This window comes from Plesiocystis pacifica SIR-1 (genome assembly GCF_000170895.1).
GTDB lineage: Bacteria > Myxococcota_A > Polyangia > Nannocystales > Nannocystaceae > Plesiocystis > Plesiocystis pacifica.
In genome coordinates this window covers 1-57,671 of sequence record NZ_ABCS01000041.1, presented here as the reverse complement: position 1 = coordinate 57,671, position 57,671 = coordinate 1, and the positions used below count along the sequence as shown (strand labels likewise).

The window sequence follows — 57,671 nt, the reverse complement described above, 5'->3', positions numbered from 1 at the left end:
AGCTGAGCGAAGGCCGGCTGCTCGCCGCGGTCAACCTCTCGGCCCACGGCGTGGTCACGCCCAAGTGGGTCCGCTGGCTCAGCCCCACCCGCGTGGCCGTGACCGGCTACGCGAGCGACGTATGGCTCGAGCTCGAGTGGGCCACCCCGGACTGCGCCGGCGAACCCACCGTGTCGTCGCGCCCGTGGCTGCCCGGCACCACGGACGTCGCCGCCTTGCCCGAGGGCCGGGGCTGGCTGGCGACCAACGCCCTGTTCGACGCCCTCGTCCGCGTCGAGCTCGACGACGCCGGCACCTGGACCGAGGCGCCCGAGCCCATCTTCCTCGACGCGGCGGCGCCCCAGGTCGACGAGCGCAGCTTCGAAGAGCGCCTGGGCGAGCTGCTCGTGTTCACCACCGCCATGGCCCCGCGCAACGACGCCGAGGGCAAGCGCAGCCGCTTCACCTGCGAGGCCTGCCACTTCGAGGGCCGCGGCGACGGGCGGGTGCACTTCACCGGCCGCGAGCGCGAGGGCCAGCGGGTCCACGCCCGCAGCAAGGCCATCCTCGGCCTGTTCCCCAACCGCCCCCACTTCTCCCGGGCCCTCGACCGGACCCTGGCGACCATGGTCCACGCCGAGTTCCGCGTCGCCAACCGCTTCAGCGCCGACCCCGACTACCGCGAGGGCTGGTTCACCCTCGACGCCGACGAGCTGCCCTGGCTCGCCCAGGTCCCCGGCTGGTCCGCGCCCGTCGACCCGCCCGCGCTGCGCCGGGCGCTGATGCGCTTTTTCATGCGCGCGTCCATGCCCCAAAACCCGCGCGCCCGCGGCCGCAGCGGCTACACCGAGCTCGAGCGCGAAGGCGCCGAGGCCTTCGCCGCGCGCTGCGAGGGCTGCCACCAGGCCCGCCTGGTCACCGACGACCCGAGCACCCGCCAGGACTTCGAGCGCTGGGAGGCGCTGATCTTCGCCGAGCCCACGGGCAGCTCGATCGTGTGGGCGAGCGAGGCCTACGCCCAGACGAGCATCGGCCCGTGGGTCCACGACGAGGGCGCCCGGGTCGCCTCGCTGCGGCGCCTCAACCTGATCTGGCCCTACTTCACGACGGGTGAGGCCGAGAGCCTCGAGGCCGTGGTCGAGGGCGTGCGCGTGGGCGACGACGGAGCGGTCGACCACGACCTGGGGGCCCTCGAGCCCAACGACCCGCGCGGGCTGGGTGTGGCCGAGCGCGAGGCCCTCGTCGCTTTCCTGCGCTTGTTGTGATCCGGCCAGGGGCCGTCCGTGCTAGACAGGAAGCATGAGCCTGTCCATGTCGACCTGCCCCTCCTGTCACCGCCACGTCCACGTGGACGCAGACAGCTGCCCCTTTTGCAAGACGAGAATCGAGACCGTCGCGGCCGACCAGGCGAGGGTCTGCACCGAGGCGGAGCCCCCGGCGATCGTGACCTCGATCGGCGTGACCCTGGGCGCGACCTTGACCACCGCGGCGGCCTTCACCGTGTCGGCCCTGCTCATGACCGGCTGCGCCAAGGAAAACGAAGAGCCCGAGGACCAGGTGTCCGTGGAGACCGAGGACTTCGGCGGCGGGGCAGACTACGGCGGCCCCGAGGACATCGACTGGGGCGAAGAGGAGAGCGAGTCCAGCACCGAGGCGGGCCAGACCGAGAGCACCGAGTCCACCGACGAGACCGGCTCCACCGAAGAGACCGAGTCCACCGACGAGACCTGCGACGAGAGCGACTCGGGCACGGAGACGGCGGACGAGACCGGCGACTGCGACATGGGCAACGAGACTGGTTCGGACACCGGCTCCGACACCGGCACGGAGACGGGCTCCGACACCGACACGACCGGCTGAGCCGCCCCCGTCCATGGAGTGGACCAGCGACGCGATCCGACAGACTACGGCGGTCACCGACTTCATGCTCGGCGGGGCCTCCCTGGCCTGCGTGCTGAGCCTGCTCCCTGCCCGCAAGCTCGCGCCCTTCAAGGTCGCGGTGTGGATGCTCGCCCTCGCGCTCATGGGCGTCGCCGCGCTGATGGGGGGCGTCCGCTTTGGCCTGGTCCTGCCCGAGTCCACGAGCGCGGCGCTGAAGATTCCCTTCAACCTCTGCCTGGGCCTGACGGTCTCGCTGTTCGCCGTGGGCGTGATCGTCGACCGCTTCGCCGAAGCCCTCGCCCGCAAGCTCGCGCCGGTGCTCGTCCTCGCCGGCCTGGGCTTCTTCGCGATCACGCAGGTCGTCCCGGGCAGCTTCCTGATCTTTTTGGCCTACGAGGCCCTCGCCCTGCTCTTCGCCTTGGGCGCCTACCTCAGCCTGCTCCGCAGCCCGCTGCGCGGCGCCGGATGGATGGCCGCGGGCATTGGCCTCTCGATCGCCGCGGCAGCTGTCCAAGCGACCAAAGCGCTGTCCTTTTCCCTGGGATCCCTGGCCTTCGATGCGAACGGCGTGTTCCACCTGATGCAGACCGCGGCCGTGGGGATGATCGCCTGGGGCCTGCGCCAGGGCCTCGACGCCAGTCCAGGTGTGAACGGCTCTGCGCCCACCGAGCTTGGGTCAGCGCATTGATCACCGACGGACGCGTAGCCCGAACAACATAAAGACAGCCCAGGGTTGTCCACGGAGAAAGCTTCATCCATTCGGGCCCCTCGATGCCCACAGCCGAGACACGAGAGGTATCCGGTAGCGGCTGAAGACGAAGATGATGCGAGCGAAGCGAACCCAGACCCCAGTACTCGTCGTGTTGAGCCTGACCGCCCTGGCCGCCGCGGGTTGTGCCGGTGGCGGCGACGACCCCAACGCCTTCGCCACCTTCAACGGGAGCAGCATCGACGGCGGCGGGAACGACGAGGCCGACGAGTCCGACATGGGCGAGGAGAGCAGCGACTCCGGGGCCGAGGACAACGGCGACACCACGACGACCACCACCGACGGCGGCGGGACCACCACGACCACTGACGGCGGCGGGACGACGACCACCACCGACGGGGGCGGGACGACCACCACCACCGACGGCGGCGAGACGACCACCACCACCGGTGGCGGCGGCATGATCACCGACATGATCGACGACTTCGAGGATGGCGACGGCGCGCTCATCCCCAACGACGGTCGTCAGGGCTACTGGTACACCTTCAACGACGCCAGCGTCGGCGGCGTACAGACGCCTCCCGAGAACATGGTCGTGCCGGCGCAGCCCGGGGCCAACGGCTCCAACTACGCCCTGCAGACCACGGGCAGCGGGTTCACGGCGTGGGGCGCCGGCATCGGCATCGACCTCAACAACATCGGCGGCATGATGGCCTCGAAGGACCCCTACAACGCCTCGGGCTACTCGGGGATCATGGTCATGGCCCGGGGCAACGGCCAGGTCCGGGTCAGCATGCCGACCGTCGCCACCTTGCCCGTCGCCGAGGGGGGCAGCTGCGCCGCCGACTGCGACCCCCACGGCATGGTCATCAACCTCTCGCCCGGCTGGCAGCAGTTCGCCCTGCCCTTCGCCAGCATGAGCCAGGAGGGCTGGGGCACCCCGGCGAGCTGGGACGCGAGCACCGTCGTCAGCGTCCAGTTCAAGGTCAACCAGAACGTCGACTTCGACTTCAGCGTCGACGACCTGGGCTTTTACTAGCGCTTCGTTCATGGCCTCGGCCTGCGCCCGGGCCTCGGAAGCGACCACCACCCGGGGTCTCCCCCGAGCGATCGGGGGAGAACCCTGCTGACAAAGTGGCGAAGCCCGAGGGTCGTCTCCGCTTTGTTGGCAAAGATCGAACCTCGCCATGAATTGCGATAGTTCGACTGTTAGCTTGGCTGCATGCGCTCGCCGAGACGTCTACTCTTTGTCGGCACTTCATTGGCGTTCATGGCGGGCTGCGCCGAGCCGGCCCCAGAGCAGCCCCTCGCCGAGCTCGAGGGCCAGTGCGGGGAGGCGGGACCCCACTTGGTTCTGCCCCTCGACAGCTCGAGCGCCGCGGCCTCGAGCGCCGGCCAGTACGGCGACCGCACCCTCGTCGCGGTCTGGGACCTCGACCCGGAGCAGACCGGCTCCGAGCCCCCGAGTCGAGGCGCGCGCCATGTCTGGTCCGTGGGTCCGTGCGGCGAAGACCCCGTGCGCCTCGAGATCGAAGACGGCGACACGTACTGGCGCTCGGACATCTACCCCGGGCAGATGATGCGCTGCGCCCCCGAGACCGGCGTCACGGAGCTCTTCGATCCTTCGGGACAACACCCGCCCAGCCCCCTGTTCACCACCGAGACCTGCGCGTCCGTCCGCGCGGAGAGGGCCCTCGGCGTGTTCAACCTGCGCCCCGTCGACGACGAGTTCGGGGTCCTCGAGCTCCTGCCCTGGCCCGAAGACCCCGCGGCCGGACCGGCCGAGCCCATCGAGGTCATCGACCAGGTCCGCCTCGGGAGCCTCCGGACCTACGACGCCCGAGCGCTCCTGCGGACCTCGGCCGACGAGCTCGTCCAGCTCACCTGGTCCGCGGGAGCGGACACCGAGCCGCAGTCCGAGGTCTTGCTCGAGAACGTGACGAGCATCCGCTCGAGCGGCCCCTACATCCTGGGGGAGTCCGAGGGGTCCGTGCTCCTGCTCAATCGGGACACCCAGGTGACCACCGACCTTGGCCCCGGCCCGATCAGCAGCTACGCGCTCTACACCGATGGCTCCGAAGGCCTCGGCTTCATCCGGTACCAGGAGAGTTCGCAGCTGACCCACCCGCCCGTCCGCTTCTACACCCTCCCCGACCTCGAGTCCTTCGAGCTCGGCGCGTTCCGGGCGTCCACCTTGCTTTCGTCGGGCTACGTGTGGGGCGAGAGCCCCCAAGGCACGGTCTTGGTCGACGTCTTCGCGGGCACGAGCGAGTTGATCTACCAAGGACCGATGCACCCCATCCTCCGCTTGCGCGATGACTGGATCAGCTGGCTCGGGTGCTGCGACGGCGCCTTCTCCCCGAGCTCCCTCGAAGAGGGCCCGCTCTACCGCTCCTTCACCGACGGCACCCTCGAGGTCCTGGCCGCGCGCGCGACCACGAACTACCGCATCCTCGAAGACGACCGGACCGCGACGCTCCTCGACATCGACGCCGAGGCCTGGGCGGGAGACCTGGTCGTCGTCGACCCCGACACCCACGAAGAGCAGCTCATCGCCGCGGGCGTCCGGGACTTCAGCTCCGGGCCCGGGGAGCGGGAAGTCTTCTACCTCGTGGACGACGCGGACCGACGCGGCGTGTGGTCGGCCACCCTCGCGCCCCGGGAGTAGGGTCTACTCAGCGATCGCTCTCCGGCAGCCGGATCAGGATCTGCGTCCCCTCCTCGCAGCGGACCTCGATGCTCCCGCCGTGCTGCTGAATCAGCGAGTGGGTGATCGCCAGCCCCAGCCCCGTGCCCATGGGCTTGGTCGAGAAGAAGGGCTCGAAGATGCGCGAGACGATCTCGGAGGGGATGCCGGGGCCGTCGTCGCGGATGCTCAGCTCGGCCATGCCGCCCTCGCCGCGCGCCGTCGACAGCTCGATCTCGCTGCCCGTGACCTCCAGGGCCTCGATGGAGTTGCGGACCAGGTTGAGCAACACCTGCTCGAGCTTGGCCGCGTCGCCCTCGATGGCGCCGACCTCCGGGGACAAGGTCGCGAACAGGTCGATGCCGGCGCGCTCGGCCTCCGGGGTGAGCAGGCCGACCACCCGCTTGATGAGCTCGTCGAGGTGGACCGGCCGCAGCTGGAGGTCCGCCGGGCGAGCGAAGCGCAGGAACTCGTCGACGAGGTTGGACAGCCGGGCGATCTCGGCCTGGACCAGGCCCACGGGCTCGAGCAGCTTGACGTCCTCGGACACCTTCTTGACCCGGCGCTCGAGCAGCTGCAGCTGCAAGCTCGCGGCGTTGAGGGGGTTGCGGATCTCGTGGGCGAGGCCGGCCGAGAGGGTGCCGACGGCGGCGAGCTTCTCGGCGATGCGAGCCCGCCGCTCGAGCTTGCGGGTGTCTCGCTGAAGCCGGACCTTCTCGAGGGCCCGGCCGACGGTGGCGAGCAGGTTGGCCGGGTCGAAGGGCTTGAGCACGTAGGCGTAGACGTCCTGGCCGACGGCCTCGATGGCGTCATCGAGGGAGGCGTTGCCCGTGATCAGCAAGACCTCGCCGAGGCCGTCGCCGCTGGTGCGCAGCTTGGGCAGCAAGGTCAGGCCGGTCGCGTCGGGCAGGCGGATGTCGACCAGCGCGACGTCAAGCCCTCCACGGCCCTGTCCAGGGCCTCGGAGGCCCGCGCGGCGCGGGTGACCTGGGCGCCCTCCTCCTCGAGGATCTCGGTCAGGTTCTCGGCGAGGTCGTCGTGGTCGTCGACGAGCAGGATGCGGCAGTCTTTGAGGGGGTCCGGCGGGGTCACACGATCTCTCGGAGGCGCTCGACGAGGTTGGGCACGGGGAAGGGCTTGGCCAGGACCTCGACGCCTTCCTCGGCGCCCTCGAGGGCCTCGGGGTAGCCCGTCATCACGATCACCGGCCGCCGGCTCCCGTCGGCCCGGCGCTCGAGCTCGCGGGCCAGGCTGAGGCCGTCGCCGTCGGGCAGGCGCAGGTCGATGAGCGCGGCGTGGAAGTCGACGCAGGCGGCCAGGCGGCGGGCGAGCTCGAGGGTGGCGGCGGGGTGGGGCAGCACGCCCTGCTGCTCGCCGAGGATGTCGGTGAGGTTGGAGCACAGCGCGTCGTCGTCGTCGACGATCAGCACCGGGGTCTCGGCCGCGCTGACCCGCTCGATGAGCTCGATGAAGGCCTCGAGGTCGAGGGGCTTGTGGACGACGGCGAGGGCCCCGGAGCGGTGCGCGGCCGCGCGGGTGTCCCGGTCGGCGTAGCCGGTCATGACCAGCACGGGGGTGCCCGGGCTGCGCTCTTTGAGCTGGGCGAGGAGCTCGATGCCGTTGATGCCCGGCATGCGCACGTCCGTGACCACCAGGTCCCAGCGGCGCTCGTCGAAGATCTCGAGGGCCTCCTCCCCGCTCCCGGCCACGCGCACGTAGACGCCGAGGTCGTCGAGGATCTCGACGATGTTCTCGGTCAGGTCGTCGTTGTCGTCGATGACGAGGACGGAGGTCGGCGCGTGGTTCATGGCGGGGTGGGAGCGGTGGGGACAGACACCGAGCTCAAGTGAAGTGTAACGGCCGCGCCGCCCTCGTCGACATTCCCGGCCGTGGCCTGCCCTCCGTGACGCTCGATGATGCTCTTGACCAGGGCCAGGCCCAGCCCCGTGCCGCTCGCCTTGGTCGTGACCAGGGGCTCGAAGATCGACGGGAGGGTCTCGGTGCCGAAACCTGGGCCACCGTCTGCCACGCGCATGAGCGCGCTTCCGTCAGGGTTTGGCCGGGCCGTGAGGGTGATGATTCCTGCCCCCTCCTGGGCCTGGACCGCGTTGATCAACAAGTTGACCAGGGCCTGCTTGAACAGCCCCGCGTCCACGAACAGCTGCAGATCCTCGACGGCGCCGTCGTCGACGCGAATCCGCTCGGGCACCGCCGCCGCCGCCAGCGAGGTCTCGAACAGCTCGCGGGCCGTGATCAGTGAGCGCTGCGGCGGCCGGTTGCGCGCCATCTCCAGCAGCCGGGTGATGATCGCGTCGCACTCGTCGACTTGGTTGGCGATCTTCTCGATGTGCTTGCTCGAGCGCGGGTCCTCCGCGACCCGCCGACGCAAAATGTACAGCGAGGACTGGACCACGCTGAGCGGGTTGCGCAGGTCGTGGCCGATGCTCGCGGCGAGCTGCCCGATCGTCGCCAGGCGCTCGCGCCGACGCAGGCGCTCGTCCGCGGCGAGCTTGTAGGTCTCGAGCATGATCGCCAGGTCCAGATCGAACAGCCGCTCGAGGGACACGATCAGCGCCTCGCGCTCGGTGGCGTCGTAAAGATTGCGGCAGTGCTCGTCGATGACCTCGCGGAAGTCGACGCGCATGCCGTTCATCGCGGTGACCATGTAGCGCTGCGGCAGCCCGATGCGCACGTGCACGTGCCCGATGCGAGAGCGACGCAGGCAGTAGTCGTAGTCGTGGGGCCCCGCGAGGCCGCTGCGCATCCACTCGACCAGGGTCCGCTTGAGGCGCTCGACCTGCTCTTGGCCCCCGCTGATGACCTGGTCCGCGCGCGGGTGCGAGAAGATGCGCTCGTAGAAGTGCTCGGCCACGTGAGGCAAGTGCGCCTCGGCGCGCGGCAAAAATTCCCGCAAGCGCACAGAGTCCTCCGCCCCGAAGCCGATGTAGTCCGTGACCTCCTCGAAGAACGAGGGCTCGGGGTTGGCTCCTTCCGTCACCGGAAGTCTGTCGGGAGTCTGCATCTGCATCGCTCGTTCGTCAGAAGCTAAGTCCGTTCCAGCGCTGGACCCAACTGCAAGATTTACCAGTCCCGGGCGCGCCCCCTGCTGTTCGAGGCTACATCCGCCCCGCGAGCACCACTCCGCCCGGCTGCGGGAGCACGCTCAGCTCGACGCCCCTGGCCTTCGCGCGGGGCACGACCCCCGTGACCGGGTGGTGCAGCAGCCACGGCAGGCCCACCCCCACGAGGGTGCCCAGGCCCGCGCCGGCGAGCACGTCCCCGAACCAGTGCCGGTCGCCGGCCATGCGCAGGTAGGCGACGAAGCCGGCCATGGGGACGCCGACCCCCCACATCACCGGGGCGATCTCGCGTCCGCGCAAGGTCGCGACCGTCGCCATGCTCGTGGCCATGGAGAAGGCCAGGCTCGTGTGGCCGGAGTTGAAGCTGAGGTTCTGGTCCGGATCCTCGGCGAAGGGGATCGGCTCGCCGTGCTCGGTCGCGGCGTAGGCGTAGGGCCGCTGACGACCGGCGCCGATCTTGACCAGGTTGGTGAGCGCCGCCGACAGGGCCACCGCCTCCCAGGCGACGATCAGATCCTCGTGGACCTTGCGCCACTCCCCCTCCCGGCCCACGCCGATCAGCGTGAAGGCCAGGCTGACCGCCGGGATCACGCCGTAGCCGACGATGTCGGAGGTCAGCGCGCCGGCCTCCGTGTCCTCCCAGCGCGTCGCGTCGCGCAGGGTCAGGCCCACGGGGATGGGCTCGCACCACCGGCAGGTCTGGGGGCTGACCTGGGCCTTGAAGCCCTCGGTCACGCCGAACACCGCGAGCGAGCCGATGAAGATCGGGAGGTCGACCTCGAGGCGGAAGCGGATGTCGGGCAGGGCCTCCCGAGTCGGCTCGGGCCCGGGCTCGAGTTTGAGCTCGGACTTGGGCTCGGGCTCGGGATCTCGCGAAGCGTCCAGCTGCGTCGCAACGTCCGTTGCAGGCTGTTCCACGCTCGCAGCGTCGGCCCCCTCGGGCGCGGCCCAGCACGAAAACGCAGTGAACACGATCAGGGGGCTCACGACTCCATGCTACGCCCAGACGGAAAATCTTGCTGGGGATCGCCCCAAATGCCCTGTTGTCCACGACAGACGCGGTGGTAGCTCACAACTGAAGACTCATGACCGATCTCTTCGCCGCACGCAGTCAGATGGCCATCTCCCTGGCCTTCCACATCCTGTTCGCCGTCGCTGGGATGGCCATGCCCGCGCTGATGACCCTCGCGGAGTGGCGCTACCTGCGAACGGGCGAGCCCGCAGCCCTCGAGCTCGCCAAGCGCTGGGCCAAGGGCACCGCCATCTTGTTCGCCGTCGGGGCCGTGTCCGGCACCGTGCTGAGCTTCGAGCTGGGCCTTTTGTGGCCCGAGTTCATGCGCCACGCCGGGCCCCTGGTCGGCATGCCCTTTAGCCTCGAGGGCTTCGCCTTCTTCCTCGAGGCCATCTTCCTCGGGCTCTACCTCTACGGCTGGAAGCTGCTGCCGCCGAAGGTCCACCTGGCCACGGGCGTCGGCGTGGCGATCTGCGGGACGACCTCGGCGGTGTTCGTGACCGCGGTCAACGCGTGGATGAACGAGCCGGCGGGCTTCGTCTACGTCCTCGGCCCCGACGGCGTCGGGCAGTTCACCGAGATCCGGCCGTGGGAGGCCATGTTCAACAACGCCTTCTTCTCCCAGGCCCTGCACATGGTGCTGGCGGCCTACTCGGCCGTAGCCATCGCCGCCCTGGGCATCCACGCCTGGGCCCTGCGGCGCAGCCCCGACAGCGCCATGCACCGCACCGGGCTGCGCCTGGCCTTGCTGCTCGCCATCGTCAGCGTCCCGGCCCAGCTGGTCAGCGGCCACCACTCGGCCCAGCACATCGCCGAGTACCAGCCGACCAAGCTGGCCGCGGCCGAGTCCCTGTTCCACACCCAGACCCGCGCGCCCCTGGCCCTCGGCGGCCTGCCCAACGAGGAGACCATGGAGCTCGAGTACGCCGTCGAGCTCCCCGGCGTCCTGAGCTTCATGGCCTTCAACGACTTCGACGCCGAGGTCAAGGGCCTCGAAGAGGTCGACCGCGAGCTGTGGCCGCCGGTCGCCGTGGTCCACGTCGCCTTCCAGATCATGGTCGGCGCCGGGACGGCGATGCTGCTCATCGCCATGGCCGGCGGCGGGCTGTGGCTGCTGCACTGGCGCGGGCTCGGGCCGCCGCCCTGGGAGCGCCGCTACTTCCTGATCCCCGCGGCCCTCGCCACGCCCCTGGGCCTGATCGCCATCGAGGCGGGCTGGGTGGTGACCGAGGTCGGCCGCCAGCCGTGGGTCATCCAGGGCTACATGAAGACCGCCGACGCCGTCACGCCCATGCCCGGGCTGGCCACGCCGATGATCGCCTTTAGCCTGCTCTACCTGTTCCTCGGCGTGGTCGTGTTCATGCTCTTGCGTCGCCACGTGCTCGTGACCACCGACGCTGCCCCCGAGCCTGACGTTGCCCCCGAGGGAGGTGAAGCGTGAGCGCGACGGCCGTGTACTGGCTCATCGGCGTCGCCGTGATCGCCTACGCCGTGACCGCGGGCGCCGACTTTGGCGGCGGGCTGTGGGACCTGCTCGCCACCGGGCCACGCCGGGAGCGGCAGCGCGAGCTCATCGCCGAGGCCATCGCGCCGATCTGGGAGGTCAACCACATCTGGATGATCTTCGTGGTGGTGATGCTGTTCAGCGTGTTCCCCCACGCCTTCGCCGTGGTCTCCATCGCCCTGCACGTGCCGATCTTGCTCGTGCTCGTGGGCATCGTGCTGCGCGGCTCGGCGTTCATCTTCCGCGCCTACGGCATGGAGCCCGACGAGCGCCGGGCGCAGTGGGGCCGGGTGTTCGCGATCACCAGCGCCGCGACGCCCATCGCCCTGGGCGCGATCCTGGCCGCGCTGTCCTCTGGCGACATCCTCGTCGAGCTCGACGCGGCCGGGGCGCCCCAGGTGCGCTCGGGCTTCTTCGTCGGGTGGACGAGCCCCTTCGCCCTCGCCGTCGGCCTGTTCACCCTCGCCCTGTTCACGATGCTCGCGGCGACCTACCTCGCCCGCGAGGCCCAGGTCCGCGGCGAGCTCGAGCTGAGCATCGACTTTCGCCGCCGCGCCGTGATCAGCGAGGCGGTCGCGGGCGCCCTGGCCATGCTCGTGTGCTGGCGGGCCTGGGCCGAGAGCCCCGAGCTGTTCCACAACCTCCTCGCCCAGCCCTGGTCGCTGCCTGCCCAGGCCCTGACCGCCGCCGTCGCCGTCGCCGCCATCGTGTGCCTGCGCCGGGACATGCTCCAGGTCGCGCGGGCCCTGGTGATCGTTCAGGTCGCCCTGGTCGTCGTCGGCTGGGGCGTGGCCATGGACGGCGACCTGGTCCTCGGCGCCCTCGATCATCAGGACGCCGGCGCCCGCGAGGCCGTGCTCGCGCGCCTGCCCTACGTGCTCGCTGGCGGATCGGTGCTGTTCGTGCCGGCGCTGTGGTGGCTGTTTCGGGTGTTCAAGTCGGAGACGGCGTCGAGCGCCACGTCCTGAGCGCGGACGCTCGGCTCCGCGGCGCCGCCCGTCCGCGCGAGCACGAAGACCACCCGGCACCCGCTAGCTCGGCCCCCTCCAGGGGCGGCAGGCGAACAAAGGCGTCGTCCCAGCTGCGCCAGCCAAGCTGACGACGGTACTCCTCGGCGAGCTTGGCGGGAGACTCCTGCATCGTTCGACTCTGGCACGGCGACGCCGTGATCCCTTCATCCGCGGCGTGTCTCTTGGTGCAGTCCCTTCCGCGCCGACCTCCCAGCCAGGGTTGGCCTCGGTCCCCCCACAGCGCGGGCCCAAGGCTCCACGAGGCGCGCACTCGCGCCTCGCTCTTCGCTAGCGTGGCCGAGTGTCCGCGCGTCGACCACGACCCCACGCCGTTGGGAAGCAGACCGAGCCGAGCGCCGGCTGGACCTCGCTGGAGACCGGCGAGACCCTGAGCCTCGACGACGCGCAGGCGAGCGGGAGCAGAGCCGCCCGCCCGACCCTGAGCGAGGATACGCTGCCCTCGGGCGGAGGCCTCACCTCGACCCGCGAGGACACGCCCGAACGCATCGGCCGCTACCTGGTCGTCGACGTCCTCGGAGCCGGCGCGATGGGGGTGGTCTACTCGGCCTACGACCCCAAGCTCGATCGCAAGGTCGCGCTCAAGCTGCTCCTCGCCCAGGGCAGCGAAGCGGGGCGCAAGCGGCTCGAGCGAGAGGCCCAGGCGCTCGCCCAGCTCAGCCACCCCCACGTCGTCGCCGTGCACGACGTCGACGTCCACGAAGGGCGCCTGTTCGTGGCCATGGAGATGGTCTCGGGCCAGACACTGCGGGCGTGGATGCGCACGGCCGGCGAGACCCCTCACCCGTGGCGCGCGGTCCTGCGCCCCTTCACCCAGGCCGGCGAGGGGCTGGCCGCAGCGCACGCCGCGGGCCTGGTCCACCGCGACTTCAAGCCCGAGAACGTGATGCTCGGCGACGACGGCCGCGTGCGGGTCATGGACTTCGGCCTCGCCCGCCCCGAGGAGCACCTCAACACCGTCGACGCCGACCCCCGGAAGCTCGACAGCCTGCCCTTCCCCTCGGCCCTCGGCACGCCCATGACGCGCACCGGGGCCTTGCTCGGGACCCCGGCCTACATGTCGCCGGAGCAGTTCGAAGGCCACGCCGATCTGCGCAGCGATCAGTTCGCCTTCTGCGTCGCCCTGCACGAGGCCCTCTACGGCTACCGGCCCTACAGCGGCGGGACCATCGGCGCCATGCTCAGCGCGATGCGCAAGGGCGACGTCGAGCCGCCGCCCGCGGGGACCTCGGTCCCGGCTTGGGTGCGCGCGGTGGTGATCCGCGGCCTCGCGGCCGACCCCGACGCGCGCTGGCCGTCGATGGACGCGCTGCTCGAGGCCCTCGCCGACGATCCGGCCCTCCGTCGGCGCCGCTGGGCCACGGGCCTCGCGCTCGTGGCCTCGCTCGGCGGCCTCGGGGGCGCCCTGGCCGTCGCCGCGAGCGAGCGCGGGGCCGCGACCAGCCAGCCCCCCCGAGCCTGCGCGGGCTTCGAGGACGAGCTCTTCGGGGTCTGGGACGCCGCGCGAAAGGCCGAGGTCCGCGAGGCCATGGCGGCGACGGAGCTGCCCTACTCCGACAGCGCCTGGGCCAAGGTCCAGAGCAGCCTGGACGCCTACACGGGCGAGTGGGTCGCCGCGCGGCGAGAGACCTGCGAGGCCTCCCAGCGCGGCGAGCAGTCGGACAGCCTGCTCGACCTGCGCATGGCCTGCCTCGACGAGCGCCTGCGCCACGTCGAGGCCACCGTCGGCGTCCTCGCCAAGGCCGACGCGGCCGTGCTCCCCAAGGCCGCGCAGCTAGCCAAGGGCCTGCCCGCGCTCGAGCGCTGCGCCGATCTGGAGGCGCTCACCGCCGAGCTGCCGCCGCCGGAGGACCCCGCCGTCGCCCAGCGCGTGGCGGAGCTGAGCGCGGCCCTGGTCGACGGCAAGATCCACTACCGCGCCGGGCAGTACGCCGAAGGTCGAGCGCTCGTCGAGCCCCTGACCCGCGAGGCGAAGGCCCTGGGCTACGCGCCCCTCGAGGCCAGGGCCTGGCTGCTCCAGGGTCGCCTGCTCGGGGGCGAGGGCGACTACGAAGAGGCCGAGGCCGCGCTGACCCGGGCCTACCAGCTCGCCCTGGGCGTGGGCATGCTCGACGAGGCCGCGCGCGCCTCGTCGTGGCTGGTCTACATCGTCGGGGTCGAGCTCGACCGCCACGACGACGCCCGGCGCTGGGCCGTGGACGCCGAGCCCCTCTCGCGCGCGGCCAACGAGGCGAGCACGCGCATCGTCTACCTCTCGCAGACCGGCTCCATGGAGACCCGGGCCGGGGACTTCGAGCGGGCGCGGAGCTTGCTCGAGGAGGCCGTGGCGCTCAGCGAAGCGCGCGGCCTCGAGTCCGCGAGCGTGGCCACGGCGCTGACCAACCTCGGCAGCTTCGCGACCAGCCAGGGCGAGTTCGGCCTGGCCCGCCGCTACCAAGAGCAGGCCCTCGCGCGCTGGGAGTCCCTCGTCGGCCACGAGCACCCCAACGTCGGCGCGAGCCTCACCAGCCTCGGGACCGTGTCGATGATGGAGGGCAAGATCGAAGAGGGCGCCCAGGCCTACGCCCGCGCCCTCGCGGTGTTCGAGGCCACCCTCGGCCCCGAGCACGCCCAGGTGGGTGCCGCGCTCAGCGGCCTGGGCCTCGCCGCCGAGGCCCTCGGCGAGCTCGAGGACGCCCGCCGCTACCACGAGCGCTCGCTGGCCGTATGGCAAAAAGCCTACAGCCCCGAGCACACCCGAGTCGCCGGCGCGCGGACCAACCTCGGCAACACCCTCCACTCCCTCGGACAGGACGCCGAGGCCCAGCGCCAGCACGAGCGCGCCGTCGCGATCTTCGAGGCCAGCCTCGGCCCCGAGCACCCGACGATCGTCAGCCCCCTGCTCGGCCTGGGCATCGCGATCTGGGACCAGGGCGCGCCGGAGGACGCCATGCCCCACTTCGAGCGGGCCCTCGCCATCCAAGAGCAGACCTTCGGCGCGGAGCACCACGAGCTGGTGATCACCCTCGACAACCTGGGCGAGGCCAGCCTCGACCTCGGCCGCCTCGACGAGGCCGAGCGCCACTACAGCCGCGGCCTCGAGCTACGCCAGCGCAACTTCGAGCCCACACACCCCGACTTCATCTACTCCTACCTCGGCCTGGGCACGACCCTCTGGCAGCGCGGCCAGCTGACAAAGGCCCTGGAACTGCTCGAGCAAGCCGTCGCCCACGGCGAGGCCAACGAGGGCGAGCCGATCATGCTCGCCCGGGCCCGCGAGACCCTAGCCCGCGCCTCGTGGGAGTCCCTCCAGGCCGGGAAAGCCGACGAACACGCCGCCGCCCGCGTAGCCGAGCTCGCCACGCTCGCCGCCGAAACCTACGCAAACGCGGGCCCTTCCGAGGCCCAGGCCCTCGCCGAACTCGACACCTGGCGAGCCACGCTGGAACCCTAGCCCCCAGCATCCCCCGAGAACGCGAGAAAGCCCCCACCCAACCCAAGCGCGCACAAAAAGGGCCGTGGGGGCCCCGCAGCGTAGGCGTAAAGGGCCGGTCCCCACCTCCCCGCCCCCTCACGATCAACCAAAGACAACCTCCCCACCCACGACCCCCGCACCAGGGAGCCCAGTCTCGCTGCGGGGCCCCCACGGCCCGCGCGCGCTGCCTGCAGCACCCACCCCGGACACCCAACCACTAGCAGGACATCGGAGAAGTCCTCACGACACCTCGCTTGGTCTTTTCGCCGAGCTCTTTGTCGCCAAAACTTGCGGTGGGATCCACCACAGCGGCGTTTTGGCTCCGCGATCTCGACGAAAATCCACGGCGCGAGGAGCCGCGATGACTTCTCCGATGCCCTGCTAGCGCGACAAACTCGACGACCCCGAAAGCTAGAGATCCTGACGTCAGTTCGGCCCTCTCCGATGTCCCGCTAGCCACCGCCCCCCTGAGAACCCAAGAAAGCCCCCAACAAACCCGTGCGCGCACAAAAAGGGCCGTGGGGGCCCCGCAGCGTAAGCGTAAAGGGCCGGTCCCCACCTCCCCGCCCCCTCACGATCAACCGAAGACAACCTCCCCACCCACGACCCCCGCGCCAGGGAGCCCAGTCTCGCTGCGGGGCCCCCACGGCCCGCGCGCGCTGCCTGCAGCACCCACCCCGGGCGCCCAACCATTACCGCCGAGCCGTCGGAGGCGCCCGAGTCACCCCCGCGAAGTAGAGCCCGCTGACCACGAAGCCCAGCAAGGCCACCCCCGCGGTCACCCACGAAAAGCCCACGAAGAAATCGAGCCAGCTCAGCTCGGCTTGCCCAAAGTTCTTGAACAGCATCACCCCGATCACCCCCACATACCCAAACGCATCCGTCACATAGATCATGAACACCGAAGTCGCGACCACACCCGTCGCCGCGATCAGCCGATCAAACAACACGCACCCATAGGGCACGTAGGCCAGATACATCCCGATGCCGTTGAGGATCATCCACGTCACCCCCCCGATCCACCCGAGACTCATCGCCAGAGTCGACGCCGCGATCAAAACCGCCCCGACAGCCATCAACGCGTGGATCCCCAGCAACGCCTTGCGGTTGTCCCGGATCAAGAACATCGCCGCCAACAGAGCCAGCACGAAGGCCGCCACCCAGCTCTCCGTCTTCGCAAACACCGACGCGTCCAGCACCCCCAGCGCCTCGTAGATCTCCGTGTCGAAGGTCCCCCGAAAGTCCCGGTACGCCGTCAAGAACACGTACAGCACCGTCAGCGCGATGAGCCCAGGCGCGAAGCGAAAGAAGAAGCCCCGCCGCTGCGCCGCGTCCATCGGCTCCCGCTCCACCCGCAGCGCCACGTCGTCCTCCGTCGGCGGCGGCAGCTTGGCCAGCGCGATCACGGCCGCGAGAAACAGCGGCGCGAACAGGGCCCCCGTCGCCGCCGGCATCCACGACTCCGACACGCCCTGGTCCATCAACCAGCGGCCCACCGACTTCGTGATCCCCCCCGCCACGATGTACGAGGTCGACAGCCCCGCCCCGAGCAGCTCCGTCGTCTTGCGCCCCTCGAGGAAGCCGAACACCAGCCCCCACACCGCCCCCAGCGGGAGCCCATTGAAGAAGATCGCGACCACCTTCCCCGCGGGCGGCAACAGCCCAAAGGCCACCAGTGCCAGCTCCGCGAAGGCCACCAGCCCGATCAGGTAGTAGGGCCGACGCTCCGGCGGCGCCTCGCTGATCACCCGGATCCCGACGAACTTCGACAGCGCGTACCCGAGCACCTGGCTCAGCGCCAGGGCGATCTTGAGCTGCAGGCCGAACACCTCCCCGTCGAAGCTCGCCGCCGAGAAGGGCTTGCGGAACGAATACATGCAAAAGTAGGCCGTGAACGCAGCCGCCACGGCCCACAGCGCCAACAAACGGGGGTCGATCTCGCGGCGAGTGCCCGTCACGCCGCGGAGGATAGCCCTGCAGACCCCCGGGTTTGGCCCAGAAATCCCTTCCTGGCACAACCGCGGCCCAAGCGCATGCTCATCTGCATGCACGGTTACCTTTGACCACAACCCCGCCGACGGGTTATCCGATCGGACGAGGATTGTCCCCCAATGACGAAGCGCACGATCGAGCTTGCCGCCCTTGCCATCGCACTCACCTTCGCCGGCGCCTGTAAGGGGCGCACCGCCGCGTGGGAAGAGAGCTCCAAGTCCCCCGAGCCCGCCAGCACCGACGGCTCGACCAACACCGACGCGGCCGGTGGCAACGCGATGGAGGCGGGCAAGGCCGCCTGGGATGCCCGCGCAGAGAGCAAGGACAAGGTTCTGGAGGCCATCGTGGCCTGGGAGGCCGCGATCGGCTGCACCGCCGGCACCAACACCCCCAAGGACCGCTGCGCCGACGTCTCGACCGGGCCCGAGAACATCGAGGTCCTCGCGACCTTGACCCGCGCCTACTACTTCACCGCCGACAGCTACATGCGCGGCGACAAGGACTCCTACCTCGACTACATGGACCGCGCCGTGTGGTGGGGCGAGCGCGCGCTCGTGGCCGCGTCCCCCGAGTTCGAGGAGCAGATGCGCAACAAGGCCAAGTTCTACGAGGCCATCACCGTCGTCGGCATCGACGGTCTGCCCGCCATGTACTGGTACGCCACCGCCCTGGGCAAGTGGGCGCGCGAGTCCGGCTTCGGCGTGCTCGTGGGCCAAAAAGACAACATCAAGGCGACCATGACCCGGGCCCTCGAGCTCGACCCGAACTACTACCACGGCGGACCGCACCGCTACTTCGGGGCCTTCTACGCCATCGCCCCCGCCTTCGCCGGCGGCGACCTCGACAAGTCGCGCGAGCACTACGACAAGTCCCTCGAGATCTCGCCCTACTTCCTCGGCACCAAGGTGCTCATGGCCGAGAACCTGTCGGTGAAGCTCGACGACGAGGACATGTTCGACACCCTCCTTCAGGAGGTCATCGACGCCGACATCACCACGGCTCCGGTCGAGGTCCAGCCCGAGATGCTCGTCGAGCAGCAAAAGGCCAAGGAGCTCATGGCCAAGAAGGACGAGGAGGACTGGTTCTGAGCCAGCGCCTCCGGCCGGCCGATCTCGACCCCGCCGCAGACTCACGCGCGGATAGCCGGAAAAAGGGGCTCACGCCGAGCCCCGCCCCAATCTTCTGGAGTTCGTGATCTCGAACTCCCCTTGCGACTCTACACCCCCGTTCCCCCCTCGAGGAGTTGCGCTCGCGCGCAAACGCCCCCGTACATCCACCCCCCGACGCGATCCCAGCGCGGCGGTGAACCCCTCCTCGAGGCCATGAAGAAACCCTCCCCCATCGCGTCGAACGCAGCGCTCATGACGGACAGCAAGAAAATTCTCGAGACCAACCGCCGCCAGTTCATGGTCGGGTCCGCTGCCGCGGTCTCGACCTTTTTCATTGGTCGTCCCAAGGCCCTCGCCGGTGACGCGGAGATCACCCTCAAGCTTGCGACGGTCGCGCCTCCCGGGACCCCGTGGACCAAGCACCTCAAGCGCATCAAAAAGCGGGTCAAGACCGAGACCGAGGGCCGCGTGAAGATCAAGGCCATGCTCGGCGGCGCGGCGGGTGACGAGCTGTCCACCGTCAGCCGCACGCGCAAGGGCGGCCTGCAGATGTGGGCGGGCACCTCCGCCGCGCTCGCGAGCATCATCCCCGAGCTCGCCGCCCTCGAGCTGCCCTACCTGTTCCCGAGCCTCAAGAAGGCCGACGCCATCCTCGACAAGCACGTCAAGGGCGACGTCGAGAAGATGCTCGAGAAGGCCGGCTTCAAGCTGCTGTTCTTCTCGGAGAACGGCCACCGCTCCATCGGCACCAACTTCGGTCCGGTCAAGAGCACCAGCGACCTCAAGGGCAAGAAGATGCGCTCGCAGCAGGGCGACGTGCACCTCAACACCTGGCGCGCCCTGGGGGCCTCGCCCGTGCCGATCGCCGTCACCGAGGCCATGACCAGCCTCCAGACGGGCGTCGTCAGCGGCTTCGACAACACCCCGCTGTTCACCTTCGCGGCCTCCTGGTACCAGGCCATCACCCACTTCACGCTGACCCGCCACAGCTACCAGCCCGCCATGGCCGTCATGCACCTGGGCACCTGGGAGAAGCTCGACCCGGCCTTCCAGCGCTCGATCCTCGGCACCATGGACGAGGAGTCGGCCTACGGTCGCAAGAAGGTCCGCGCCATCAAGCAGCAGCTCCTCGACAACTTCGGGGCCGCCGGCATCGCGCTGCACGAGTCGACCTCGAGCGAGCTCGCGGCGTTCAAGAAGGCCACCAAGCCGACCCACAAGAAGTTCACCGACAAGTACGGCAGCGGCTTCTACAAGGCGATCACCAAGCACCTCTGATCGCCAAGCGCGAACTTCGTTCGTGAGCCTGAGAGCCCGGATCCCCACGCAGGGGGCCGGGCTCTCCCGCGTTTGGGCGTCCGCCGGGCCACCGACTGGGCCGCGCTCGCATGAAAACGCGCTGCAGCCCACCGCTACGCCTGTTCTGTCGGCCGGAGCCTCTGTAGGATACAGCCGTGGACTTCATCAAGAAGCTCAATCACTGGGTCTTCCAGGCCGAGCGAGCGATCGTGGTGGTGTCGCTGCTGGTGATGTCGGTCGTGGTGTTCGCGTCCGTCGTCTACCGCCGCTACGCCGACCCCGACAGCATCCTCGCCGAGAAGATCGCCCGCCTGATCGGGGCTGAGCGCGACTCCGCGACCTGGGACACGCTGCAGAGCATCTCGGGGCCGCTGGCCGTCGTCCTGCTCGGCGTCCTGCTCTACCTGGGCTTCCGCACCGCCTCGCGCCGGCCGCTGTGGAACCGGGGCGACGAGACGGGCAAGAGCCACGCCGAGATCCACGGTGAGCCGCGCCCGCACCTGCACTGCCTCGGCTACACCGCGGCGACCCTGGCCGTGTCCTACGGCGTCCTCGTGGTCCTGTTCGGCACGGGCAACATCGAGCAGGCGACCTGCATCGAGCTCGAGGTCGAGGGCAAGCTGCCCTTCGCCTGCGGCCGCTTCCCCACGGGCCTGAACTGGGCCCAGCCCTTCGCGCTGATCCTGACCTTGTGGGTCAGCTTCGTCGGCGCGTCGATGGCCACCAGCGAGAACCTGCACCTCAAGGTCGAGGCCGTGCAGCACGCCCTGCCCGAGCGGATCCAACGCGTCAGCGGGCTCATCTCGGGCATCTTGACCGCCGGCTTTTGCCTGCTGCTCGCCTACCTCGCCGCCGAGTGGGCCCTCAACAAGCACGAGGAGTACGAGATCGCCAACGGCCTCGGCGGCCTCCACGACGGCATCGACATCCCCTACTTCATGACCTTCACGATCGTGCCCATCGCCTACTCGCTGATGGCCGTCCGCTTCGTCGGTCTGGGCGTGCTCGCGTTCCGCGGGGAGCTCGAGGACACGCCCGCGGAGCTCCGCGACCTCGACCTGCCCAAGGACGACCCCTTCGCCGACGAGGAGGCCAGCATCGAGACCATCCCCGGCGACCCCCCCGAGCTCGACGGAGCTCCAGACGACTCCAAGGCCGACTCGGCCGACGCGGCTGACGAGGCCGCGGAGGAGGACCAGGCATGAAGCTCCTCGAGCCCCCCAGCATCCAAGCCCGCAAGCGCGCCGCCAAGGCCGGCGCCCTGTGTGTGTTCCTGTTCGTCGCCTTGCTCGCCATCAACGCCATGGCCGGCGGCGACGACCTCATCACCGAGGGCGCCAAGGTCAGCACGGGCACGGGCCTGCTGCTGCTGTTCGCCGCCCTGGCCCTGATGGTCGCCCTGGGCATGCCCCTGTTCGTGATCATCGGCGTCCTCGCCATGCTCTGCTTCGCGCTCCTGGGCGAGGACTTCAAGGGCCTCGAGACCCTCGATCTGCTGCCCGACAAGGCGGCGGACATGATGAGCAAGAACGTGCTCCTGGCCATCCCCTTCTTCGTGGCCAGCGGCGCGATCATGAGCGAGGGCGGCATCGCCCAGCGCCTCGTGGACTTCGCCCGGGCCCTGGTCGGCTGGATGCCCGGCGGCCTGGCCATCGCCAGCGTCGTGTCCTGCGTCGTGTTCGCGGCGATCTCGGGCTCGAGCCCGGTCACGGTCATCGCGATCGGCTCGATGATGTATCCGCAGCTGGTCAAGGCCGGCTACGACAAGCGCTTTAGCTTGGGCCTGGTCACCTCGGGCGGCTCGCTCGGCATCCTGATCCCGCCGTCCATCCCGATGCTCGTCTACGCCATCGTGGCGTCGAGCTCCCAGCCCATCGACGTCGCCGAGCTGTTCCTCGCCGGCGTCATCCCGGGCCTGCTCATCGGCGGCCTCATGGCCCTGCGCGCGCCCCTGAACGCCCGCAACGTCGAGCGCGAGACCTTCGAGTTCAAGGTCGTCGTCGAGCGCTTCCGCGACGGCTTTTGGGCCATCAGCCTGCCGGTGGTCATCCTCGGCGGCATCTACACCGGCATGTTCACGCCGACCGAGGCCGCCGCCGTCTCGGTGATCTACGCGCTCATCGTCGAGCTGCTGATCCACCGCGACATCGGCCCCTCCGACATCCCGCGGATCCTCACCGAGGCCGTGGTCAACATGGGCACGATCCTGATCATCATGGCGCTGGCCTTCGGCCTCAACGCCTTCCTGGTCGAGGAGCTCATCCCCCAGCGCGTGGTCGCGTGGATCCTCGACCGCAACCTGACGCCGATCACCTTCCTGCTGATCGTCAACGTGTTCCTGCTGCTGGTCGGCGCGCTCATGGACTCCATCAGCGCCATCTTGATCATCGCCCCCCTGCTCGCCCCGATCGGCGCCGAGCTGGGCATCGACCCCGTGCACCTGGGGATCATCTTCATCGTCAACCTCGAGATCGGCTACCTGACGCCGCCCATCGGCATCAACCTGTTCGTGGCCTCCTCGGTGTTCCGAACGCCGCTGGGCGAGATCGCCAAGGGCGTGATCCCATTCATCGGCCTGATGCTCATCGGCCTGGTCGGCGTGACCTACGTCCCGAGCTTCGCCATGGGGCCGGTCAACATGATCATGCGCGACAAGCCCTTCTACGAGCCCTTCCCGGAGCCTCCCCAGCGCAACGCCGAGGTCGCCGCGGGTGAGGACGAAGACGGCGACATGGTCGGTGACATGGGCGCCCCGCCGCCGTCCGTTGGCCCCGAGGGCAAGCGGGTCAAGTCCATCGCCGAGATGATGGCCGAGCAGGACGACGAGGACGACGACTGGGACGACGACGACGAGGACGAGGGCGGCGACGCCACGGGCGAGGATGATCCGAAGCCCGTGTTCGACAGCAGCGGCCTCAACATGGTCCCCCAGGACCCCGACGAGGACGAGGACGAGGACGCCGATCCGGATGATCCAAAGCCCGTGTTCGACGGCAGCGGGCTCAACATGGTCCCCGCCGACCCCGACACCGACGAATAGGCGGCTCCAGGCCTCCCCCGCTCGGCAGCGCGACCCTCGGCCAGCTCGACTGGCGGAGGGTCGCGCTCTTTCATGGCCATCATTTTGGTAACCTTCCTCGCCTCTCCTGAGACAAAAGTATATAGATTCCCACATTGGGACTGTCCGGAAGACCAAAGCACAAAATTACAACAATACTGAAAGCCGCACTTTTCCCCTCTCACCCCAACTGTCCAATTGGTCGCTTACTGACCGTTCAGACGAAAAAGGTAGCGGTCGGGTGTCTTCTGGCTCCCGACTCCCCCAGACACAATTACAGCTGCACGGAAATCACTCTTGATTATTTTCGCTCGATGCGCATGATGGAGATGTACACATTGGTCTTCGACCCTTCGGTACGACCCATGCTGACGCTCGTCGAAAGTGGATACCTGTCCATCACTGGAGCTTCGCGCCACCAGACCGGTGAGCGCGCGGCCCAGCTCGCGGACAGGCTGCGCACCCCTGGCCAGTCCCTGGCCTTCATGCGCGCCTTCCTCGAGCTCCACGAGGGGCCCCTGCGCCGCATCCCCCACTGGCTGCGCATCAGCTCGAAGTACTGCAGCGACGCGGACTCCGCCCAGGACTTGCGCGAGATCGCCGAGCTCGAGCAGTCCCTGCGCGGCGCCTTGGCCACGGATCTGCGCGAGCTCCGGTGCTATTTCGACGAGCCGGCCTTCGTCCACCGCGACCGCCGCGTCGACGAGCACATGCGCCTGCGCCGGCTCGTCCCAGCCCGGCAAGAGCCCGCCATCGTCCTGGCCATCGACCTCGAGCTCGCCTACCTCGACCGCGCCCTCGGTGCCACGGTGTTCCACGCCTATCAGCGCAAGCTCGGCGCCAACGAGTCCGGGCGCCGCTTCATGCAGGCCCGCGCCACCGGGAGCACGGCCCGCATCGTGGCCCGCGAGGCGAGGCTGGCTCAGGTCCTGGGACAACGTTCCAACTCGCAGCGCGCCCGCTCCTGGGCCCAGCTCGCCGCCCGGATGGCCCACAGCTACATGGGCGCCGTCGAGGCCTGCGTCGAGCTCGAGCGCCGCCCGCTGAACTAGCCAGCTCCTGGCCGGCCGAGCCGGGAAAAAGATTCATCCACCCCCAGCGACACATCGCCACAGCAGGGGCGACGTCCCTCGTCTCGGGCCCGGGTGGGAGCGCTCGCTCTCGTCTGCGCGGCCTGGGTGTTGCGGCGTCGACGAGCCTACCCACCGACTGGGCGCCACCATGCGACACGCGAATTCGACGAACTCGGGGACCAACTCGAAGCTTGGGGGGGTGGCGCTGTGCGTCTCCCTCTCGCTGTGTGGGCTGTCCGCCTGCGCCAAGGATGACGACGACGGGGGCAACCCCTTCTCGGCCAACGACGAGGCCTCGTCGATCACCACCGACGGCGGGGCCACCGAGGACGAGGCCGGGGACGACGGCTCGACCACGACGCCGATGTACTTCGACCTGCCTGGAGAGGAGTCGCAGCCGACCGCCGAGGGCGCGACGACGGACTGCGCCAACGTCGAGGTCGACACCTCGCCGACGACCCCGACCGTCGTCCTGCTCGTCGATCAGTCCGGCAGCATGTGGGACGACTTCGGCGGTCAGCCGCGCTGGGTGGCCCTCGAGAACACCCTCTTCGATCCGGTCAACGGCGTGGTCAAGCCGCTCGAGGACCAGGTCCGCTTCGGCCTCGCGCTCTACTCGAGCATGAACGGCAGCTTCGGCGGGGAGTGCCCGCTGATCACCGAGTTCGCGCCCAGCTTCGGCAACCACGCCTCGCTCGCGGCGACCTTCGCCTCGGCCATGCCCCTCGACGACACCCCGACCGGTGACTCGATCAAGGCCGTGGCCGAGACCCTCGCGGCCTTCCCCGAGGACGGCCCCAAGATCATCGTGCTGGCGACGGACGGCGAGCCCGACACCTGCGCGGTGCCGGACCCCCAGGAGGGCCAGCCGCTGTCCCTCGAGGCGACCCAGGCCGCCTTCGACGACGGCATCCGCACCTTCGTGATCAGCGTCGGCAACCAGGTCACGGACGCCCACCTGCAAGAGCTCGCCAACGCCGGCGTGGGCCTGCCGACCCAGGGCGCCGTCGAGAACGCCCCCTTCTACAAGACCCTCAACCCCGCCGAGCTCGTGTCCGCCTTCGAGGCCGTGATCAACGGCTTCATCGGCTGCGAGTTCACCCTCGAGGGCATCGTCGACCTCGAACTCGCCTGCGAGGGCGAGGTGCTCCTCGACGGCGAGCCGCTGATCTGCAACGAGGACTGGGTGCTGATCGACGAGTCGACCCTGCAGCTCCTCGGCGAGGCCTGCGACACCCTCGGGGACGGCGAGCTGCACACCCTCGACGCGTCCTGGCCGTGCGGCGCCGTGGAGATCCCCTGATGGCGAAGCGCGCGTGGATCTTGATCGCGGGCCTGGCCGTAGCCGGCGCCTGCACGGAGGGCGAGGGCGACAACCCCTTCGCCAGCGGCGACTCGGGCCTCGACACCCTCGACGCCGGCCTGGACACGGGCACGGACGAGGCCGAGTCCAGCTCCGAGTCCGGGGAGTCGACGGAGTCGAGCACCGAGGGCTCGAGCAGCTCGAGCGACAGCTCCGACGCCGAGGAGTCCTCGAGCGAGGCGGAGACCACCGGGTCCGCGAGCGGCTGCCAAGACGCCGACATCTTGTGCGAGGACTTCGAAGACGGGGTCCCGTCCGGGGGCACGTGGCTGCCCAAGAGCTGCTCCGACCCCAACTACAGCCTGGGCGTCGTCGACGGGGCCCTCGCAACCTCCGGGGCCAGCAGCAGCGCGAACAACAGCTGCCCCCTGCACTACGAGCTCGGGACCCTCGACAGCTTCTGGGTCACGGCCCACGTGCGCATCCAGGGCAGCGCCCCGGGCATGGAGCACGAGGTCACCTTCTTCGAGCTCGGCGAGAACCCCGACGCCGACGACCCCGAGCTGCGCATCGGCTACCGCGGGGACAACTCGTGCAACAACCAGGGCGCGATCTATGCCGGCCTCGAGCTCGGCGCGACCCAGGGCCCGGGCGGCGAGTACACCGGCTGCACCGGCGTCGTGCCCGAGGCCGAGACCTGGATGTGCCTCGAGGTCTCGGTGGTCCAGGGCAACGACAGCCTCGAGAGCCAGATGTACCTCGACGGCGAGGCCCTCGACTACCTCGTGCACAGCCAGCCCAAGCAGAGCGTGCTCGGCAACTTCACCGTCGGCTACCTCAAGGTCGGCATGCAGAGCTACAGCGGCCAATTCGACGGCCTGCTCATCGACGACCTCTCGGTGTCGACGCAGCGGGTAGGCTGCGGGGGCTGATCGCCATGCGCCGCGCATCTACGACCACCACCCTCCTCGCCCTGCTCGCGCCCCTCACCTCGATGGCCGCCCTCGCCTGCTCCGAGCCCGAGGGGGACTCGGGCACCGACGAGGCCATCGCGACCGTCGACGGCGGCAACTCGACGGAGGACTCGACGACCTCGGCGGGCACCTCCGCCGGCACGACCGACACCGACACCGACTCGGGCACGACGGCCGGCACGGACGACGCGGGCACCACGAGCACGGACGCCGAGACCACCAACGCCGACACCGAGTCGAGCGAGGAGAGCTCCGGCGGGAGCCCCCTCGAGGCCTGCCCCGAGGGCCTCGCCGGGACGCTCCCCAACCTCGACGGGGTCAGCTTCCAGCTCGTCGCCACCCCGCCCGACGACGGCTACGCCGAGGGCTTCCAGATCCTCGAGGGGCCGGTGTGGATCGGCGGCGCCCTGCACCTCTCGCACATCGCCGGCGGCGGGCCGCCGCCCAAGTCCCGGCTGCTGCGCCTCGACGGCGGCGCCCTCGTCGAGATCCTCGCGACCGCGGGCTCCAACGGCCTGGCCCTCGGCAACCAGGGCGAGCTCGTGGCCGCGCGCCACGAAGACGGCAGCGTCTCGACCTACACCCTCGACGACCTCGCCGCGCCGCCGACCCCCTGGGTCAGCGAGTACGAGGGCGTGCGCTTCAACTCGCCCAACGACCTGGTGATCAGCAGCGCCGACGTCCTCTACTTCACCGACCCCGACTGGCAGTCGCCCAACCCCAACCCCCAAGCCGCGGAGCGGGCCTACTACGTGCTCCCCGGCCAGGGCGCGGTCGCCTTCGCCCCGGAGGTCCAAAAGCCCAACGGCATCGTGCTGTCCCTCGACGAGGGCACCGTCTACGTCGCCGGGACCAACGGCGTGTTCGCCTACCCCGTCAACGCCGACGGCTCCACGGGCGCGGGCAGCCAGGTCAACGGGATCTTCGGCGGAGGCTTCGACGGCATGACCAAGGACTGCGCGGGCAACCTCTACCTGACCACCAGCGGCCAGGTCCTCGTGGTGACCCCCGCCGAGCAGATCCACGGCCAGCTGAGCTTGCCCGAGGTCACCAACGTGGCCTTCGGCGGGCCCGACATGACGACGCTCTACGCGACGACCCTCAACCAGGTCGGGGTCTACGCGGCCGAGCTGGACATCCCGGGCTTTCCTTACTGAGCCCTACTCCACCCGCGCGACCTCGCCGTCGGCGTCGCGGTCGTACTCGACCCACTCGCCGTCGACGAGGCGCTGGTGCGGGAGGTACAGGGCCTTGTAGGCCATCGACGAGCACTCGGCGACGTAGAGGCCGAGGTAGAGCCAACGCAGGCCTCGCTCCCTGCACAGCTCGACCTGCTCCATGATCGAGAACACGCCGGGGCTGAGGGGGCTGAGGTCCGGGTCGAAGTAGGTGTAGACGGCCGAGAGGGCGTCGCTGCCCTGGTCGACGATGGCCACGCCGACGAGGCGGCCGTCGAGGAAGTAGCGCAGCTCGAAGCTGTCGGTGCAGGTGTCGACGAGGAAGGCCCCGTAGCCAATCTCGTCGATGGGGTCGCCCTCGCCCATGAGCGAGCGGCCGATCTTGTGGCGGTTGTAGAGCTCGATCTTCTCGGGGCTCAAGCGCGTGCGCCCGACGGCGACCTCGAGCAGGCGCCGGCCCCGGCGATGGACGCGGCGCTGGGTCTTGTTGGGCCGAAAGCGCTCGACGTCCAGGCGAATGGCCTCACAAGCCCGGCAGCTCGGGCACTTGGGACGGTAGAGCACCAGGCCCTGGCGGCGGTCGCCGGAGTGCAGGCGCTCGGAGAACTCGGCCGCGGTCAGCACCCGCGTGGGCAGGCGCATCGGCAGGTGCGCGACGCGGCCCGGCAGGTAGGGGCAGTTCGTGTCCTCGTCGTAGACGAGCAACTCGGGCGGTTGGCCGTCGAGCAGCCGCGGTCGTCTCGTGCCGACGCTCATGGAACGGGATCACCGTAGCACGTCGACGCCCGCCTGCCCCCGCATCTCGCAGCCCACGCACCCCCGGCGGAGAGGCCCGCGCTGTTCGCATGGCCGGGTGCGCGTTCGCGTGGCTGCCCTGTCGACCCCAGCCGGGTGTGGCGAGCGAACCCAACGGCGCCGACACCCCAGGAAGCGTCACCCGCGGGCGCCTGGGCTCACCACGGTCAGCCCGACCAGGGCACGGGGCCTCGGCGTCGCCCGATTGCATGTAGTCGATGCCCAGGGCCTCACGGATCGCCTCGTCGAGCTTCAACACCCAGTCCTCGTCCTCCCGCGAGAGGCCCTGACTCGAGGTCGTGATGATCGGGTACATGCCGTCGCGCAGATCGAGGCGCACCTCGACGCGGGTCTCCGGGCCCTCGCGCGTCCTCGACACCCACATCGTCGTGTGCGCGACCCGTCCGAGCGCGCGCTCGTCCTCGCTGCGATCGATGACCCAGCCCTGGACCTCGACGGCGGCGCGGACCAGATCGACGTAGGCCTCGAGGGGCACGTCGGCGCCCCGGCCGAGCACGTCGACCAGGGACGAGGGCGGCAGGATCGGGCTGACGGAGCGGGCGCAGGCCGGGGTCGAGACCACGCTGAGCATCAGGCCCAGACCCAAGAGTGAAGCGCGTCGCGGCATCGCCTTCGAGCGATGCCCCGCCGCCGCGCAGCGGGGCATCGCTGGGCATCGCTGGCCAGGGCGACTCCCCGTCGTAAACTCCCGCCGTGCCCAAAAGCGCGCCCTCCATCGGTCTGACTTCGCTCGCGCCCGCGGCCCTGCTCGTCCTCGCCCTCGCGCCCCTCGCCTGCGCCCGCCCCTCGCCCACGGGCGTGGCCATCGACAAGCGCGTGCGCGAGCCCTCGGGCCTCGTCGCCAGCCGCGAGCACGCGGGCGTGTACTGGACCCACGGCGACTCGGGCAACGGCAACGTGCTGTTTGCGATCGACGAGGGCGGCCAGCTGCTCGCGCGCTACCAGGTCAAGGGCGCGCAGAACGTGGACTGGGAGGACATCGCCCTCGACGACGCGGGCAACCTGTGGCTCGGCGACATCGGCAACAACGAGGGCGAGCGCCGGGACCTCGAGGTCCACCGCCTGCCCGAGCCCGATCCCTCGGACCCCGAGTCCATCGCCAAGGTCGACCTCAGCGTCGGCTACCGCTACCCCGACCAGACCGAGTTCGGGCGCCGCGACCACGCGTTCGACTCGGAGTCGATGATGTGGTGGGGCGGGACGCTGTGGCTGTGGAGCAAGAGCCGGCGCGACTACGTCACCAAGCTCTACCGCTTCCCGACCGACGCGGTGACCAGCGCGGAGGACGTGGACGACGTGGCCCTCGAGCTCCTCGGGCGTCACGACCTGGGCCTCGAGCTCGGAGACGGGATCCCGCGCAGCGAGTGGCCCGGGCGCGCGACGGCGGCCGACGTCAGCCCCGACGGGAGCAAGTGGGCGGTGCTCAGCTACGAGGCCATCTCCATCTTCGACGCTCCCGGTCCCGAGCTCTCGCCCGCCGAGCTCGAGGCGCAGCTCGAAGCCAAATTGCTCGCACCCAGCCACCGCATCACCCTCGACCCGAGCTACGTCAGGCAGATCGAAGCGCTCAGCTGGGACGCGCAGGGCCTGCTCTTGTGCAACGAAGAGCGGGCCGTATTTCGAATTGCCGAGCCCTTGAAGGCTCAGCGCTACCCCGGCGAGTAGCGGTCAGCGAGCTCGCCAGGGCAGGCCAACACAACGATCAGCCGGGGAGCTGACCGCCGCCGCCGCCGGCCTCCATGGCCTTCATGTGCTTGCTGCGCGCGATGAAGTAGACCGGCAGGCCGATGATGAGGATGAAGAAGGTCAACACGGCGAAGAGGACACCGTTGTCCATGCCCTTCTCCTGCGAGTCCTTGTAAACCCAGCCAGCGATGGCACCAGCGATGATGAGTCCGATAATTTGCGGCATGCTCGTTTTCCTCCAGTCCGGCTTCTACCAGGGAGCGCGGGGCTGAGTCGAGCGCAGATCGCGGTATCATCCACGTGCTCGGAACCACGCGACCATGTGATCGAGGAAAGCCCGCGTCGTGACGGTCGGATCTGGCAGATAAACAAAGTTGACTGGCTCCTCAGTCCAACACTCCGGGCACAGGTGGACGAGCTCGCCCGACTCGAGCCCTGGAGCGGCGAGCAGCGAGGGCGCCCAGACCACCCCCGCGCCCGCCCGCGCGAGCTGGAAGGCGAAGCCGACGGAGTTGACCTCGACGCTCGCCGGCGGCATGGGGACGCGAGCGCCCGAGGGATCGCGCCAGTGAATCCGCTTGCCCTCGACGTCCCGGGCGTGCACGGCCCGGTGATGCCGGAGCGCCTCGACGCTGCGCGGCAGGCCGTGCGCGCGGACGTAGGCGCTGCTGGCCACGAGGATCATCCGGTCGCGCATCAGCGTCCGCGCGGCGAGCTCGGTGTTGATGCGAAAGCCGAACTGGAGCGCGAGATCGAAGGCTCCGAGCTCGAGGTGGCGGACGTCTCGGCCGAGCTCGAGGTGCACGACGACCGCCGGGTGGGCGTCCATGAAGCTCGCCACCGCCGGGGCCAGGGCCGCGCTCGTGCCCAGGATGGGCAGCCACACCCGCAGCTTCCCCGAGGGCGTCGCCTCCTCGCTGCGCAGCTCGTTCTCCACGCGCTCGAGCTCGCGCAAGACCCCGCGCAAGGCCTCGGCGTAGCCGCGCCCGGCCTCGGTGAGCACCAGCCGTCGGCCGGCGCGCTGGACCAGGCGCAGGCCGAGCTCGGACTCGAGGGCGTCGAGGCGGCGCATGACCGTCGATCGGGCCACGCCCAGCTGCCGCGCCGCCCCGGCGAAGCTCCCGGCTTCGGCCAAGATGGCGAAGATCGCGCGGTCATCGAGCATTGAGTGTCCATCCATGCAACATGGAAGTCCTAGAATAGTCCATTCTCGCAGCATCAAAGCCGAGCTACATCCAGGTCATGAGCGATGCGCTGGTCACCACCGTGTTCGAGAACCTCCGGCGCATGGGCGGCCTGCTGAGCACCCTGGGCATCGACATGGAGCGCGGGCCCGACGGGGAGCTGCGCTGCCGCATGGCGATCACCCAGCGCCACTCCGGGGCGCCGATGACCGCCCACGGCGGATCGCTGACCACCCTGCTCGACTCGGCCCTGGGCATGCGCGCGCTGAGCCACGCCGTCCCCCTGGGGCTGTCGACGAGCACCGTGGAGCTCAAGGTCAACTTCCTGCGCCCGGCTCGGGTCGGCCAGACCCTGGTGACCTCGACGACGGTGCAGTCCGCCGGCCGCTCCCTGCTGGTCATCAGCGGCGCGGCCGAGGACGCCGACACCGGTGAGCGGGTGGCCTTCGCCGTGGGCACCTTCAACCTCTACGCCGTCGAGGGTCTGTCGGAGCGCCTGCAGGCCGCGGCCGAGGCCGCGGAGTCCGAGGTCGAGATCGAGGACGGCCCAGACAACCCGAACGACCGAGACAGCTAGCAGTCCCCCACCCCGGCCGCGCCGGGACCCATGATCCACGAAAGCATCGTCCACGGACTCAGCTGGCGCTGAACCCGTGGGCGGCTGCTAGGGTCGGCCCATGTCGGAGCCCGAGCTCCTCGTCTACGCCGCGGCCACCATGAACGGGTGGAAGCCGCTGACCTTGCTCGAGGAGCTGCGCGAGCTCGACCCCAGCTTCGACTACGCCCCGCGCCCCATCGACTTCATCGCCGAGAACGCCAGCAAGTTCCGAGTCGGGGACGTGGGGCAGGGAGGGCGCAGCTCCTCCACGGCGACCAAGGTGGTCGGAGGGTCGGGCAGAGCTCGTTCTGGCTAGCCCCCTGACGTATGCTCGCGGCCCGATGGCGGAGCACGAGGGCAGCCCAGCTGGCTGGGAATTTTGGATCGACCGCGGGGGGACCTTCACGGACATCGTCGCCCGCGATCCGAAGGGGCGGCTGCACACCCACAAGCTGCTGTCCGCCAACCCCGAGCGCTACCGCGACGCGGCCGTGGCGGGGATCCGCGAGCTCCTCGGCCTGCGTGATCCGGACCAGGCCATCGCGCCCGGGACCATCGCCTCGGTCAAGATGGGCACGACGGTGGCGACCAACGCCCTGCTCGAGCGCGCGGGCACGCCGACGGTGCTGGCGATCACCGAGGGCTTCGCCGACGTGCTGCGCATCGGCGACCAGCACCGGCCGCGCCTCTTCGACCGCCACATCGTCCTGCCGAGCTTGCTGCACACCGCCGTCGCCGAGATCGCCGAGCGCGTCGACGCCCGCGGGCAGGTGCTGCGCCCCCTCGACCCCGACCAGGTCCGCGCCGCCCTGGCCCCGGCCCGCGCCGCCGGCATCGAGGCCGTGGCGATCGTGCTCGTGCACGGCTGGCGCTTCGGCGCCCACGAGCGGGCCGTGGCCGAGCTCGCCGCGGCCATGGGCTTTTCCCAGATCAGCGTCAGCCACGAGGTCAGCCCCCTCGCCAAGCTCGTCGGGCGCGGCGACACGACCGTCGTCGACGCCTACCTCTCGCCGGTGCTGCGCCGCTACGTCGAGCAGGTCTCGGCCGCCCTCGGGGCCCTCGACGGCGGGCTGTTGTTCATGCAGTCCAACGGCGGCCTGACCCACGCGCGCAGCTTCCGGGGCAAGGACGCGATCTTGTCCGGGCCCGCCGGGGGCATCGTCGGGGCCGTGGCCACGAGCGCCCAGGCCAAGCACGCGCGCATCGTCGGCTTCGACATGGGCGGGACGTCCACGGACGTCGCCCACTACGCCGGTCAGCTCGAGCGCAGCTTCGAGACCGAGGTCGCCGGCGTCCGCGTGCGCGCGCCCATGCTCGAGATCCACACCGTCGCCGCCGGCGGGGGCTCGATCTGCCGCTTCGAGCACGGCCGCCTGCGCGTGGGCCCGGAGTCCGCCGGCGCCGTCCCGGGCCCAGCCTGCTACCGCCGCGGCGGGCCGCTGACGATCACCGACTGCAACGTGATGGTGGGCAAGCTCCAGCCCCGCCGCTTCCCCGCCGTGTTTGGACCGGGCGGCGACCAGCCCATCGACGCCGAGGTCGTCCGCGAGCGCTTCGCCGCGCTCGCCCAAGCCGTCGCCGCGGACACCGGCGAGGCCCCGCCCAGCCCCGAGCGCCTCGCCACCGGCCTCATCGAGATCGCCGTGGCGAGCATGGCCGGGGCGATCAAGAAGATCTCGATCGAGCGCGGCCACGACCTCGAGCACCACGCCCTGTGTTGCTTCGGCGGCGCCGGGGGGCAGCACGCCTGCCTGGTCGCCGAGGCCCTCGACATGCGCACCGTGCTGATCCACCCCTTCGCGGGGGTGCTCTCGGCCTACGGCATGGGCCTGGCCGACCTCCGGGCGATGCGCGAGCGCTCGGCGGGGGTGGCCCTCGACGCGCGGCCCGAGACCCTGGCCGAGCTCTCCGCGACCTTGGCCGAGCTCGCCGAGCAGGCCCAGGCGCAGCTCGTGGACCAGGGCGTGGAGCCGGGGACCATCGAGCTCGAGCGCGGGCTGATGCTGCGCTACGCCGGGAGCGATCGGCCCCTGCGCGTGGACTGGTCCCCGACCCAGGACGCGGCCGCGACCATGCGCGCGAGCTTCGAGCGAGAGCACCGCCAGCGCTACGGCTTCGCGCTGGCCACCGAGGCGGTGATCGTCGACGCCCTCGTGATCGAGGCGGTCGCCCCGGGGCACCGCGTCGACGCCCTCGAGACCGACGGCCGCGCCGCGCCCCATGAGCCGAACCTCGCCGCGCCCCGAGAGTGGGTCGAGCTGTGGACCGCGGGCGAGCGCGTCCGAGCCCCGGTCCTCGCCCGCGAGGCGCTCGCTCCGGGCCGCGAGCTCCCCGGGCCGGCGATCATCGCCGAGGCCACGGGCACGACCATCGTCGAGCCCGGGTGGACCGCGGCCGTGCTCGACACCGGGCACCTCCGCCTGACCCGCGCCCACCCTTTCGCGCGCCTCGCCGCGTCCGCGGACACCGAGGCCGAGCTGCGCCGCCCCGACCCCGTGCGCCTCGAGGTGTTCAACAACCTGTTCGGCTCCATCGCCGAGCGCATGGGCGCGACGCTGCGCAACACGGCCCACTCGGTCAACATCAAAGAGCGCCTCGACTTCTCCTGCGCCGTGTTCGACGGCGAGGGCATGCTGATCGCCAACGCCCCGCACATGCCCGTGCACCTCGGGTCCATGGGCGCGAGCGTGCGCGCCGTGATCACCCACAGCGAGCGCCCCCGCCCGCTCCACCCGGGCGACGTCTACGTCGTCAACGCGCCCTACAACGGCGGCACGCACCTCCCCGACGTCACCCTGATCTCGCCGGTGTTCATCGACGCCTCTACCAACGAGGGCGCAGACACGCCGGCCAAGCCCGACTTCTTCGTCGCCAGCCGGGGACACCACGCGGACATCGGCGGCATCTCGCCGGGCTCGATGCCCGCGCACAGCCGCCACGTCGACGAGGAGGGCGTGCTCTTCGACGGCTTCCTGCTCGTCGACGGCGCCCTCGCCCCGGGCCAGCTGCGCCGCGAAGCCCTGCTCGAGCGCCTCGGCGCCGGGCCGTGGCCGGCCCGCGATCCCACGCAAAACCTCGCCGACCTCGAGGCCCAGCTCGCCGCCAACGTCGAGGGCGCCCGGGAGCTCGAGGCCTGCGTGGCGCGCTGGACCCTGCCGCTGGTCCGCGCCTACATGGGTCATGTCCGCCGCAACGCCGCCGCGGCCGTGGGCCAGGCCCTCGCCCGCCTCGTCGACCGCGAGGCGCAGACCCTGCGCTTTCGCCAAGCCATGGACGACGGCAGCCAGATCGCCGTGGCGATCACCATCGAGCCCCGCCGCGAGGGCGGGGCCCGGGCCCGCGTCGACTTCACGGGCACGAGCGCCCAACGCCCCAACAACTTCAACGCCCCCCTCGCGGTCTGCCAGGCCGCCGTCCTCTACGTGTTCCGCACCCTCGTCGACGCCGACATCCCCCTCAACGAGGGTTGTCTCGATCCCATCGAGCTCGTCGTCCCCGAGGGCTGCATGTTGCACCCGCGCTACCCCGCGGCCGTCGTCGCCGGCAACGTCGAGACCTCCCAGGCCGTGTGCGACGCCCTGTTCGGCGCCCTCGGGGTGATGGCGGCGAGCCAGGGGACCATGAACAACCTGACCTTTGGCAACGCCGACTACCAGTACTACGAGACAGTCTGCGGGGGCTCGGGCGCAGGGCCGACCTTCCCCGGCACCGACGCCGTGCACACCCACATGACCAACTCGAGGCTGACCGACGTCGAGATCCTCGAGCAGCGCTACCCCGTGCTCGTCGAGGCCTTCGAGATCCGCCGGGGCTCGGGCGGCGCGGGCCGGCAGCGCGGCGGCGACGGGGTCCGACGACGGCTCCGCTTCCTCGACGCGATGGAGCTGATCATCCTCGCCAATCGGCGGGCGACGGGGCCCTACGGGGTCGACGGCGGACGAGCCGGCGCGCCAGGTCGCGCATGGATCGAGCGCGAAGGCGGCGCCCGTCAGGCCCTCGCGTTCACGGATCGCGCCCGGGTCGAGGCGGGCGATCGCTTCGTGCTCGAGACACCAGGCGGCGGTGGTTGGGGCAGCCCCGAAGCGAGCTCAATCGAGCGCACAAAAACTCAAGAAGAGCCGGAGAACGCGTAGCAAAAACGGCCACTGGGGCGTCGGTCAACAGCGCCTGTCCAGCGCCGCCGGAGTCCAAAAAGCGACGTACACTGGTGCCCCCCCTTGGTCGCTTCGCTCCCCGTCGCTGGATTCACCGTCCGCCGCCTGATCCGGGCGAACGCCCGCTCGCGCGCCTACGAGGCCGTGCGCGAGCGCGACGGTCGACGCGTGCTCGCCAAGGTCGTCGAGTTCGAGGACGAGACCGACAGCGCGGTCAAGGCTCGCATCGAGCACGAGTTCCAGCTGCTGCGCGGCCTCGAGGTCGAGGGCGTGGTCCGGGCCCTCGAGCTGATCCACGCCAGCGACCAGCTCGTGCTCGTGCTCGAGTACGTCGACGGCATGGACCTCGCTCGCATGGCCCGCGAGACCCGACCGACCACCCGGGAGCTGGTCCGCATCGGCCAGCGCCTCGCGGCCATCCTCGCCGACATCCACGCCCAGCGGATCATCCACCGCGACGTCAAGCCCAGCAACTTGCTGATGGAGGCGGAGACCGGCGCGCTCTACTTCGCCGACTTCGGCATCTCGGTGCTCGTCGAGCGCGAGCGCCAGGACCTGTTCGCGCCCACGACCCTCGAGGGCACGCTGCCCTACATCTCGCCGGAGCAGACCGGGCGGACGAGCCACGCGGTCGACTACCGCAGCGACCTCTACTCCCTCGGCGTGACCCTCTACGAGCTCGCCACGGGCGAGTGCCCGTTCACCAGCGCCGCCCCCCTCGAGCTCGTCCACGCCCACCTCGCGCGGCGGCCGGACTCGCCCCTCGAGCGCGTCCCCAAGCTGCCCGAGGCGCTCTCGGACATCATCCTGCGCCTGCTCGAGAAGGCCCCGGAAGATCGCTACCAGTCGGCGGCGGGGCTCGAGGCCGACCTCACCCAGCTCGCCGAGCACATGGACCGCGCCGCGGTGAGCGGGGCCTCGCTGCAGACCATCCGCTTCCCCCTGGGCCAGCGCGACCGCGCGACGACCTTGCAGCTGCCCCGCCAGCTGTTCGGCCGCGAGCGCGAGCTCGGGCGCCTCGAGGTCGAGCTCGCCGGCGCGGCCGCGTCTCGCCGCCCCCACCTGCTCGCCCTCGCCGGCCCGCCGGGCATCGGCAAGTCCGCCCTCGTCGACGCCTTCGAGACCCACCACCTCGCCCGCGGCGGCCTGGCCGGGCGCGGCAAGATCGAGCAGCGCCGGAGCGTCGAGGCCCGGGCGGCCGAGCGCCCCTACCAGCCGTGGCGCGAGACCTTCGGCAGCTTGCTGGCCTCGCTGCTGCGCCTCAGCGAAGCCGAGCTCGAGCGCTGGCGCGAGGCCCTGATCCGCGAGCTCGGGGCCGTCGCCGGCGTCGTCGGGGAGCTGGTCCCGGAGCTCGAGTGGGTCCTCGGCGAGCTCCCCCCCGTGCCCCGGCTGCCCGCCAGCGAGGCCAAGGTCCGGCTGCAGCTGGCCTTCGCCCGGCTGCTCGCGACCTTGACCCGCGACCAGCCGGGCAGCGCCGAGCTGCCCGTGCTGATCATCCTCGAGGATCTGCAGTGGTCCGACCGCGCCAGCGTCGAGCTGCTGCGCACGCTGCTCGTCGCGCTCCAGGCCCCCGCGCTCTTCCTCGTCACCCTGCGCGCCGACGAGCTCGAGGCCGAGAGCCCGGCCGCGGACCTGCTCGAGGCCTGCGCCCCCGGGGGCGAGCTGGCCGACAGCTTCGCGCGCGTCGACCTGCGCCCCCTCGAGCTCGACGCCCTCGAGCGCCTGCTCGCCGCGACCCTGGGCAGGGACGACGCCGCGGACCAGCCCGAGTCGCGGCTGCGGGCGCTGACCGAGCTCGTCGCCCGCAAGACCGACCGCAACCCGCTGTTCATCCGCCACTTCCTCGAGCACCTGCGCGACCAGGGCCTGCTCCAGCCCACGCCCGAGGGCTGGACCTGGTCGCTGCCGGCCATCGAGGCCGCGGGCATCCCCGACACCGTGCTCGGCGTGATGGCGGCCAAGTTCGCCGCGCTGCCCGAGCGCGAGCGCTGGTGGCTCGTGCGCGCGGCCCAGCTCGGCGCCCGCTTTGGCCCCAACCTGCTCGCCGCCGCCACCGAGCGCGACGCCGAGGCCATGGTCCCCGCGCTCTACAACCTCGAGCGCGCCGGGCTCATCGGGCTGCGGGGCGGCTACTACCACTTCGCCCACGACCGCATCCACGAGGCCGCCCTCGCCGAGCTCGAGCCCGCCGAGGCCCGGGCCATGCGCTGGGCCATCGGCCAGCAGCTGCTCGCCTCGGCCAAGCGCCGCCAGGCTCGAAAGGCCGAGGCCCGGGGCAAGGCGAGCTCGAGCATCGTCGGCACCTTCGAGTCCGTCGACCACAGCATGGGCATGAGCGCGAGCGACCTCGGCGGGCTCTACCCCCTGCTCGACGAGACCCGCGACTTCGCCGTCGACGAATTCGAGTTTGGCGCCCGGCTCTACGCCATCGTCGACCACCTCGACGCCGGCCTCGACGAGGCCGTGCGCGGGCGCTGGACCGACGACGAGCGCCTCGAGCTCGCGCGCCTCAACTACGCCGCCGGCGTCCTCGCCCAGGGCTCCGCCGCGTGGGCCTCGGCCGAGCGCTACCTCGCCCTCGCCCACGAGCTGCTCGAGCCCGAGCTGCCCGACGCCAAGCGCGGGGCGGGCCCCCACCGGGCCTTCGCCCTGTCCGTGGCCCTCAACTTCGCCAAGGCCACGAGCCTGGTCCGACGCGACGAGGCCGACGCCCTGTTCGAGGGCCTGCTCGGCTGGACCATGGCCCTCGACGAGCGCGCCGACGTGATCCACGATCACATCGTCCTGCTCAACATGCACGGCCGCTACGACGAGGCCGTCGAGCTCGGGATCGCGGCCCTGGCCGAGGTCGGCGTGAAGGTCGAGCCCAAGCCCTCCGCCCTGCGCATGATCCTCGAGTCGGCCCGGGGCTGGCGCAGCGCGAGCGGGGCCTCGCTCCAAAAGCTCGCGGCCCTGCCCGAGGCCGCGACGCCCAAGGCCCGCGCCACCCTCCGCCTGGTCCAGGCCCTCAAGGCCCCCTCCTACGCCGCGAGCGTCGAGCTCTTCGTGCTGCTCTCGGGCCTGCACGGGCGCCTGACCCTGCGCGACGGCTACCACCACAGCTCGGCCCTCGCCCTCGCCCAGGTCGCGGTCACGGGGGCGGGGATCGGCAAGAACGAGGCGGCGGGAGAGCTGGCCGACCGCGCCCTCGAGCTCGCCCGGCTCCGGCCCATGTACGCCCGCGAGGCCCTGCAGATCCGCACCTGCAGCCTGCTCTTCGTATTCCCCGCGTGCCGCCCCGCCACCTACGTGCTCGAGGTCTTCGACGAGCTCCAGCGCCAGTCCTTCGAGCTCGGCGACATCACCAACGCCGGCGTCATGGGGGCCTTCGGCCTGGGCCTGATGGTCGAGTCTGGGCTCCACCTGCGCGAGGTCCTCGAGCGCCACCGCGCCCTCCAGACCCAGCTCGACGCCCTCGACGGCCCGCAGATGTCGGCGCTCTACGGGATGTACGAGGCCTACGCCGAGACCCTCAGCCACGACCCCCAGGCCCCCCTCGAGCCCGGCGAGAGCCCCCCGCGCTTCCACGAGCCCTCCAACCTGGGCGCCGAGGAGTACGAGGGGCTGATCGGCTACGCCATCGCGGCGCTGCGCGCCATGGGCATGCTCATGCTCGGCGACCTCGGGGCCGCCCGCGAGACCGTCGCCCACGTCGCCGACGACTTCGACCAGGTCCTGTTCAACAGCTGGCACCGCCCGCGCCTGGCCATGGTCGACGCGATCCTGGTCGCCGACAGCGTCAACGAAGCCACGGTCGACGCCCGGACCCGCCGCCGCGCCATCCGACGCATCCGCAAGCGCCTGAAGCTCCTGCGCACCTGGGCCGAGGGCTCGATCGAGCAGTACGGGCCCATGGTCCAGATCGTCGAGGGCGAGCTCGCTAGCCTGCGCAACCAAGGCGACGCCGCGGTCCAGGCCTTCGAGGCCGCCGCGCTCGCGGCCCACGAGCGCCGCACCCCCAACCTCGAGGGCCTCGCCTACGACCGCCTCGCCGCCCTCGCCGCCCGCCGGCACCGACCCGCCTCGCGCGAGGGCGCCCTGGCCCGGGCGCGGGCGGCCTACCACCGCTGGGGGGCCCGGGCCGTGGTCGCGCGCATCGACGGCGAGCTCGCCAACTCGGCCCTCCGCCCGAGCACGACCACGGGCACCGGGACCCGCAGCCGACGCACCCGCGACACCCGCTCGCGCCGCGGCGCGGGCCACCGCGCGTCGGCGACCCAGTCGTGGGGCAAGTCCGACGCGCCCATCGACGGCCTGGACCTCGAGACCGTGCTCTCGACCATGCAGCTCATCGCCGAGGACCTGCTCCTCGACGAGGTCGCGGCCCGGGTGCTGCGCGCGGCCATCGAGAACGCCGGGGGCGACCGCGGGACCTTGCTGATCGAGCGCGAGGGCCAGGTCCGCGCCGTCGCCACGGCGACCGCCGAGGACGCCGCGGCCCTGCGCCCGCCCATGCTCCTCGACGAGCTCGGCGAGCTCCTGCCCCTGAGCCTGGTCTACCTGACCCTGCGCACCGGCGAGGCCATCGTCGTCGACGACGCGCGCACCGACTCGCGCCTGGCCAGCGACGCCTACGTCGTCGCCAAGCAGCCCCGCTCCCTGCTGTGCGCCCCCATCGTCAAGCACGGCGAGCGGGTCGGCGCGATCGTGCTCGAGAACCACCTCAACGCCGGCAGCTTCACCGCCCAGCGGATGACCGTGCTCCGCTTCCTGCTCGGCCAGGCCGCCTCAGCCCTCGACAACGCGGACCTCTACGAGGCCCTGCAGCGCAGCGAGGCCCAGTGGCGCTCCCTCGTCGGCGACGCCCCCGACTCGATCGTGCTCCTCGATCCAGACGGCGCCATCGCCTTCGCCAACCACTTCGACGCCCGCGCCGCGGACCCCGAGCGCCTCATCGGCACCCCGGGCGATCAGGGCATGCTGCCCGAGGACGCGGCGCGCTGGCGCGAGGCCCTCGCCCAGGTCCTCGCCACAGGCACGACCCGCGCCCTCGAGGTCGAGCTGCGCGACCGCGAGGGCCAGCCGCGGTGGTTCAGCGTCCGCCTCGCGCCGATCACCCGCGCCAGCGCCCCCAGCTCCCCCAACTCCGACTCCGCGAGCCGGGAGGTCACCAAGGTCGTCGGCATCCTGACCGACATCACCCAGCGCCACCTCGCCGCCCTCGACAAGGCCCGGCTCGAGCGCCGGCTCCAGCAGCAGCAGCGCCTCGAGTCCATCGGCAGCCTCGCCGCCGGCGTGGCCCACGAGATCAACAACCCCATCCACGGCATCTCGAGCTACGCCGAGCTCATCGCCGACACCCCCGACGCCAGCGACGAGGTCCGCGAGCTCGCCGGCGAGATCCGGCGCGAGGCCGGGCGGGTCTCGACCATCGCCCGCGACCTGCTGCGCTTTTCTCGGCGCGGCCCCGAGGGCGAGGGCCACGACCAGCCCGGCCACCAGCTCGAGCGCGTGCCCCTGCCCCGCATCTTCGACGAGACCTCGACCCTGCTGCGCACCCTCCTCAGCCAAGACCACGTCAAGGTCGAGCGCAGGCTCGAGTCCGACCTGCCCGCGCTGCGCTGCCGGCCGCAGCAGATCCAGCAGGTGATCGTGAACCTGGTCACCAACGCCCGCGACGCCCTCAACTCCCGCTACCCCGGCGCCCACCCGGACAAGCGCATCTGGCTGCGCGCGTCGACGCTGCCCACCGTCAGCAACGGCCGCGCCTTCGTGCGCATCAGCGTCGAGGACCGCGGCGGGGGCATCCCCGAGCACCTGCGCACCCAGATCTTCGACCCCTTCTTCACGACCAAGCCGCGCGACCGCGGCACCGGGCTGGGGCTCTCGGTCAGCCACAAGCTGGCGACGGAGCACGGCGGCGAGCTGAGCCTCGAGGTCGAGGACGGGGTCGGCACGACCTTCCACCTCGACCTGCCGATCGACGGACCACCCGAGTAGCCCTGGCTCATACCGAGGCTGTGGAAATGGCACTCCAGAGTGCCATCATCCTCGTATCCTTTCCGCCGAATCTTCGGCATGTCGGAAACGCACGTCCCGATGGCCGGTAGCGATGTGGTGTTGCCTCGAGTTCACCCACGATTTCAGTCGAACACAGCCCATTCCACAAGCACTCAACATATCCGCCATGACCTCATCACCTAGACATAGAGCCTCGAAACGGCATCAACGCCTATCTAGACCCGCAGGAATGGTCATATATCTGGGCCTCGTCGATCGCCAAAACGGGCACCTCAAACCTTCGGACAGAACACCTGAGCAGCACTGACTGCTGACCGCGTACTCCACAGTCGAGTCAATGCCTCGCGGTAGTCATGCACTCACCGGGAGTTTTTCATCAAACTCTCGAGCTGATAACCTCGACGCTTGCCTCTTCCTCCTCCATCACCGCTCGGCCTCGCCCTATCTCAGGCGATTGAAAAGGTACGCGATACAGCTGGAAGCCGCTCTGCCCCCATCGTCGTCATCACGCCATCCGAGTCAAACGGAAACCTCGCTCGGCAACAGATCGCCCTGAGCGGGCACCTCATCCGCGTCGAGTTTTCGACGCCCGAGCGTGTCGTCCACGCCCTCGCGGAGCCGAAGCTCTCGGCCCATGGCCTACGGTCAGAGCCTGGCGGATGGCGCAGCACGGTGATCGCCGAGCTCCTCCGCCGACTCGATGCAAACGGCGCCCTCGGCCCACACGCAGAGGCGCTGTCCCAGCCTGGATGGGCCATGGCGTTGGCGAGGGCGACCGAGACCCTCGAGAGCGCTAGAGTGACCCCGGAGCAGCTCGAGGGTCTCGAACACTCCCCCTACGCCGACCGCCTGCTCATCCTCGCCGAGCTCATGCGCGGCATCGACGTACAGCGCGAGGTTGACAGGCTCTACTCGAGTGAGGCGCTGGCTCGAGCAGCCCGTGAAGGCATCTCGAGCAGCCCGTGGGAAGGGGCGGTCGTCCTCGGAGATCGACTGTTGGCGCCGGAGACCTTCGAGACCCTCCGCGCCTGGTTCATGGTGTTCCCACACGTCGAGGTCCGACTCCCCCCCTGGCACAACCTGGAACCCGCACATCTCGGGCTTCGCGCAGCACGTGGTTCCCAGACCTCAATCGACGTCGAGCGTAGAGGTGAATCAACCGTCGCCAACCTGGCGCGCAGGCTCTTCGGGCCCCTCGGAGAGCCCATCACGACCGACTCGAGCCTGACCCTCGCGCGGACTCCCGACGATGTCCGCGAGCTCGGTGAAGCCACACGTGTAGTCCTCGACACCGTCCGAAGCGGAGTTCCCCTCGATCGCATTGCCGTAGTCCTCCCCGACCCGCGACAGGTCGTCGTCTTGCGCGAGCACTTTGAACGCGCGCATCTACCGGCAACCTGGCTCGTCGGTCCGCCCTTGGCAACGACACCTGCTGCCCGCTTCTTACTCTCGTGTCTGGAGATCGCCGCGGGGAGCGAGACGGTCCCCTCGTGGTACGAACTGTTGCGCTTACCTGGGCTTCGTTTGGGCGACGCGCTGGGAGCACCGATCACGCGAGGACGAGGACGTTGGCGCAGGCTCCTCGCGCGCTGCGGCGCCGTCACCAATTCGAGCACGATCATCGGCGCTGTCGAGGCCTGGGCCACCGCCCTCGACGAAGAAGATGTTCACGACGTAGAGGGGGATCGACTCGCAGCTGAAAACCTGATCCGGACGATGCGGGTCTTCGAGGCCTCATTTCGGCGCTTTCGAGGACCTGCGACCCTTGGCGCCCACGCGAACCGATGGCTCAATTTTCTGCGTCGCTGGTGGCGACCGTCACCGGATCTAGCCCAAGTCATCCAGCTACTCCGGGGCTGGGGCCCAGCCGGAATGGGAAGCTCGCTGCCTCTGGAGGTCGCGCTCGCTCAGCTTCGCCACGATCTCCAGGCTGCCGCGACATTGCGCGGCAGCCTGTCGGCTCCCGCCGTTCGCGTGATGACACCCATGGGCCTGCTCGGTGGAGCCTTCGACCTCGTCGTCGTGACAGGGTTGAGCCAAGGACGATTTCCTCGACATCCAGGCGAGGATCCCGTCTTACCCGACGATCTGGTCGATCAGCTCAACACGGAGCTCGGAGCTCGGCTACTCCCCAGCAGCGAACTTCGAGACTTCGAGACCCGTCGCTTCGCCGCGACCGTGGGCTCGTGCACGGGAAGTCTATGGCTCTCCATGCCTGCGACAGAGCTCCTCGAGGCCCGCCCGCTCCAGCCAAGCACATACTTGCTCGAGGTCATGTCGACACTCCTCGGCCGACGAGCGAGCTACGCCGACCTCGCCGAGCTGCGCGTCCGAGTGGGCAGCCGCGCACGGCCATGGCCCAGAGATCCGGCTCGCGCGGCGAGCCCCCTCGAGCATCGCGTGGCGTCGATGGTCACCGAACCGCGAAAGGGCCTGCTCCGCATCGCGGCGAACCCAATGACGCGGAGGCTCCTTGGGCTCCAGCGCGCCCTCGACAGCCACACGCCGACACCATGGACGGGGTTGATGTCGCCGGCCCTGATCGATGTGCCTGGCCTCGATGGCGCGCCGCTCGATCCTGCCAAGATCGCCAAGCTGATCGTCAGCCCCGGCGCTTATCTAGTTGAAGAGGTCCTCTCGATTCGCCGCCCCGCGCGTCTCCAAGGCCGCTCGGATCCCCTGCACCCTCGTTTCCAAGAACGCATGATGCTCGACGCCCTCGGTGAAGCGCTCGACGCTGGCGGCCCGACGATGCCCGCGTTCGAGGCGGCCTGGGACCGAGCAATGGCAACGTGGCAGGAACACCGAGATGACGTCAGTGAAGCGACAGTTGGACTTCTCCGAGGCCTCGCTCGACAACGCATAGCAAAGCTCGAGCGCCTGGGCGCGCTACCCCGCGGCTCACGGAAGCAGGCAGTCGGGCGCCTCGTACCAGGGCTTCCCTGGGCCGTCGAAACGGAGCTGGGGTGGCAGACGCAGAGCGAGCTCGCGCTGCTGCTCGCCAGGAAGCCCGCTCGCGGACAGTTGGCCCGCGATGCAACATCGCTCGTACTCACTGCGATGGTACGGCCGGAGGTCATCAAACTGCGGGCGCTCGATCTCGATGGTGTGTCCGAACAAGGCGAGGCGCTCGCTGAAAAGGCGCTCGTTGCTCGGCGACTGGCATTTGCCAATCAATGTGTCGCGCATGGCAACTGGTGGCCATGGGGCGAGCGGCACCCCCTGCGACTCGCGGCCGAACACGATGTCGGCTATGTCCGCGGAGAGGTTCAGCCGATCACGCCGAGGAGGCCCGAGTGAGGGCTCGAGACCAGGACATCCGAGAGCGAGCGATTCGAGAGCTTGGTTGCTCGATCGCCCTCTCTGCTGGGGCTGGGTCGGGCAAGACGAGCGTCTTGACGGATCGCGTCCTCGAACTCCTCGTCCATGGCACCCCTGCCGGACGCATTGCGGCGATCACCTTCACAGAGAAGGCCGCGGGCGAGTTGCAGGCGCGTGTCCGCGACGCCCTCGAGCATCATCTGGCCGCCGGCCGTCATCTACCGGAGGGCCTCCTCGCCGAGCTCTCCTCCCTGGAGCTCTCGACGATCCATGGGTTTTGCCAGCGCCTGCTAACCGCCGAATCCTTCGACGCAGCCTGGGCTCCCGACACCGAGGTACTCCCAGACATCCTCTCATCCCCTCAAGTCATCGAAGGCTACCGCAACTGGGAAGAGGGCTTCCGCCTCCGTCACCCCGAGGCGAGCCTGGTCATTTATCAGCTCATCAGTCCATGGACCCTGCGCGAAACAGCGAGACGCCTCCTCAGCTATCGCGACCTCCAACCCGTGCACACGGTCTACCCCTTCGACCCCGCGGCCTCCTTCGCCAAGGTCGAGGAGCTGGGCAAGCGCCTATTCGTCGCGGCCTTAGCCTGCACCAACAAAGACCACGACAAGCTATATCTGGCGACTCACGGGCTCCTCGTCGTTCTCCAAGATGCCCGCGAGCGCTCCCCTGCCGAGGCCGTCGTCCGAGTGTTGGCGAGCGGCGAGGGAGTGAGCGGCAACCTTCGCCACGGGCGCATGGCCGACTGGCAAGGCGGCGGAAAGCAGCTATTCGCTGGAGTCGTTCAACAATTCCGCAGCTGGCGGGCTCACGAACTCGAGAAGCTCCATGGCCTGGTCGTCCGCGACCTGGCAAAGTACTTCTTACCTCAGATTGATCTCGCCAAGCGTCGGGCTGCTGTCGCCGACTACGACGATCTCTTGTTCCGAGCGGCGTGGCTCCTACGCGAGCGTCCGAACGCTCGGGCCCGCCTCGCCGAGCGCTTTGATGCGGTGCTCATCGACGAGGTTCAAGACACCGATCCGATCCAGGCCGAGGTCGCTGCGCTGCTAACCCGGGAGCCTGACGCGGACGGCGAATGGGACGCCCATCCACCCCGCCGGGGTCGCCTGTTCGCGGTCGGTGACGCTCAGCAGTCCATCTACCGCTTTCGTCGCGCCGATCAGACCACCTGGCGGCAGCTCGAGTCCCTGCTCATGCGCGACGGTGAGAAGCTCGCCCTCACAGAGAACTTCCGATCCGTCCCGTACCTCGTCGAGTGGGTCAACACCACCTTTGGCCACCTGCCAGGCTATCAACGCCAGCGTCCACATCGACAACAGGGGCGCTTGATGCCGGTCGTGCGTCTACCCCTGCCGCCCACGGCCACCGATCTCGACGAACTCGGCGCCATCGTCCGCTACCTCCTCGAGCTTCGACGCTGCGGTGAAGTCGTCGACAAGACCACGCAGCAGCCGCGAGCGCTCGTGTGGTCAGACGTCATGTTGCTATTGCCATCATGGGCGAGAGCAGACGCCCTCCAAGACGCGCTCACCCGCGCGGGTATCCCTGCCGTAGTCGAGGGGGGAGGCTCGTTCTTCGAACGTGATGAGATCCGGCTGGCGACCGCGGCCCTCGAGTGCCTCAACGAGGCTGGCGATGAGCAGAGCGCCGTGTTCGTGCTCCGCGGGCTCTTTGGCCTGACCTGGGAAGATCTCGCCAAACACCGCGCCGCTGACGGAGCGTGGCGCTACAGCGTCCCAGACCCCCCACCGGGCCCAGTCGCCGACGCCTTCTCGCTCTTGCGTAGCCTCGCCCGACGTCGAGGTCGAGACAGCTGGGTCGCGCTCCTCGACGAGCTCCTCGACCGCAGCCGCGCCGCAGCGGTCTGGGCCCTGCTGCGCGATGGCGAGGCCAAGCTCGCCAACCTCGACAAGCTGCGTGGGCTCATACGACAATTTGAGCTCACCGCTCGCTCTCCCGCCGAGGTCTTGCGGATGCTCGGAGCCCTCGACAAGGAGCAGGACCTTTCGCGCGTCGACGTTGGCGAGGAGGCCGTTCGCATTACCTCTTACTTCAAAGCCAAGGGCCTGGAGGCGCCCGTCGTCATGCTGTGTTTCGCCCGCCGTCGGTCTGAGGGGGTACAGGCCGCCGTCAACCGCCGGGAGCGCAAGGTCGCAGTCAAGCTCGGGGCGCTGCGGCTGGTGGACTGGGAGCGGTACGAGACTGAAGAGAAGCTCGCCAACACAGAGGAGCGGCGCAGGTGGATGTATGTCGCAGCTACGCGCGCCCGCGATCAGCTCGTCATCGTCGACCGTGAACAGAACAAGCTCATCCGCGAGCACTTGGCGAACGGGCTCCCGTTCACGGCTGCGATGAACCCTGCGCTCCTCCCCCCACCGCAATGGCGCGACGGTACGTTCGCTGATCTCGACCCCGATGTCGACACCTGGCTCGAGGATCCGCCAGACGAGCCTCCAGAGCCTGACCCTACCGAGCAGTGGTCTCGGCTGATTCGAGACACCATCACTCAGAGCAAAGAGGCGAGCACCTCCTGGAAGAGCGTCCATGAGCTCGCTTCCCGCGAGCGGGTCTCGGGTCCGAGCTCATCGGTTGGGATCCTGGGCGGCAACCTCGTCCATGCGGTCATGGAGAAGCTCGATTTTTCGGGAAGCAAGGAGGCGCAGACAGAGCGAGCCGAAGCACTCTTACCTGGGCTCGCACGCAGCCTCGGCGTTGGGCCCGAGCGAACTCAACTTTGCAGGGGAATCCTCTTGCGCATGCTCGACGATCCGACCCTCGACATTGCACGCTCCGCCCCCGAACACTGGGTTGAAGTGCCCTTCGCGTACCGGGATGACGAACATGAACGCGTCGTCTCGGGCAGGATCGATCTCGCGTTTCCGACGGACGAAAGTCGAAGACTTTGGTATGTGGTCGACTGGAAGAGCGACCTCCCGCCGAGAGACTCGCCGGGGTGGCGCAACTACCAAGCCCAGCTCGAGCACTACAGCAAGGCTGTCCTCGACATCGTGCCGAGCTGCGAAGAGTGCCGGGCGGTGCTGGTTGGGCCCTTCCCCGAGCTCGACCAGCCGACCTTCCGCGAGCAACTCGCCGAACTCCAGCCAGAGCTCGGTGTCGGAATTGAGAGCTTGGTGGACAAGGGTCTGCCTCGACCTCGCGTGCGGCCTCCCGGCCAAGCCGGGGCGGAGACGAGGGGGGAACTGCTCTGGAGCGAACGAAAGGTCACGCTCATCGTGGGCACAAAGGCCCCCGAGCATGACGTTCTGAGGGAAGCCGGCTGGACAATCGTGCCTGCCGATCCAATCGAGCCAGGCTGGGTCGAGGCCGCTCTCGAGCAGCTCGTTCGAGTGTTTGGACTCGACGCCTGAGCGCCAGCGCTCAATCCTCGGGCCGCGTCAGCCCGCGCTCGACGATCCACCGGGTCAACGCCGCCCGCGAGCCGATCCCCAGGCGCCCGTAGATATGATCCAGGTGGCTCGTCACCGTCCGCGGGCTGATCCCCAGCGCCTCTGCGATGGCCGCGTTGGTCATGCCGTTGGCGACGAGCTGGCTGACCTCGAGCTGCCGCGGGCTCAGGGGCTGGGCGTCCTTGTGCGCCGCCTTGGCGCGGGCGCGGGCGAGGAGCTCGGCCCGGGGGATGGCGCCGGTGTTCTCGTCGCGCTTGCCGTGCTTGGGGTTCGAGAGCGAAGCCTCCGGCGCGGGGGTCTTGGGTTCGGACGCAGAGCTCGACGCGGGCGCGGGGCTCGACGCGGCGGGCATGGGCCCCGACTGCGCGGCGCGGCGGCCCGCGACGGAGGCGACGGAGTCCTGGCTGGGCACCGGGTACAGGCCCGAGCGCGCGGGCGAGGCGTCGCCGAGCTCCGTGGGGTCGCGGAAGCTCAGGCGCAAGCAGGCGTCGGGGCCGAGGCTGATCTCGTCGCCCTCGTCGAGGACGATGCGCTCGACCCGGGCCCCGTTGACGATCAGCCCGTTGGTCGAGCGCATGTCCTGGGCCTCGACGCTGCCGTCCTCGCGCAGGTTGAGCTTGACGTGGCGCCGCGACACGCCGGGGTCGTCGATGTGGATCGGCGCGCCGGGCATGCGCCCGACGACCGTGCTCCGGCTGACCAGGACGTAGACCTGCCCCTCGCTCCGCCCTTGGGTGACCTCGATGCAGGGCACCCGCTCGGACTCCGTCTCAGACACGGCGCGATGCTATCAAGCCAGCCTGGGCCTGGAGAGCGGCATCCTCACGTTCGCAGGTCCGCTCGGGTGGTCAGGGCCCCGTCTGCGGGTTATGACCCGCCCGTGCCGGGCCTCACCACCGCCGCTGCCTACGGGGCCCTGGGCTGGGCGGGCTTCCTCGCGTGGTTGGCGGTCGGCGCGGTCTGGCGTCGCTGGCAGCTCCAGCGGCGCTTCGCCAGCGCCCGGGCTGCCCCCGCGACCGAGCACGACGCGCACCTGACCGAGCTCCGCGTGCTGATCATGCGGCCCTGCGCGGGCGTCGATCACGATCTCCTCGCCAACCTGCTCTCGGTCGCCGAGGTCGACAGCCGGACCCAGTGGCGGGTGGTCATGACCGTCGACGACCCCGCCGACCTCGCGCGGCCGGTGATCCTCGAGGCCATCCCCAAGCTTCGCGCCATGGGCGTGGACGCCCACACCTTCATCCCGCCGCAGACCGGGCCGAACCGCAAGGCCAGCATGCTCGCGGCGATCATGGCCTCGGAGCAGGGGCGCGAGGCCGAGGTGCTGATCAACGTCGACAGCAACGTCGACCTGCGCGGCTACGACCTCGACGGCCTGATCGCGCCGCTGCTCGGGCCGCGACGCGGCGACGGGCGAGTCGGCGCGAGCTGGGCCCCCTGGTCCGAGCGGCGGACCCAGGCCGGCGTGGGCCCGCGCGCGTCCGAGGCCGTCCTCGGCGGCTCCTTGGCGGCCTTCCCCCTGCTGTGCGGCATCGACCCGGGCGGCCTCGTGGGCAAGCTGTGGGCGGTCCGCCGCGAGGCCCTCGACGCGGTCGGCGACTTCGACGAGCTCACCGACTACCTCGGCGAGGACTTCGAGATGGCCCGGCGCCTGCGCGCCGCGGGCTGGTCGATCGCCGTCGCCCCCGTGCTCGCCCGGGCTCGCGGCGGCGACCCGCCCTTTCGCGCCGTCGTCGGCCGCTTCGCCCGGTGGATGCTCGTCGTCCGCGGCCAGCGTCCGCTCTTGCTGGCCACCTACCCCCTGCTGTTCTTTGCGACCCCGCTGATCCTCGCCCTCGCGGCCGTCGGCGCCCTCGCCCAGCCCACGCTCGCCGGCCTCGCCGTCGCCCTGGCCGTGTTCGCCCGGGCCTTGATCACGATCAGCGCGCGCCGGTGGTCCGGCCGCGGCGAGGGCCTCGCGGGCGCGCTCGCGTGGATCCGCGACGCCTTCTTGTCCGACCTGGTCCTCGCCCTGGCCTGGGTCCGCGCGCTCTCGAGCCGAACCATCGACTGGCGCGGCCACCTCCTGCGCGTCGATCGCGAAGGCCGGCTGCACGCGCTGAAGAAGTAGGCCGCGTCAGGACTGCGGCAGGACGCACACGCCGACGTCCGCCCACTCCTCGGGGGCCATGCCTTCCTCGAAGAAGGGCTCGCACACGTAGGCCGGGTCGATGGCCTGGCACGGCCCGTCGCCCCCCGCGAGGCTGCAGTAGTCCCCGCAGCACGACGCCTCGCTGCAGCCGTTGAGCACCTCCGCGCTCAGGCACATGCTCCCCTCATCGCAGTCGTTGATGAAGCCGCAGGGCTGCCCGGTCTCGAGCTTCGCGGTGGTCGGCACGCAGGCGAAGTGGCTGTTGGTCCAGTAGCAGGCCTGGTTCCCGGGGCAGTCCTGGACCAGCGGGTCGCAGATGTCGACGCACACCGGCGGGCCCTCGGCCGAGAGCTGGCAGGCGTAGCCCTCGGGGCAGTCCGCGTCCTCGGCGTTGCCCGTGCAAAAGGGCGTGCACGTCCCGACGAGCTCGCCCTCGACCTCGATCAGGTTGAAGCACCAGCTCGCGTCATCGCAGGTGTCGTAGCCCTGGCCGCCCTCGACGAGGGAGCAGGGCTCGCCGTAGGGCGTGTCCCCGACCACGGTGGTGCACACGGCCTGCTGCAGCTGGCCGCCGACGATCTCGGGGACGCATTTGTCTCCCTCGGGGCAGTCCTGCGCGAACATGTCGCAGGGCTCCGGGGGCTCGTCCGCCTCGGGCACGATCGTGTCGGTGTCGTCGGCGTCGTCGGTGTCGGCGTCGTCCGACTGCGCGTCCGCCTCGCCCTCCCCCTCGGGCGTCGTCGTCGCGCCCGCCTCGTCGTCCTGCGCGCCCGAGCCTCCGCAAGCGGACACCAGCGCGAGCGCCATCAGCCAAGGCGCCGTTCGTGAACCCATCGCAACTCGCATCATCGTGACTCCTTCAGACATTCAGGGTTGAGGCAGGATGCACACGCCGACGTCCTCCCAGCCCTCGGGGGCGCGCCCCTCCTCGAAGAAGGGCACGCACACGTGGGCGTCCTCCTCCTCCGTGCACGGCCCGTCGCCGCCCGCGATGCTGCAATACTCGGCGCAGCAGTTCGCGCCCTCGCACAGGTTGAACAGCTCGCCCGTCAGGCACAGCGAGCCCCCCATGCAGTCGTTGGTGAACATGCAGGGCACGTTGTTCAACGGCACGCCCCCGCCCGGGAGGCAGGCAAATTGGGTGTTGGTCCAGTAGCAGGCCTCGAGCGGCGGGCAGTTTTGAAGCAGCGGATCGCAGGTGTCGATACACACCGCCGGTCCCTCGGCCGAGATCTGGCACGCGTAGCCCTCGGGGCACTCGGCCATCTCGGCGTCGCCGAGGCAAAAGGGCGTGCAGGTCCCGACGTCTTCGCCCTCGATTCGCATGAAGCCGAAGCACCAGCTGTCGGCGTCGCAGGTGTCCTGGGGGGCGTTGACACCGTCGTGGGTGCAGGGCTCGCCGTAGGGCGTGTCGCCGACCACGTCCACGCAGATCGGCGGCTGCCAGCCGCCGTCCCAGTAGGTCACGCACTTTTGCCCCTCGGGGCAGTCCTGCGCGAACATGTCGCAGGGCGCCGGCGCTCCGGTGGTCTCGCTGCCCTCGGTCGTCGTCTCGGTCGCCTCGGTGCCTTGGGTCTCCGTCGTCCCCTCGGTCTCCGTCTCGCTGTCCGTCTCGGGCGCGGCGGTCTCCCCGACCTCGTCATCCCCTTCCTTCGCCGAATCCCCGCAAGCGAGCAACGCGACGCTCGCCAGGGCGATCACGACCAGAGCCCCATGGCGGCAAAACGATCCAACGCGACGGCCAAGGTGAGAAACGCGGGCGAAACTGCATGTTTTGGACTGCATTAGCGGACCCCTCGCACTTCAAACTAACATAACTAGCGGTCGGGTCGGCGCTCCTCTCAGGCCCGATCTCAGCCGCACCCGCATCGTGTACGCTCCCAGCCACGCTGGGGGTGGCGCTTCAAAACGCAAGCGCCTGAGACAGTCCCCTCGAACCTGATCCGGTTCGCACCGGCGGAGGAAAGCGCATGCCCGACACACCCAAGACCCCTGAAAGCCCCGTCCGCCTCAACCTCGCGGGCGACGACGTCACCCCCCTGCGGACCATCCCGCCCCTCGACCAGAGCTTCCCGCAGTCCGAGAAGATCAGCGTCGGCGCGCTCGAGGTCCCGATGCGCCGCATCACCCTCGCCAAGTCCATGGACGGGAGCGAGAACCCGCCGGTGACCGTCTACGACACCACCGGCCCCCAGGGCTGCGACCCCCGCGAGGGCCTGCCCAAGCGCCGCGCCGCGTGGATCGAGGCCCGCCGCGCCCAGGCCGAGGAGACGGGCAACTGGTCGCAGATGCACTTCGCTCGCCGCGGCATCATCACCGAGGAGATGCGCTACTGCGCGATCCGGGAGAACGTCGAGCCCGAGTTCGTGCGCGACGAGATCGCGGCCGGGCGGGCGATCATCCCCGCCAACATTCACCACACCGAGCTCGAGCCCATGATCATTGGCCGGAATTTCCTGGTCAAGATCAACGCCAACATCGGCAACTCGGCGGTCTCCTCGTCCATCGAGGAGGAGGTCGAAAAATTGCAGTGGTCGACGCGCTGGGGCGCCGACACGGTCATGGACCTGAGCACCGGCAAGAACATCCACGAGACCCGCGAGTGGATCATGCGCAACGCGCCCGTGCCCATCGGCACCGTGCCGATCTACCAGGCCCTCGAGAAGGTCAAGGGCAAGGCCGAAGACCTCAACATCGACATCTTCATGGAGACCCTGGAGGAGCAGGCGCAGCAGGGCGTCGACTACTTCACGATCCACGCCGGCGTGCTGCTGCGCTACGTCCCGCTGACCGCCAAGCGCGTCACCGGGATCGTGTCCCGCGGCGGCTCGATCATGGCCAAGTGGTGCCTGGCCCACCACAAAGAGAACTTCCTCTACACCGAGTTCGAGCGCATCTGCGCGCTGATGAAGAAGTACGACGTCAGCTTCTCGCTGGGCGACGGCCTGCGCCCCGGGTGCATCGCCGACGCCAACGACGAGGCCCAGTTCGCCGAGCTCCACACCCTGGGCGAGCTGACCAAGATCGCCTGGAAGCACGACGTGCAGGTCATGATCGAGGGCCCCGGCCACGTGCCGATGCACAAGATCAAAGAGAACATGACCGAGCAGCTCGAGCACTGCCACGAGGCGCCCTTTTACACCCTCGGGCCGCTGACCACGGACATCGCCCCGGGCTACGACCACATCACCTCGGCGATCGGCGCGGCGATGATCGGCAGCTTCGGCTGCGCCATGCTCTGCTACGTCACGCCCAAGGAGCACCTGGGCCTGCCCAACCGCGAGGACGTCAAGGCCGGCGTGATCGCCTACAAGATCGCCGCCCACGCGGCCGACCTGGCCAAGGGTCACCCCGGCGCCCAGGTCCGCGACGACGCCCTGAGCAAGGCCCGGTTCGAGTTCCGCTGGGAGGACCAGTTCAACCTCTCCCTCGATCCCGAGACCGCCCGCGAGTTCCACGACGAGACCCTCCCGGCCGAGCCGGCCAAGACCGCCCACTTCTGCTCGATGTGCGGCCCCCACTTCTGCTCGATGAAGCTGACCCAAGACGTCCGCGACATGGAGGCCAGCGGGGAGCTCGAGGCCATCACCAAGGGCATGGAGGAGAAGGCCGCCGAGTTCCGCGAGACCGGCGGCGAGGTCTACCGCGAGGCCCAGGCCGAGTCCGCCGAGTGAGCGGCGCGGCGCCAACCGCCGCTCGCCCCCGAGGGCCCAGGTTCGCCGCGTCCGCGCTGCTGGCCTGGGCCCTGCCCTGTCTGGCGTGCATCCCCACCGGTGAGACCGAAGCTGAGCCAGGGCCCGAGCCCGCTGCCGAGCCCGCGCGCGCCAAGCAGGGCGCCCCGACGCCGCCGACCACCGTGCCCGTCGAGCTCGGGGCCGCGCTCGGCGGCACCCTCGACGGCCACGCCCCGGCGACCGGCCGCTACACCGCCACCCAGCGCCTGTCCCAGGCCAAGTTCATCACCTACGAACACACCGTCGGAGGCTCGCGCACCATCTCGATGATCGCCGTCCTCGACGCGGACGGCCGCGCGGGCCTGTGCGCCGCCACCCAAGAGCGCTCGCGCACCAGCAAGAGCCGCTTCATCACCGAGTCCGGCGAGCACGAGGTCGACGAGGACGGCCGCTGGTATCGGCAGGGCTTCGCGGGCACGTGGGCACCGGATCCAGACGGCCCGGGCTTCGTGCTCGTCGACCTGCGCTACGCGCCCGAGGTCTGCGATCGCCTCGAGGCCGACCAGGCGCTCCCGCCCGCCGAAGACCCCAGCGAGACCAGTGCCGAGGCCGAGCGCCTGCGCTGCACCCTCCTCGCCGCCAATACCAAGCTCCCCGCCCCCGCCCTCGCCTGCCAGGTCCGCTCCGGCGCCCTCGCCCCCTTCGCCGTCGGCCTGGGTCGCTCGGACCGCGCCGGCGCGGCCTGGGTCTACCGCCAGGATCCGAGCTCCCGCGCTCCCGAGCCGCGCCCCGAGGACTTCGAGCCGTGGATCTTCCTGGGGGTCGACGGGGCGCTCGAGGTGATCAGCGAAGATCACCGCGACGGCGTCTCGCTGCGCTTCGAGACCCAGCGAGCCCTCCGCGGCGACGCGCTCCGCGATCCGAGCCCGCGCGAGTAGCTCATTCCTCTACACGCTGTGCTCCTCCCGAGCTCGACGGCATCACGCACACGTCGATACCGAGAAAGGCAGCCGCCCACGGGTTCAACGCCAGCTGAGTCCATGGACGATGCTTTCGTGGATCATGGGTCCCGGCGCGGCCGGGGTGGGCGACTGCTAGGCAAGATCGGCCCCACATCCTGATACCGTGCGAGCCATGAAGCGTCGACCGCACTGGAGGCTGTCCCTCGCGCCGAGCCTCGCCCTCGCCCTGAGCTTGCTGAGCGCCGGCTGCCGTGGCGACGACGGCGGCGAGTCGAGCAGCGAGGGCGCCGACGAGAGCAGCACGGACACCACCGAGACCGACAGCGAAGGCGCCGACGAGGTCTCGACCACGGAGTCCGAGACCTCGTCCGAGACCAGCAGCGACACGGGCACCGAGACCGAGACCGACACCGACACCGACACCGAGACCGAGACCGAGACCGAGACTGAGACCGAGACCGACACCGACACCGACACCGACTCGACCACCGGCGACGAGGGCTTCGGGGCCATCGTCGGCGACTGCAGCCCCCTCGAGGCCGAGCTCGACGCCTCCACGCCCTCGCTCTTCACCCTCCACCTCGACTTCCGCGACGATCCCTACGACGACCCCGAGGACCTCCCGCTGCTGACCGAGGGCGCCCAGACGATCCTGACCACGCCCAACGCGGGCGGCAGCTCGACGGTCAGCGAGGCCTTCGCCTACGAGCTGCTCTCGCGCTGCGCCGGGGCGAGCTTGCTCAAGACCGAAGAAGAGATCGGCTACGACCCCGAGGACAGCAAGAAGACCGACATCCTCGTCGAGCTGTTCGCGCAAAAGGTCGGCGTGAGCGTGACCCGAGCCGTCGGCTTCCCCCCCGAGGATCCCTACCCCGCCGCGCAGGCGGTCGGCCTGGTCAACGACAAGCTCGCGGACATCCTGGTCAGCTCGGCCAACGTCGTGGCCGAGGACGCGTGGGTCAAGCAGATCCTGGTCATCATGGCCTACGCGGACATGCACGCCGAGCTCGTCGAGGCCGCGTGGCTCGAGCTCGTCGACGACGATCCGGCGACGGCCGCCGACACCATCGTCTACGTCGTGGTCACCGACGGCATGGACACGCCGCTCTACTTCGAGTGAGACCGCCCGAGCTCACCACAGCCCCAGAGCGCCGGTGACGGTCACACTGACCGCCACCGACCACGCCAACCCGGCCGCGGTCGCCAGCGTGAGCCGGATCCAGCCAGGGCCAGCCGAGGCTCGCCCGCGCTCACCTCTCTCGGCCCGAGGCAGGCCCGCCATGCTCGTCCACGTCGCGCCGGGCTCGAGGTCGAGGGTCTCGTCCTCGAGGGTCTCGCCAGGCCGCCCGCCCGCCTCGCCGCGCGCGTGCCGGCCCGAGGCCGCGACGCCGCCCCCGTCCGCGTCGATCGCCCGCAGCGCCGCGGCCAGCTGCCTCGCGCTCGCAAAGCGCTGCGCCGGATCCTTGGCCAGGGCCCGGGCATAGACGACGTCGAGCTGCGCGGGGTAGTCCAGGCTCGGCCCCGCCAGCTCCGCGAGGCGAGGTGGCTCGTCGTAGGCTTGGGCGGTGAGCATGACCACCCGGCTCGGCTCGTCAAAGGGCAAGCTCCCCGTCAGCAGCTCGCCCATCAGCACGCCCGCCGCGTAGATGTCGCTGCGCGGGTCGGCGGCCTCGCCCCGGGCCTGCTCCGGAGACATGTACTCCGGCGTGCCCAGGACCGCCCGCTGCTCGGCGCCCGGCGCCGCGTCGACGCAGGCGATGCCGAAGTCGATCAGGCGCAGCGACTCGCCCTCGCCCTCGACGACCCGAAAGCAGTTCGAGGGCTTGACGTCCCGGTGGACGACCCCCGCCTCGTGCACCGCGGCCAGGGCCTCGCACAGGTCGAGCATCAGGGCCCGCACGCGCGGCCAAGGCAGGCGCTCGCGTCGGCGCAAGGTCTGGCGCAGGTCTTCGCCGCGCAGGAGCTCCATGCACGCGTACATCACCCCGGAGGCCGTCGTCCCGGCGCCGAAGACTTCGACGATGCCCTCGTGATCGAGCGCCGCCATCAGCTCGGCCTCCTGGACGAAGTGACGGATCGTGCTCGCGGAGTTGACCCGGCCCTCGTCCAGCACCTTCAGGGCGACCTGCCTCCCCAGCGCGAGGTCGCGGGCGGCGTAGACCGAGGCCATGCCCCCGCGGGCGAGGAGCCCCTCGACGCGGTAGCGCCCGGCGAGCGTCACCGCCTCGCCCCGCGCCACCCGAGCCGCGAGCTGTCTGGGGCTCGGCTCGTCGAGGGGCCGGTCGATGGGCTTGGTGTCCTCCCAGCCTCGCACCTCCACCGCACACGGACAGAGGGGAGCTTCGACGGGCGTGGAGGAGCGCATGCTTCGTGTTTGTGCAAGCGCGGTGCCAGGCCGGCTGGTCCCGCT

General features: G+C 70.2%; 40 protein-coding genes and 1 riboswitch (1 of these 41 running past the window's edge). Of the genes, 27 read left to right on the top strand and 13 right to left on the bottom strand.

Features of this window, described 5'->3' with window-relative positions; translation table 11 throughout:
• The 5 genes from PPSIR1_RS20855 to PPSIR1_RS20835 all read left to right on the top strand — a co-directional run.
• Positions 1–1,244 carry the 3' portion of an NHL repeat-containing protein gene (locus tag PPSIR1_RS20855; protein WP_198154568.1) on the top strand. 862 nt of this gene lie to the left of the window's left edge, so only the last 1,244 of its 2,106 coding nucleotides appear in the window; its start codon lies beyond the left edge, outside the window; the stop codon is at positions 1,242–1,244.
• Positions 1,245–1,278: 34 nt separating this feature from the next.
• Positions 1,279–1,839, top strand: a complete 561-nt coding sequence (locus PPSIR1_RS20850) for a hypothetical protein (RefSeq protein WP_006973131.1) — start codon at positions 1,279–1,281, stop codon at positions 1,837–1,839.
• 13 nt (positions 1,840–1,852) lie between these two features.
• Positions 1,853–2,548, top strand: a complete 696-nt coding sequence (locus tag PPSIR1_RS20845) for a DUF6962 family protein (protein WP_006973130.1) — start codon at positions 1,853–1,855, stop codon at positions 2,546–2,548.
• A 172-nt stretch (positions 2,549–2,720) separates the two neighbouring features.
• On the top strand, positions 2,721–3,608 hold the full coding sequence (locus tag PPSIR1_RS20840; protein ID WP_157595768.1) for a carbohydrate binding domain-containing protein: 888 nt from the start codon (positions 2,721–2,723) through the stop codon (positions 3,606–3,608).
• A 231-nt stretch (positions 3,609–3,839) separates the two neighbouring features.
• Positions 3,840–5,237, top strand: a complete 1,398-nt coding sequence (locus tag PPSIR1_RS20835; RefSeq protein WP_006973128.1) for a hypothetical protein — start codon at positions 3,840–3,842, stop codon at positions 5,235–5,237.
• Positions 5,238–5,244: 7 nt separating this feature from the next.
• Here the strand turns inward: PPSIR1_RS20835 and PPSIR1_RS20830 are convergent, their stop codons facing one another.
• The 5 genes from PPSIR1_RS20830 to PPSIR1_RS43340 all read right to left on the bottom strand — a co-directional run bounded on the left by PPSIR1_RS20830 (position 5,245) and on the right by PPSIR1_RS43340 (position 9,322).
• Complete coding sequence (locus PPSIR1_RS20830) at positions 5,245–6,141, bottom strand: two-component system sensor histidine kinase NtrB (protein WP_006973127.1); 897 nt, start codon at positions 6,139–6,141, stop codon at positions 5,245–5,247.
• A 2-nt stretch (positions 6,142–6,143) separates the two neighbouring features.
• Positions 6,144–6,347, bottom strand: a complete 204-nt coding sequence (locus PPSIR1_RS43345; RefSeq protein ID WP_006973126.1) for a response regulator — start codon at positions 6,345–6,347, stop codon at positions 6,144–6,146.
• Entirely contained in the window at positions 6,344–7,063 is a 720-nt protein-coding gene (locus PPSIR1_RS20825; RefSeq protein WP_006973125.1) for a response regulator, read from the bottom strand. Before PPSIR1_RS20825 ends, PPSIR1_RS43345 begins: the two co-directional genes overlap by 4 nt.
• Positions 7,060–8,253, bottom strand: a complete 1,194-nt coding sequence (locus tag PPSIR1_RS20820) for a protoglobin domain-containing protein (RefSeq protein WP_006973124.1) — start codon at positions 8,251–8,253, stop codon at positions 7,060–7,062. Before PPSIR1_RS20820 ends, PPSIR1_RS20825 begins: the two co-directional genes overlap by 4 nt.
• 118 nt (positions 8,254–8,371) lie before the next feature.
• A complete protein-coding gene (locus PPSIR1_RS43340; RefSeq protein WP_006973123.1) occupies positions 8,372–9,322 on the bottom strand; it encodes a phosphatase PAP2 family protein in 951 nt (316 codons plus the stop codon).
• Positions 9,323–9,420: 98 nt separating this feature from the next.
• On the opposite strand from PPSIR1_RS43340, the gene PPSIR1_RS20810 reads away from it, so the two are divergent.
• From PPSIR1_RS20810 to PPSIR1_RS20800, 3 genes are all read left to right on the top strand, one after another.
• Positions 9,421–10,788 carry a cytochrome ubiquinol oxidase subunit I gene (locus PPSIR1_RS20810; RefSeq protein WP_045116427.1) on the top strand — a complete coding sequence of 456 codons (1,368 nt, stop codon included), beginning with the start codon at positions 9,421–9,423 and terminating at the stop codon, positions 10,786–10,788.
• Positions 10,785–11,819 (top strand): cytochrome d ubiquinol oxidase subunit II, encoded by a 1,035-nt coding sequence (locus tag PPSIR1_RS20805; RefSeq protein WP_006973121.1) that lies wholly within the window; start codon positions 10,785–10,787, stop codon positions 11,817–11,819. Before PPSIR1_RS20810 ends, PPSIR1_RS20805 begins: the two co-directional genes overlap by 4 nt.
• 343 nt (positions 11,820–12,162) lie before the next feature.
• Complete coding sequence (locus PPSIR1_RS20800) at positions 12,163–15,312, top strand: serine/threonine-protein kinase (protein ID WP_006973120.1); 3,150 nt, start codon at positions 12,163–12,165, stop codon at positions 15,310–15,312.
• Between the two features lie 713 nt (positions 15,313–16,025).
• On the opposite strand, the gene PPSIR1_RS20795 is transcribed toward PPSIR1_RS20800, so the two are convergent.
• Positions 16,026–17,291 carry a DUF5690 family protein gene (locus PPSIR1_RS20795; RefSeq protein WP_157595767.1) on the bottom strand — a complete coding sequence of 422 codons (1,266 nt, stop codon included), beginning with the start codon at positions 17,289–17,291 and terminating at the stop codon, positions 16,026–16,028.
• Positions 17,292–17,444: 153 nt separating this feature from the next.
• Here PPSIR1_RS20795 and PPSIR1_RS20790 point away from each other — a divergent pair, with 153 nt between their 5' ends.
• The 8 genes from PPSIR1_RS20790 to PPSIR1_RS20755 all read left to right on the top strand — a co-directional run bounded on the left by PPSIR1_RS20790 (position 17,445) and on the right by PPSIR1_RS20755 (position 27,298).
• Positions 17,445–18,413 carry a TRAP transporter TatT component family protein gene (locus PPSIR1_RS20790; protein WP_006973118.1) on the top strand — a complete coding sequence of 323 codons (969 nt, stop codon included), beginning with the start codon at positions 17,445–17,447 and terminating at the stop codon, positions 18,411–18,413.
• 234 nt (positions 18,414–18,647) lie between these two features.
• Positions 18,648–19,712 (top strand): TRAP transporter substrate-binding protein, encoded by a 1,065-nt coding sequence (locus tag PPSIR1_RS20785; protein ID WP_086001545.1) that lies wholly within the window; start codon positions 18,648–18,650, stop codon positions 19,710–19,712.
• 176 nt (positions 19,713–19,888) lie between these two features.
• Positions 19,889–20,938, top strand: coding sequence for a TRAP transporter small permease (locus PPSIR1_RS20780; protein WP_006973115.1), 1,050 nt, complete (start codon positions 19,889–19,891; stop codon positions 20,936–20,938).
• A complete protein-coding gene (locus PPSIR1_RS20775) occupies positions 20,935–22,773 on the top strand; it encodes a TRAP transporter large permease (protein ID WP_006973114.1) in 1,839 nt (612 codons plus the stop codon). Before PPSIR1_RS20780 ends, PPSIR1_RS20775 begins: the two co-directional genes overlap by 4 nt.
• Before the next feature lie 383 nt (positions 22,774–23,156).
• The gene (locus PPSIR1_RS20770) at positions 23,157–23,843 is read left to right on the top strand and encodes a hypothetical protein (protein WP_006973113.1); all 687 of its coding nucleotides are present in this window, start codon (positions 23,157–23,159) and stop codon (positions 23,841–23,843) included.
• A 220-nt stretch (positions 23,844–24,063) separates the two neighbouring features.
• Entirely contained in the window at positions 24,064–25,167 is a 1,104-nt protein-coding gene (locus tag PPSIR1_RS20765) for a vWA domain-containing protein (protein ID WP_006973112.1), read from the top strand.
• Entirely contained in the window at positions 25,167–26,099 is a 933-nt protein-coding gene (locus PPSIR1_RS20760) for a hypothetical protein (RefSeq protein WP_006973111.1), read from the top strand. The genes PPSIR1_RS20765 and PPSIR1_RS20760 overlap by 1 nt, the downstream gene beginning before the upstream one ends.
• Positions 26,100–26,104: 5 nt before the next feature.
• On the top strand, positions 26,105–27,298 hold the full coding sequence (locus tag PPSIR1_RS20755) for an SMP-30/gluconolactonase/LRE family protein (RefSeq protein ID WP_006973110.1): 1,194 nt from the start codon (positions 26,105–26,107) through the stop codon (positions 27,296–27,298).
• A gap of 3 nt (positions 27,299–27,301) precedes the next feature.
• On the opposite strand, the gene PPSIR1_RS20750 is transcribed toward PPSIR1_RS20755, so the two are convergent.
• A complete protein-coding gene (locus PPSIR1_RS20750) occupies positions 27,302–28,075 on the bottom strand; it encodes an arginyltransferase (protein WP_045116425.1) in 774 nt (257 codons plus the stop codon).
• 753 nt (positions 28,076–28,828) lie between these two features.
• Between PPSIR1_RS20750 and PPSIR1_RS20740 the strand changes: the two genes are divergently transcribed.
• Entirely contained in the window at positions 28,829–29,800 is a 972-nt protein-coding gene (locus PPSIR1_RS20740) for an NHL repeat-containing protein (RefSeq protein ID WP_006973107.1), read from the top strand.
• A 37-nt stretch (positions 29,801–29,837) separates the two neighbouring features.
• Here the strand turns inward: PPSIR1_RS20740 and PPSIR1_RS49450 are convergent, their stop codons facing one another.
• Together PPSIR1_RS49450 and PPSIR1_RS20735 are read right to left on the bottom strand one after the other, a co-directional pair.
• Entirely contained in the window at positions 29,838–30,047 is a 210-nt protein-coding gene (locus tag PPSIR1_RS49450) for a DUF5518 domain-containing protein (RefSeq protein ID WP_198154567.1), read from the bottom strand.
• Between the two features lie 66 nt (positions 30,048–30,113).
• Positions 30,114–31,001 (bottom strand): LysR family transcriptional regulator, encoded by an 888-nt coding sequence (locus PPSIR1_RS20735; protein WP_198154566.1) that lies wholly within the window; start codon positions 30,999–31,001, stop codon positions 30,114–30,116.
• A gap of 62 nt (positions 31,002–31,063) precedes the next feature.
• Between PPSIR1_RS20735 and PPSIR1_RS43335 the strand changes: the two genes are divergently transcribed.
• The 6 genes from PPSIR1_RS43335 (at position 31,064) to PPSIR1_RS20690 (ending at position 48,455) form a co-directional block, all read left to right on the top strand.
• Positions 31,064–31,582, top strand: coding sequence for a PaaI family thioesterase (locus PPSIR1_RS43335; RefSeq protein WP_006973104.1), 519 nt, complete (start codon positions 31,064–31,066; stop codon positions 31,580–31,582).
• Positions 31,583–31,682: 100 nt separating this feature from the next.
• Entirely contained in the window at positions 31,683–31,919 is a 237-nt protein-coding gene (locus tag PPSIR1_RS20725; RefSeq protein ID WP_006973103.1) for a hypothetical protein, read from the top strand.
• Between the two features lie 25 nt (positions 31,920–31,944).
• Positions 31,945–35,736, top strand: a complete 3,792-nt coding sequence (locus tag PPSIR1_RS20720; protein ID WP_006973102.1) for a hydantoinase B/oxoprolinase family protein — start codon at positions 31,945–31,947, stop codon at positions 35,734–35,736.
• A gap of 84 nt (positions 35,737–35,820) precedes the next feature.
• Complete coding sequence (locus tag PPSIR1_RS20715) at positions 35,821–41,736, top strand: protein kinase domain-containing protein (protein WP_006973101.1); 5,916 nt, start codon at positions 35,821–35,823, stop codon at positions 41,734–41,736.
• Positions 41,737–42,162: 426 nt separating this feature from the next.
• Positions 42,163–45,057: a PD-(D/E)XK nuclease family protein gene (locus PPSIR1_RS49445; protein ID WP_198154565.1), complete on the top strand. Its 2,895-nt coding sequence runs from the start codon at positions 42,163–42,165 to the stop codon at positions 45,055–45,057.
• On the top strand, positions 44,961–48,455 hold the full coding sequence (locus PPSIR1_RS20690; protein WP_232296523.1) for a UvrD-helicase domain-containing protein: 3,495 nt from the start codon (positions 44,961–44,963) through the stop codon (positions 48,453–48,455). The genes PPSIR1_RS49445 and PPSIR1_RS20690 overlap by 97 nt, the downstream gene beginning before the upstream one ends.
• Positions 48,456–48,465: 10 nt before the next feature.
• Here PPSIR1_RS20690 and PPSIR1_RS43330 read toward each other — a convergent pair whose 3' ends face one another.
• Complete coding sequence (locus PPSIR1_RS43330) at positions 48,466–49,272, bottom strand: LuxR C-terminal-related transcriptional regulator (RefSeq protein ID WP_006973095.1); 807 nt, start codon at positions 49,270–49,272, stop codon at positions 48,466–48,468.
• 102 nt (positions 49,273–49,374) lie between these two features.
• On the opposite strand from PPSIR1_RS43330, the gene PPSIR1_RS20680 reads away from it, so the two are divergent.
• Positions 49,375–50,604, top strand: a complete 1,230-nt coding sequence (locus PPSIR1_RS20680; protein ID WP_006973094.1) for a glycosyltransferase family 2 protein — start codon at positions 49,375–49,377, stop codon at positions 50,602–50,604.
• A 6-nt stretch (positions 50,605–50,610) separates the two neighbouring features.
• On the opposite strand, the gene PPSIR1_RS20675 is transcribed toward PPSIR1_RS20680, so the two are convergent.
• Positions 50,611–51,432, bottom strand: a complete 822-nt coding sequence (locus PPSIR1_RS20675) for a hypothetical protein (protein WP_006973093.1) — start codon at positions 51,430–51,432, stop codon at positions 50,611–50,613.
• Between the two features lie 60 nt (positions 51,433–51,492).
• A complete protein-coding gene (locus PPSIR1_RS20670) occupies positions 51,493–52,326 on the bottom strand; it encodes a hypothetical protein (RefSeq protein WP_006973092.1) in 834 nt (277 codons plus the stop codon).
• 180 nt (positions 52,327–52,506) lie between these two features.
• Positions 52,507–52,607: riboswitch (TPP riboswitch) on the top strand.
• Here PPSIR1_RS20670 and thiC point away from each other — a divergent pair.
• From thiC to PPSIR1_RS20655, 3 genes are all read left to right on the top strand, one after another.
• The gene (gene thiC, locus PPSIR1_RS20665; protein WP_006973091.1) at positions 52,596–54,299 is read left to right on the top strand and encodes a phosphomethylpyrimidine synthase ThiC; all 1,704 of its coding nucleotides are present in this window, start codon (positions 52,596–52,598) and stop codon (positions 54,297–54,299) included. It overlaps the preceding riboswitch by 12 nt.
• Entirely contained in the window at positions 54,296–55,237 is a 942-nt protein-coding gene (locus PPSIR1_RS20660) for a hypothetical protein (protein ID WP_006973090.1), read from the top strand. The genes thiC and PPSIR1_RS20660 overlap by 4 nt, the downstream gene beginning before the upstream one ends.
• A gap of 196 nt (positions 55,238–55,433) precedes the next feature.
• Positions 55,434–56,381, top strand: coding sequence for a hypothetical protein (locus PPSIR1_RS20655; RefSeq protein WP_006973089.1), 948 nt, complete (start codon positions 55,434–55,436; stop codon positions 56,379–56,381).
• 12 nt (positions 56,382–56,393) lie between these two features.
• Here PPSIR1_RS20655 and PPSIR1_RS20650 read toward each other — a convergent pair whose 3' ends face one another.
• Complete coding sequence (locus PPSIR1_RS20650; protein ID WP_006973088.1) at positions 56,394–57,581, bottom strand: serine/threonine-protein kinase; 1,188 nt, start codon at positions 57,579–57,581, stop codon at positions 56,394–56,396.
• Positions 57,582–57,671 lie beyond the last annotated feature (90 nt).

Bases quoted from the DNA above. Each gene is read 5' to 3' on its own strand.
- PPSIR1_RS20790 (WP_006973118.1), top strand. From the start codon at position 17,445: ATGACGAAGCGCACGATCGAGCTTGCCGCCCTTGCCATCGCACTCACC.
- PPSIR1_RS20770 (WP_006973113.1), top strand. From the start codon at position 23,157: ATGCTGACGCTCGTCGAAAGTGGATACCTGTCCATCACTGGAGCTTCG.
- PPSIR1_RS20760 (WP_006973111.1), top strand. From the start codon at position 25,167: ATGGCGAAGCGCGCGTGGATCTTGATCGCGGGCCTGGCCGTAGCCGGC.
- PPSIR1_RS20725 (WP_006973103.1), top strand. From the start codon at position 31,683: ATGTCGGAGCCCGAGCTCCTCGTCTACGCCGCGGCCACCATGAACGGG.
- PPSIR1_RS20720 (WP_006973102.1), top strand. From the start codon at position 31,945: ATGGCGGAGCACGAGGGCAGCCCAGCTGGCTGGGAATTTTGGATCGAC.
- thiC (WP_006973091.1), top strand. From the start codon at position 52,596: ATGCCCGACACACCCAAGACCCCTGAAAGCCCCGTCCGCCTCAACCTC.
- PPSIR1_RS20775 (WP_006973114.1), top strand. From the start codon at position 20,935: ATGAAGCTCCTCGAGCCCCCCAGCATCCAAGCCCGCAAGCGCGCCGCC.
- PPSIR1_RS20845 (WP_006973130.1), top strand. From the start codon at position 1,853: ATGGAGTGGACCAGCGACGCGATCCGACAGACTACGGCGGTCACCGAC.
- PPSIR1_RS20735 (WP_198154566.1), bottom strand. From the start codon at position 31,001: ATGGATGGACACTCAATGCTCGATGACCGCGCGATCTTCGCCATCTTG.
- PPSIR1_RS20675 (WP_006973093.1), bottom strand. From the start codon at position 51,432: ATGGCGCTCGCGCTGGTGTCCGCTTGCGGAGGCTCGGGCGCGCAGGAC.
- PPSIR1_RS20850 (WP_006973131.1), top strand. From the start codon at position 1,279: ATGAGCCTGTCCATGTCGACCTGCCCCTCCTGTCACCGCCACGTCCAC.
- PPSIR1_RS20755 (WP_006973110.1), top strand. From the start codon at position 26,105: ATGCGCCGCGCATCTACGACCACCACCCTCCTCGCCCTGCTCGCGCCC.
- PPSIR1_RS20810 (WP_045116427.1), top strand. From the start codon at position 9,421: ATGACCGATCTCTTCGCCGCACGCAGTCAGATGGCCATCTCCCTGGCC.
- PPSIR1_RS49450 (WP_198154567.1), bottom strand. From the start codon at position 30,047: ATGCCGCAAATTATCGGACTCATCATCGCTGGTGCCATCGCTGGCTGG.
- PPSIR1_RS20750 (WP_045116425.1), bottom strand. From the start codon at position 28,075: ATGAGCGTCGGCACGAGACGACCGCGGCTGCTCGACGGCCAACCGCCC.
- PPSIR1_RS43335 (WP_006973104.1), top strand. From the start codon at position 31,064: ATGAGCGATGCGCTGGTCACCACCGTGTTCGAGAACCTCCGGCGCATG.
- PPSIR1_RS20655 (WP_006973089.1), top strand. From the start codon at position 55,434: ATGAAGCGTCGACCGCACTGGAGGCTGTCCCTCGCGCCGAGCCTCGCC.
- PPSIR1_RS20825 (WP_006973125.1), bottom strand. From the start codon at position 7,063: ATGAACCACGCGCCGACCTCCGTCCTCGTCATCGACGACAACGACGAC.
- PPSIR1_RS20835 (WP_006973128.1), top strand. From the start codon at position 3,840: ATGGCGGGCTGCGCCGAGCCGGCCCCAGAGCAGCCCCTCGCCGAGCTC.
- PPSIR1_RS20785 (WP_086001545.1), top strand. From the start codon at position 18,648: ATGAAGAAACCCTCCCCCATCGCGTCGAACGCAGCGCTCATGACGGAC.
- PPSIR1_RS20690 (WP_232296523.1), top strand. From the start codon at position 44,961: ATGGGGCGAGCGGCACCCCCTGCGACTCGCGGCCGAACACGATGTCGG.